Genomic DNA, 57,671 nt, shown 5'->3' with positions numbered 1-57,671 from the left:
CGAACATGGTTCGCGGTTCGCGGAGAGACTTTCACGCGAAACCCTATTTGGGAAGGGCCGGGATGACGGACCTCCGTCATCCCGAGCCGTCGTCCTTCACAGAAACCGCGCCACCACATCCCGGTAGCTGCGGCTGACCTTCACCTCGGCGCCCGAGCCGAGCTTCAGGAAACATTCGCCGTTGGTGTGCGGCTTCACCTGCTTGACCTGATCGAGATTGACGATCGTGGAGCGATGAACGCGCTTGAAGATGCGGGGGTCGAGCCGCTTTTCAAGGTCTTTCATCGTTTCGCGCAGGATCAGCGTATTGTCGCCCGTGTAAATGCACATGTAGTCGCCTGCCGCATCGATCCGTTCGATGCTTTCCACATCGACGCGGAAGATCTGGCCGCGATCCTTGATGTTGATCATGCGCTCGAAGCGCGACGCAGCATGAGCTTCGGGGGCTGACTTGATGTCAGCGGCGGCGTTCGGTGCGACTTCCTCCAGAAGCTCCCGCAGCCGGTCCTTTTCGGCACCGGCGTTCTTTTCGGCCAGTCGCTGACGCACGCGTTCCATCGTCGCCGCAAGGCGGGCCTCGTCCACCGGCTTCATCAGATAATCGACCGCGTGGGCATCGAAGGCCTTGAGCGCAAACTCGTTGTAGGCGGTTACGAACACCACCAGCGGCGGTTCGATGTCGGCAAGCCCATTCACGACGGAAAATCCGTCGAATCCCGGCATCTGGATGTCGAGAAACACGACATCGGGCTTGTGCGTCTTGATCGCGCGTATGGCTTCGCGCCCATTGGCGCAGCGTTCGATGATCTCGATGTCATCGAAGGCTTCCAGCCGCATCTCAAGACCCTTGATGGCCAAAGGCTCATCATCGACCAATATGGTCCGGATCGTCATTAAGCGTTCTCCTTGAGCCGAACATTGGCCGACTCGAACGGGATTTCAATGTTGGCGACGACCCCCTGCGGCACGTTTGATATCATCTCGAACCGCTGGTCGTCGCCATAGGTCTGAAACAGTCTATCGCGAATATTGTTCAATCCGACCCCGGCAGATGGGACGAGTGCCGATCTTTCTGCGGTGAGTCCCGGGCCGTCATCGCTGATTGAAATCAGCAAGCGGTCTCCGGAGACGTGCGCCGCAACGACGATTTCCGCGCCCTCTTCCTGCGGCGTGACCGCGTATTTGATGGCATTTTCGACGAGCGGCTGGAGGAGGAGCGAGGGCAGACGGCCCTGAAGCGCGGCCTCTTCGATATCGAAGCGCGTGCGCAGCCGATCCTCGAAGCGCATCCTTTCGATCTCGAAATACAGCTTCAGCGCCTCGATCTCCTGCGCGAGACTCACGGTCTCGGTCGGGTCGCTGACGAGGCTGTAGCGCAGGAACGAAGACAGGCGGGAGAGCATCGTGTTGGCGCGCTCTGTCTCCTTCAGCAGCACCAGCGTCGAAATGCTGTTCAGCGTGTTGAACAGGAAGTGCGGATTGAGCTGGTAGCGCAGCATCGCAAGCTGCGCGGCGCTCGCCTGGCCCGACAGGATGAGAACGCGCTCCGACTGTTCATCGAGCAACAGGTAGTAGTTGATGCCGTAATAAAGCCCCGTCCACGCTGCGAGCACGGAGAGGTCGAGCAGGATCGCGCCGAAGAACTGGATGCCCTGGGGTTCGAACGTCGAGTTGTAGAAGCGCGCGTGCGCCCACACCTCGATTACCGAAAAAACGCCAGCCGCAAGCGCGACGAGCGTGAGTGTGAGGCTCCACACGAAAACCGCGCGCATCCGGATAATCCGCCGGTAAGCGGCAGACATGAGCAGCGTGATGGAAAATCCCGTCGCCGTCGCGATCAGCGTGGGCAGGATGTAGGCGATACCCATCGAGTTCGCGAGACCGCCGAGCGCGCGAAGCACCAGATAGGCAGACCAACCACCGATCTGGAGCATCCAGAAGGCGTGATTCTTGTCGGCGAAAAAGCCCTGTTTGGGAACGAGTTTCATTACGCGGACACTGCAACAAACGTGTGCAAAATGCGAGCGTGGAACTCGCCGCGCAAACTCAGTCTTCCGGTGCGATGATGACCTTGAGGCCGTCGAGTGCGTCGCTCATTTCGATCTGGCAGGAAAGACGCGAGTTCACCTGCTTGTGATCGGACGAATCGAGGAGGTCGTTCTCGTCCTCGCCGGGACCGCCCACAGTGCCGGTCCACGCCTCATCCACGAACACGTGGCAGGTCGCGCACGAGCAGCATCCGCCGCAAAGCGCCAGAAGCTCATCGAAGCCGTTGTCGCGAATGGCTTCCATCACGGACAGGCCGTTTTCGGCTTCCACCGTCTTTTCGGCGCCGTCGCGCGACACGACAATCAGTTTCGGCATCTCGTTCCCCGTTCCCTCGACCTTTGGATTCGGGGAGCCTAATAGCGGCAAGACTGGCGTTGTCAAAAGGCATGAGCGGCGGATGGGTCTGAGTGCGGAAGCCTTGCGGGAAGGCATCGATGCTATTGCGGCGCGTGACGAACATGTCGCGGCGGCGCTCGGTCGGGCGGGCTATCCGGAGCCGCGCATCCGCGCAAAGGGCTATGAAACGCTGCTGAGGACCATCGTGGGCCAGCAGGTGAGTGTGGGCGCGGCGAACAGCATCTGGAACAAGCTGGCGGCTGCGATCGGGGAGATCGCCGACCCGCGCGCGCTGCTTGCCCGTTCTGCTGAAGAGCTGCGAGGGGCGGGGCTGTCGCGGCAGAAAATCGGCTACGCGCAAAGCCTTGCGGGGCTTTCGGCTTCGGGTGAGATCGATTTCGCGAACCTGCCTGCCGACGACGAGGAGGCTGTGGCGCTGCTGAGCGCGGTGAAAGGCATCGGGCGCTGGTCGGCGGAAATCTACCTGCTGTTTGCCGAAGGGCGCCCCGACATCTGGCCGGCCGGAGACCTCGCCGTGCAGATCGAGGTGGGCCGCATCAAGGGGCTTGCCGAACGCCCGAGCGAGCGCGTGACGCGCGAGATCGCCGAGGTGTGGCGCCCGCATCGCGGCGCGGCGGCAGTGTTCATGTGGCACCACTACAAGACCGAGGTGCTCTGAAGGGACCGTGCGTCAGGCGGCGAGGGGGAAGCGAAGTAGCCGGTCCTTCGTGGGCACCAGCGCCGTTGCAGGGCCCCCGGCGGCGCTTAGGATTGCGGGGTGATCGGCGGCGAGCCCGCCGGTGAGTGCGCCGAATGCGGGCAGGATCAGCTTGCGCTGTGACATCACGAAGCAGCGGCGGCTGACCATGCGGCCGCGGCCGTGCACACGGATTTTGGGGTGGAAATGCCCGCTGATCTCGGGGAGCGCCGATCCGGGCTCCGCCTCGTGACGGAGCATGATGCCGTCTACCTCGACCTCTGCACGGACCTCGCCGATGCCATCGGCCTTCAGATCGTGGTTGCCGGTGATCCACACCCAGTCGACGCGGCCCTGGAGCGCGCAGAGAAGATCCCGCGCTTTGCTGCCGAGCCGGCCGGGGCCGTCCGCGTCGTGGAAGCTGTCGCCGAGGCACCAGAGCGTCGCGGCACCGGTTGCGGTGATCAGCGCGTCGAGGTCGGACAGCGTCTGCAGGCTGTCGTAGGGCGGCAGCATCTGGCCGAAGCGCGCGAACCAGCTTGCCTTTTCGAAGTGGAGGTCCGCAACGAGCAGTCCGCGGCGCGCGGGCCACCAGAGCGCGCCCGCAGCGAGCGGAACCATCTCGTGGCCTGCGAACGAAAGGGGAACCATGGCTCCGGCTATGCCCGCACGCGCGAGCGTGATCAAGAGGGCTATTCGGCGCTGGCGAGCCGTGTGGCATCCTCGCGGCTGCTGTCGCCGGGCACGACAAAGCGCACTTTCCTTGTCGCGAAGTCCACCGCCACCTGATCGAAGGCACGCAGCGTGTTCATGCCGAGCAGCATCGCCGGGCGTCTGTCGAGCCCGAGCTGACGGAAAACCGGCAGGTCGGCAAAGGCGATCGGCATACCCGTGAGCGTCACGCTGCCGAGGCGCACGTCGTTCACGACAGCGATCTCGGCGGGAACAGTGCCGCCCGCGACATCGAAAAGCGACGTCGGTATCATGAGCATCGCCTTCCCGCGCTTCACCGCCGCCTTGCGCATCGCGAGATTGCCGACGCTGTGCTCTGCGCCGGTATCGATCACCACCGCGATCTTGCGCTGGCCGATGGCTGCGTCGGCGAGGATGAGGCGGCCGAGACGGCTGCGCGCGCGGATGACAATGGTGTCGTCATCGTCCGCCTTGAGTTTGGGGGTGTCCGCGGCGGGTGTCACCACGATCTTCTGCTGCGCGAAATCGATGAGGATCGCTTTGGATTGCAGGCTGTCGATGCCGAGCAGGCCTTCCGCGCCGAGATTGCCGCGCTTGAGGAGCGGGGCCTGCACGTTGCGGACGGGCGTGCTCGTGACCGAGAGCGACGGCACCGTCACGGTCTGGAAGCGCTGGGCGCCGCTGATGCTGTGCACCTCCGCGCTGCCCGTGCGGCCGAGGCCGAGCGTGTTCGCAAGCTCCTCGGAAAGCACGGTGCGTTCGGCGCCGGTATCCACGACGAAATTGAACGGCCCTTGCCCGCCGATGCTGACCGGCACGGTCATGCGGAGGGATTTGTCGGCGCCGAAATCGACAGCTTCGCTCGCAGGCGGCGGCGATGCCGGTTCGGTGGTTCCGGCGGCTAGCAGAACGGCGATTGCCAAGGCGTTCATGACGCGATCTCCCCAGCGGCGATTCTACGCTATATCGCGGCGTTCAACAACGACGCTCGTCGACGTGCATCGCCTCTTGAGCGAGCGCTTCCGCCTCGATGAGCAAAGCTTCGTCTGCAAGACCCTGCGCGACGCTCTCGCGGCCGATCATCACGAGGACCGGAACGGCGAGCGGTGAGACGCGGTCGAGGCGCTTGTGGACGATGCTGCTCGCGGCGCGGTCGAGCAGGTTCGCGAGGCGCGCGACGTCCGTCAGCCGCAGGCGTGCATCCTCCCACGCGGCGCGCAGCAGCATGTGGTCGGGCTCGTATTTGCGCAGGACGTCGTAGATGAGATCGGTGGAGAAAGTGACCTGTCGGCCGGACTTGCGCTTGCCCGGATGCTGGCGCTCGATGAGGCCGCCGATCACCGCGACCTCGCGGAACGCGCGCTTCAGGAGGTGCGAGGTCTGCACCCACTCGGCAAGCTCGTCCTCCAGAATGTCTGGCGAGAAGAGCGGGGCGGGGTCACGCACTTCCTTCAGGCCGTAAACGCCGAGCGCGTAATCATTTGCCACGAAGCCGGTCGGCTGCAGGCCAAGCGTTTCCATGCGGCGGGTGAGCAGCATTCCGAGTGACTGGTGCGCGTTCCAGCCTTCGAAGCTGTAGGCGATCATGTGGTGGAGGCCTTCGTGCGGGAAGGTCTCGATCAGCAGCTCGCCGGGCTTCGGCAGGACGGAGCGGATCTGCTGCACCTCCAGCCATTCGGCGACGTCTGCCGGGAAGCGACGCCACTCGGCAGGGTCGGCGAGGAAGCCGCGCACGCGGTCGGCAAGGTGCGTGGAAAGCGGCAGGCGCGCGCCCATGTAGCTCGGGATCATCGCCGCGCGGCGTGTCGCGCTGACGATGAGGTCGGTGTCGATGATGCGCTCCACCTCCAGCGCGAGGCCTGCGAAACGGAACGTGTCGCCGGGGGAGAGGGTGGAGGCGAAATATTCCTCGACGCGGCCGAGGGTGCGCCCGTTTCCGAAGCGCACGTCGAGCATGGGCGCCTCGACGATGATGCCGGCGTTCAGCCGGTGCTGTTTCGCGAGGCTGGGGTGGCTGACGCGCCAGCGCCCATCCGGGTTCTGCGTGAGGCGCTTGTAGCGATCGTAGGCGCGCAGGGCGTAGCCGCCGTCCGCCACGAAGTGCAGCACGCGGTCGAACTCCGCGCGGGTGAGCGCCGCGTAGGGCGCGGCGCGGCGGACTTCGCTGAACATTGCGCCCGCATCGAAGGGCTCGGCGCAGGCGCAGGCCATCAGGTGCTGCGCGAGCACGTCGAGCGCGCCGGGGCGCCATGGTTCGGTATCGAGTTCGCCCGCGTCGATGGCGTCGAGCGCGGCGCGGGCTTCAAGATATTCGAAGCGGTTGCCGGGCACGACGATGGCCTCGCTCGCCTCGTCGAGCCGGTGGTTGGCGCGGCCGATGCGCTGGATGAGGCGCGATGAGCCCTTGGGCGCGCCCATCTGGATGACGAGATCGACGTCGCCCCAATCGACGCCGAGGTCGAGACTTGCGGTGCAGACGAGCGCGCGCAGCCGCCCGTCCGCCATCGCGCCCTCCACCTTCTGCCGCGCTTCCTTCGAGAGGGAGCCGTGGTGGAGGCCGATGGGGAGCGTCGCCTCGTTCACCGCCCACAGATCGTTGAACACCAGCTCGGCGAGGCTGCGCGTGTTGCAGAAGACGAGCGTCAGCTTGTGCCGCTCGATCTCTCGGTAGACCTGCTCCGCCGCGTAGCGCCCGGAATGGCCGGACCACGGCACGCGTCCCTCGGGGGTGAGAATCTCGATCTTCGCCTTCGCGCCCGGTTCGCCCGCGACGAGCGCGACGTTTTCACCCGGCGCGAGCCAGCGGCGATAATCCTCCGGGTCGCCGATCGTGGCGGACAGCGCGACGCGGCGCACACCGGGCACGATCGCCTGCAGCCGCGACATGGCGAGCGCCAGCAGGTCGCCGCGCTTGCCGCTCGCGAAGGCGTGGACCTCGTCGATCACGATGGTCTTGAGCCCTGCGAACATGCGCGCATTGTCCGGGTAGGAGAGCAGCAGCGACAGCGATTCCGGGGTCGTGAGCAGGATGTGCGGCGGGGCGGCGCGCTGGCGCGCTTTCTTGTCGGATGAGGTGTCGCCGGTTCGTGTCTCGACGCGGATCGGCAGGCCCATTTCGGCGATCGGCGTGAGCAGGTTGCGCTCTACGTCCGCCGCGAGCGCCTTCAGCGGGGAGACGTAAAGCGTGTGCAGGCCTTCCGATGGGTTCTGCACGAGATCGGCGAGCGTCGGCAGGAAGCCCGCGAGCGTCTTGCCCGCGCCCGTCGCCGCCACGAGCAGCGCGTGCTGCCCGGCTTCGGCGGCGGTGACCATCTCCGCCTGATGCCGCCGCACGCGCCAGCCGCGCGCGTCGAACCAGCGGGTGATGACGTCGGGAAGGGCGGGGAGCATCGACAACCATGATGCAGCGCCAACGTCAGCAGCGCAAACGCAACATTTTATCCGGGTAATATTGACAGTGTGTTTTTACCCGGGTAAATCGGCGCCATGGAACAGGAAAATTACACGGCGTTCCGAGGCGACACGAAGTTCGCGTCGGGACCGCTTGTTGAAGTGGCATTGGCCTTGAAGCGGGACGGTACGGACAATGTGCTGATCTTCAATGACGGGACCGGCGCTGAAACCGATCTCGATTTGCGCGGAACGGAGGCCGAGGTCGCCGCGCGTTACGCGCCGCCGACCGCCCCGCCCGGCCGCCCGAAGCTTGGTGTCGTCGCGAAGGAGGTGACGCTGCTGCCGCGCCACTGGGACTGGCTGAAAACGCAGCGGGGCGGGGCGTCGGCTGCGCTGCGCCGGCTGGTCGAGGAGGCCGCGCGAGACAGCCGCAGCATCGCGAAGGCGGCGGCGGAAGCGGCTTACCGGTTCATGTCTGCGATGGCAGGCAACCGGGAGAACTTCGAGGAGGCGGCGCGCGCGCTGTTCGCGGCGGACGGCGTGCGGTTCGCTATGCTTACGGAAAAATGGCCGGAGGACGTGCGTGCCCACACGCGGCAGCTCGCCGCTCCGGCCCTTGTCGATTGAACGCGATCAGCGCGCCTGTTCGAGGAGCACTTCCGCGACCTGCACGGCGTTGAGCGCCGCACCCTTGCGCAGATTGTCTCCGACGACGAACAGCGCGAGGCCGTGGGCGACGGTCGGGTCGCTGCGGACGCGCCCGACGAACACTGGGTCCTTGCCCGTGGCTTCGAGCGGGTTGGGGACGTCGGTTACGACGACGCCGGGCGCCGCTTCGAGCAGCTTCAGCGCGTCGGCGACCGAAAGCGGGCGTTCGAACGCCACGTTCATCGACAGCGCGTGGCCGGTGAATACGGGGACGCGGACGCAGGTGCCCGAAACGGTGAGGCCGGGCAGGCCGAGGATCTTACGGCTCTCGTCGCGGAGCTTCGATTCCTCTTCGGTGTAGCCGTCCTCGCCGAGCACGTAGTTGAGCGGCACGACGTTAAAGGCGATCGGCACGGCCCATTTGCGGGGCTGGCCGAGATTCACGGCACCGCCGTCGCGCGCCAGCGCATCGCTGCCGGATGCGCCCGCGACGATCTGTTCGTGCAGTTCCTCGACGCCCGCCATGCCGCCGCCCGAGACGGCCTGATAGGTGCTGGCGACCAGGCTCTTCAGGCCCGCCGCCGCGTGCAGCGGCTTCAGCACGGGCATGGCGGCCATCGTGGTGCAATTGGGGTTGGCGACGATGCCCTTGGGAATATCGCGCAGCGCTTCGGGGTTCACCTCGGCAACGACGAGCGGCACATCGGGGTCGCTGCGCCACGCCGAGCTGTTGTCGATGACGACCGCGCCTGCTGCCGCCGCTTTCGGCGCGAGTGTGCGCGAGGTGGAACCGCCCGCCGAGAAGAACACGATGTCGAGACCCGCGAAATCGGCGGTTTCGGCGTCTTCGACCACCACGTCGGTGCCGCGGAAGGGAATGGTCTTGCCGCTCGACCTTGCGGAGGCGAACAGGCGGAGCGTGCCGATCGGGAAATCACGCTCGGCAAGGATTTCGCGCATCATGCCGCCGACAAGGCCAGTGGCGCCGACGATGCCGACATTGGGGCGGGCGGGGAGGGGTTTGGTCATGGAACTGCGTCTCCTGTTTAATGGCAGAGGCGCGGGGTACGTGGCTTTGGAAGGTTCCAGGCCGCCCCGCGCTTCGGCGGGGCTCTGTCCTGCTGGCTTGCCGGTTAAACCGTCAGCACGAACAAGACCGCCCCGCGAGCGCGGGTCGGCTTGGTGCTAATCGTTTTCATCGTCATGGACATCGGGGCGGGCGAATAGCAGCCTCAAACAGCCTCGTCTAGCTCTGTTCGAGGCCGATCCATTTCTCGACCACGGGCCGTTCCCAAGCCTCCAGCGCGTCAATGAGGGCGCCCGCCGTTTCCGCGACGGCGAGCATTCCCCGGTGCTGTGGGCGCACGAATTTCTCGGCGGCCATGTGATCGAGAAAGCCTGCAAGCTGGTCGTAGTAGCCTGCAACGTTGAGGAGACCGCAGGGCTTTTCGAAGATGCCGAGCTGGCTCCACGTCCACACCTCGAACAGTTCTTCGAGCGTGCCGACTCCGCCGGGAAGCGCCGCGAAGGCATCGGCGCGGCGCGCCATCTCCGCCTTGCGCTCGTGCATCGAGCCCGTGATGACAAGCTCGGTGAGGCCGTGGTGTGCGACCTCGTGATCGACGAGCGCCTGCGGGATCACGCCGACGGCCTCGCCGCCCGCCGCGAGCACGGCGTCGGCGAGTACGCCCATCAGGCCGATCGACGCGCCGCCATAAACGAGGCGGATACCGCGCGCGGCCATCGCCGCGCCGAGCGCGCGGGCGGCATCCGTATAATCAGGGCGTAGACCCCGGCTGGAGCCGAGGAACACGCACAGGCTGGAAATCCGCCTCAGGCGAAGATCTCCTGAAGGAACAGCAGCGTCGCCTGCCACGAGCGACGGTCGGCGATCTCGTTGTATTGTGCGCCTTCCGCACGGGCATTCATGCCCTTGGCCGTGAAGGCGTGAACGGTGTCGCCATAGGCATTGAGCTGCCACTTGGCGCCCGCATCGGTAAGCTCCTTGGCGAGGGCAATCACGTCCTGCGGCGGGGCAAGCGGGTCTTCCCAACCGTGGTGGAGCTGCACCTGCGCGTGGATCGGCCCCTGCGGCCCGAGGTTCGGCGGCGGATAGACGCCGTGGAACGAGACGACGCCGGCAACATCCTTCGTGCCGCTGCGGGCCACATCGAGCGCGCAGAGGCCGCCGAAGCAGAAGCCGATGACGGCAATGCGCGACGGGTCGGCCAGGGGGTGCGTCTTGGCGAACGCCACCGCAGCGAGCAGCCGGTCGCGGAGCAGCGCGCGATCGGCCATCAGCGGCGCCATCAGCGCGCTGTTGTCCGCGCCCACCGTGCCGCGCACGCCTTTGCCGTACGTGTCGATGGCGATACCGACATAGCCCGCCTCAGCCAGCAGATCGGCGCGCTCGCATTCGTGGTAGCACTGCCCGGCCCATTGGTGCGCGACGAGGACGACAGGGCGTTTCTGCGTGCCGCCGGTGTGGGCGACATGGGCCTCGAACGTCGTACCTGCGTGCGAATAATCAGCTAAATTCGTTTCAACCTTGCTCATCATTTCACCTCGATTGGTAGTCCAAGGGTTTTCAGTTGTGGTTCGACCTGCCGCCGGTCGCCGACGACGACCCAGAGCAGCTTGTTCACGTCGATATTGGCCTTTGCCGCAGCGGCCAACTGTTCGCGGGAGAGCGCGTTCAGCTTCGCGGCGTAGGTCACCTGATAGTCGTCCGGGCGCTTCAGGCGGGCGTTCGTCTGCAGCGCGTCAAGCACGGCGGACGACGATTCGTAGGCACCCGGCAACCTCCCGGTGAGGAACGCGAGCGTCGATTTCATTTCCTCGGGCGTGATCGGCTTGTCGGTGACGTAGGCCGTGATGTCCTTGCGAAGCTCGGTGAGCGCGGCGCCGGTTTTGTCCGCCTGCACGGGCGCGAACACGTAGAAGGGCATCTGCTCCGACGTTTGCGAGATCGCAGTGGAGACGCCGTAGGACCAGCCCTTGTCCTCGCGCAGGTTCATGTTGAGCCGCGAGGTGAACACGCCGCCGAGCGGTGTGTTCGCGGTGGTGAGCGCGAGGTTGTCGTCCGTGCCTTTGTGCGCGAGCGGATAGCCCGCGAGGATGAACGACTGCGGCGAGCCGGGGCGGTCGATCAGGATGATCTTGCTCGCGGCTGGCGCGCTTGCGGTCGTGAAGGTCTTCGCACCCTTGGGCGTGGACGGCGCGGACCATGTGCCGACCGCCTTTTCAAGAAGCGGCACGAGCTGGCCGATGGTCGTGGCGCCCGACGCGAAGATCGTGGCGTTGTCGGGGCGCAGCCATGTCTGGTGGAAGTTGACGAGATCGCTCCGCGTGACGGCCTTGACGCCCTCCACGGTGCCCGAGCCGGTGAGCGGCACGCCGTAGGGGTGCGCGGTGCCGTAGATGAGCGGGGGCAGCAGGCGCAGCGCGAGCGTTTGCGGCTGGCTCTCCTCCTGCGCGATACCGGCGATCTGGATGCCGCGCACGCGCTCAAGCTCGGCGGGGTCGAACTTCGGGTTGCGGATGATATCCGCCCACAGATCGAGCGAGGGGGCGAGGTTGGTGGAGAGCGCCGAGAGCGAGATTTCAGTGGTATCGTTGCCAGCGCTTGCGCCGATGTTGGCGCCGAGACGCTCCTCCTCCTCGGCGATCTCGATCGCGGTACGCTTCGCCGTGCCTTCATCGAGCAGCGAGAGCATCAGCGACTGCGTGCCGAGCTTTTCGCGCGAATCCGCGGCGTTGCCGGCATCAAACACCATCGAGAGGTTGACGACCGGAACGGTGTCGCGCTTCGCAAACACGACGTCGATGCCGTTCGAGAGCTTCGCGCGCTCCACGGCGGGAAATTCGAGCGCGGGGGCGCCGTCCACCGGCGGCAGCTTCGAGCGGTCGATGCCCTTGCCCGCGACCTGTTGCAGGCTGCCGTAGGGATAGACGGTGAGCTGGTAGTCGCCCTTCGAAATCCAGCGCTGCGCGGCGGTCTGCACGCTTGCGGGGGTGGCGCTTACATAGGCGGAGAGGTCTTTCTTGAACTGCTGCGGATCGCCCGAATACAGCTCGCCCTCGGCGAGCGTCACCGCCTTGCCGCCGAAGCCGCCGACGGCTTCGAGGCCGCGGATCGTGCCGGAAACCGCGCGCATCGCGACGCGGCCGACCTCGTCCTTCGTCGGCCCCTTGGCGAGGAAATCGGCGAGAAGCTGGTCGAGGCGCGCGTTCACCGTGTCCGGGTTCACGCCTGGCTTCACGTCCACCTCGATCTGCAGCAGGCTGACGGCTTCGAAGGGCTGCAGGTAGCCGGACACGCCGATGGCGAGCTGCTTGTCGCGCACGAGATCCTTGTAGAGCCGCGAACTGTTGCCGCCGCCGAGCGTTGCCGCGGCGATGGAAAGGTTCTGCGCGTCGGCGTCGTTGAGGCCGGGCACCGCCCACACGCGGTAGATGCGCGTGTTGGAGACTTGATCCTCCATCGTTTCGCGCACGGTTTCGCTGCGTTCCGGCACCCAGGCGCGCAGGCGGCGCTCGACGGCGGGTCCGGCGGGGAGGTCGCCGAAATATTTCTCGATCAGGGGCTTCGCGGTCGCCGCGTCAATGTCTCCGGCGAGCACGAGTACGGCGTTGTTGGGGCCGTACCATGTGCGGAACCACGTCTTCACGTCTTCGAGCGAAGCAGCGGAGAGGTCCGCCATCGAGCCGATCGTGGAGTGGCGGTAGGGGTGGCCTTCGGGGAACAGACCTTCGAGGATGCGGTATTCGGTCTTGCCGTAGGGCTGGTTGTCGCCCTGCCGCTTCTCATTCTGCACGACGCCGATCTGGTTCGTCAGCTTGGTCTGATCGATCGCGCCCAAAAGGTGGCCCATGCGATCGGATTCAAGGAACAGGATGCGTTCCAGGCCGGGGGTGGGCACGTTCTGGAAATAGTTGGTGCGGTCGAACCACGTCGTGCCGTTGTAGCTCGTCGCGCCCATTTCCTGCAGCGCCACGAACCAGTCGTGATTGTAGTTTTCGGTGCCGTTGAACATCAGGTGTTCGAAGAGGTGCGCAAAGCCGGTCTTGCCCGCGGGCTCGTCCTTCGAGCCGACGTGATACCAGATGCTCGTCGCGATGATCGGCGCCTTGCGGTCGGTATGGACGATGACGCGCAGGCCGTTCGCGAGCGTAAAGCGCTCGTAGGGGATATCGACCGCCGAGACGAGTGCGGGGTCGGGGCCCGCGCTTTTGGGGGCGGCGAGGGCTGGTGCGGCGGCGCCGAGCGCGAGCGCGACGGCGGTTCCGAGGAACAGGGATTTCATGATGGGACGAAGCTCCGGCGTTGCTGCGGCGGTCATGCCGAACGCATACGGCGTCGGGCGCGATGCGGCAAGCCGAGGCGCTTGCACTCGGGCTAGGCGGCTTCTATCAAGGCGCCGCTTTCGTACCGGCCGGTCCCGGCCGGGTTGTTTTCGTGAACGTCAAAGAAGGAACAGGCGCCAGAGCATGGCCCGGATCGTGATGAAATTCGGCGGCACGTCGATGGCGGGTATCGAACGTATCCGCAACGTTGCCCAGCGCGTGAAGCGCGAGGTGGATGCCGGGAACGAGGTCGCCGTGGTGGTTTCCGCGATGGCGGGCGAGACCGATCGGCTCGTGGGCTTCTGCCGCGAGGCTGCCGCGCTGCACGATACGGCCGAGTACGACGTCGTCGTCGCCTCGGGCGAGCAGGTGACGTCGGGGCTTCTGGCGATCACGCTGCAGGCGATCGGTGTGCCTGCACGCAGCTGGCTCGGCTGGCAGCTTCCCATCCGCACGTCGGACGCGCATTCGACTGCGCGCATCGGCGACATCGATACCACCGCCGTCCTCGCCGACATGGCGACGGGCCGCGTCGCGGTCGTTCCCGGCTTTCAGGGCGTCGCGGATGACGGCCGCGTCACGACGCTCGGCCGCGGTGGCTCCGATACCAGCGCGGTTGCGGTCGCGGCGGCGCTGAAAGCAGATCGCTGCGATATCTACACGGATGTGGATGGTGTTTACACCACCGATCCGCGTATCGTGCCGAAGGCGAAGAAGCTTCAGTCCGTTACGTTCGAGGAAATGCTCGAGCTCGCAAGCGTCGGCGCGAAGGTGCTGCAGACCCGTTCGGTCGAGCTTGCGATGAAGGAAAAGGTCAAGGTGCAGGTGCTGTCGTCGTTCACCGACGCGCCCGGCACGTTCGTAGTCGACGAGGAAGAAGGCGTGGAACAGGAACTCATCACCGGCATCGCGTACAACCGCAACGAGGCGCAGGTCACGGTGACCGGTGTGCCCGATACGCCGGGCGTCGTCGCGCACATCTTCGAGCCGCTGTCCGCCGCGAACATCAATGTCGACATGATCGTGCAGAACGTGGCGCGCGAAAGCGGCCGGACGGACGTGACGTTCACCGTGCCGCGCACCGAGCTCGCCCGCGCGATGGACGAGCTGACGAAGGCGAAGGACGCGATCGGCTACGGCGCGCTCGAAGCCGTGGACAATGTCTGCAAGGTTTCCGTTGTCGGCGTCGGCATGAAGAGCCACGCGGGCGTCGCGCTTACCATGTTCAAGGCGCTCGGCGACCGGGGGATCAACATCAAGGCGATCACCACATCCGAGATCAAGATCTCGGTGCTGATCGCCGAGGAATACACCGAGCTTGCAGTGCGCGTCCTCCACACCGCCTACGGGCTGGATGATACGTCCGAGCCCGCCGGGGCCGCTGCGTGAGCGGCGGCCGTGATCGTCTCGATGCGCTGATGGCGCGCGGCTGTGCCTTCCTTGGCACACGCTATGCGATCATGGCCGGTGCGATGACCTGGGTTTCGGAGCGGAATCTCGTTTCCGCGATCTCGAACGCCGGCGGCTTCGGCATGATCGCGTGCGGCGCGATGGACCCGGCGCGGCTGCGCGAGGAAATCGTCGCGACGCGCGCGCTGACCGCGAAGCCCTTCGGCGTCAACCTCATCACCATGCATCCTGCGCTGCTCGACCTCATCCAGGTCTGCGCGGAGGAGAAGGTCGGGCATATCGCGCTTGCGGGCGGGATTCCCTCCGGCCCGGCGATCGCGGCCGTGAAAGCGGCGGGCGCTAAGCTCATCTGCTTCGCCCCCGCGCTCGCGTTCGCGAAGAAGCTGGTGCGTTCGGGCGTCGATGCGCTCGTCATCGAAGGCACCGAGGCCGGCGGCCATGTCGGCCCCGTTTCCACCACGGTGCTGGCGCAGGAAATCCTGCCCAACATCACCGACGTGCCCGTGTTCGTCGCGGGCGGCATCGGCCACGGCGAGGCGATTGCGGCCTTCCTTGAAATGGGCGCGGCGGGCGTCCAGCTCGGTACGCGCTTCGTCTGCGCGACCGAAAGCGTGGCGCATCCGAAGTTCAAGCAGGCGTTCATCCGCGCCGCCGCGCGCGACGCCGTGGCGAGCGTGCAGATCGATCCGCGCCTGCCGGTGATCCCCGTCCGCGCGCTGAAGAATGCCGGGACCGAGGCGTTCACCGCCAAGCAGCGCGAGGTTGCGGTGCTTCTCGACACGGGCGCCGTGGATATGGACGCCGCGCAGCTTCAGATCGAACATTACTGGGCGGGTGCGCTGCGCCGCGCTGTGGTAGAGGGTGATGTCGAGAACGGCTCGCTGATGGCGGGCCAATCGGTCGGCATGGTGAAGCGCGAGGAGCCTGTGCAGGCGATCATCGACGAACTGGTCAGCGAGGCGGCGGCGGCACTCGCGCGCCGCGGCGTACAGGCTGCATGAACGCCGAGCGAAATGTCTCGGCTACCAGCGCCGCGCGCGAAATCCTGCGGCGCCTTCACGATGTCATGGCGACCAAGGCGGGCGCACAGGCGAAGTTGAACCGCGTCGTCGATATCGTCGCGAGCGCGCTCACGTCCGAAGTGTGCTCGGTCTACCTGCTGCGGGACGGTGTGCTCGAACTCTTTGCGACGCGCGGCCTTGCGCAGTCCGCTGTGCACGTCACGCGGCTTGCCGTGGGCGAAGGTCTTGTCGGCACGATCGCGAAGACGCGCGAACCGCTGAACCTCGCCGAAGCGAAGGCGCACCCGGACTTCGCCTACAAGCCCGAAACGGGGGAAGAGAGCTTCCACAGCTTCGCGGGTGTGCCGATCATCCGGCAGGAAACCGCGATCGGCGTGCTCGCCGTGCAGCACGTCGACCCGCGCGAATATGCCGATATCGAGATCGAAGCGCTGCAGACCACCGCGATGGTGCTGTCGGAGCTGATCGCATCGGCGGGTCTGGTCGATGCCCAGACGGTGCAGCAGGCGCGCGAGCGCGAAAGCCGCCCCGCGCGGATGACCGGGCTCAAGCTCGTCGAAGGCGTCGCGCGGGGGCAGGCGGTGTTCCACCAGCCGCGCGTCATCGTCGAGCACACGGTCGCTGACGACATCGAGGCGGAGCGCGCGCGCGTTTACGCCGCGTTCGTCATGATGCGCGAGCAGATCGACAACATGATGGGCCAGGCGGATTTTGCAGCGCCCGGCGATCACGATGAGATCCTCGAAACCTACAAGATGTTTGCCTACGACGAGGGCTGGTCGCGGCGCATCAACGAGGCGATCGACACCGGCCTTACCGCCGAGGCGGCGATCGAGCGCGTGCAGATGAAGACGCGGTCGCGGATGCGCGCCACGAAAGACCCGTTCTTTCAGGAACGGCTACACGACCTCGACGACCTCTCGAACCGCCTGCTGCGCATCGTTTCGGGACAGATGGACACGGCGGCGAAGCGCGGCCTGCAGCAGGACATGATCCTGATCGCCCGCAACCTCGGGCCTGCCGAGCTTCTGGAATACGACAAGCGCTTCCTGCGCGGCGTGGTGCTGGAGGAAGGCTCGCTCACCGCGCACGTCACCATCATCGCGCGGGCGATGGGCATTCCGGTACTGGGCCGCGTGAAAGACCTGCGCACCACGGTTTCCGAAGGCGATCCGCTGTTGCTCGATGCGCAGCGCGGCGCGCTGTTCGTGCGGCCGAGCGAGCCGGTCGTTCACCAGTTTGAAGAGCAGGTGGCGCTGAAGGCGCGGCGGCAGGCCGAGTATGCAAAAATTCGCGATCTCCCAGCCGTAACCGTGGACGGCGCGCGCATCACGCTGATGATGAACGCGGGTCTGCGTTCGGACATGGAGGCGCTGGACATCACGAATGCGGACGGCATCGGCCTGTTCCGCACCGAGTTCCAATTCCTCGTTTCAGCGACGCTGCCGCGCCGCGAGCGGCAGACGCAGCTTTATAAAGCCGTGCTCGATGCGGCCGGCGACCGGCCTGTCACGTTTCGCACGGTCGATATCGGCGGCGACAAGGCCGTGCCCTACATGATGGGCGATACCGTAGAGGAAAATCCGGCGCTCGGGTGGCGCGCGCTTCGGCTCGCGCTCGAACGCGAAGGGCTGATGAAGGTGCAGGCGCGCGCGCTGATCGATGCCGCTGCCGGGCGCACGCTTCGCCTGATGTTCCCGATGGTTTCGGAACCGTGGGAGTTCGATGAGGCCCGCGCACTCGTGGAGGCGCAGCTTTCGCGCATGGTTGCGCGCGGCCGTCCCGTGCCGAAGAAGATCGAATTCGGCTGTATGCTCGAGGTGCCGGCGCTCGCGGAATCGCTCGATCTTCTGTTGCCGCGCATCGATTTTCTGTCTGTCGGCACCAACGATCTCACGCAGTTCCTGTTCGCGGCTGACCGTGCCAATCCCAAGCTCGCCGACCGTTATGACTGGTTGTCGGTGTCGTTGCTGCGTTTCCTGAAGCGCGTGTCGGATCAGGCGCGGGCCGCGCGGCGTCCGGTTACCGTGTGCGGCGAGATGGGGGGACGCCCGCTTGATGCGCTGGCGCTTCTCGGCCTCGGCATTGAGCGCCTGTCGATCACCCCGGCGGGGATCGGTCCGATGAAGGCGATGATCCGGTCGCTTGCGCTCGCGCCGCTCCAGCATGAGATGGAGGGCTGGCTGCGCCGGGGCATCAACGTCCGCACGGCGCTGACGGAATACGCATCGAGCCGCGGTATCGCCGTTGGCTGAGCCGGCGCCGCGATGAAGCGCGTTGACAGTGGCGAAGCTGCGCGCGAACGTGGCAATTGGGCGAGTTGGCGTCTGTTCGGAGGGTATTGGTGAGCGACGAGCTGGAAACGCAGGATGGTATTGATCTCGGCGGCTCGCGCCACGTTGGCGAGGTGCTTAGGGCGCGGAGGCTGGAACTCGGCCGGGAACTGGCCGACATAGCGCACCAGACCCGCGTGCCGGTACGGCACCTGACCGCGATCGAGGAGGGCAAGCACGATACGCTGCCCGCGCTGCCCTACACGATCGGTTTCGTGAAGTCCTACGCGCGCATCCTCGGCCTCGATCCGGATACGACGGCAGATCAGTTTCGCCGTGAAACGACCAAGCCCGACCGGGTGGTCCCGACCATGGATCACGAGCCGATCGAGGACGTGCGCGTGCCGACACGCGGCGCCGCGCTGCTCGGCATCGTTCTGCTTGGTGTTGTCGTGCTTGCCGTTGCGGCCTGGGGCCTCGGCTGGTTCGGCGGGGACGAGACGCCCGTCGTGGCGGAAGCGCCGGCGGGATCGGACGATGGTGCGACCGTTGCGGTGGATACACCGCCCGCTGCGCCACAGCCCGCCGTAGCGGAAGTGCCCACGACCGATGCAGCGGCGACTGCGCCCGCGCTCGCGCCTGCGGCACCGACGGGCGGTGCGATCGTCGTCACCGCGCGCGAGGATGCGTGGGTGAAGATTTACGAGGCGGGCTCTGGCCGCTCCGTGTTTCAGGGCGTTATGGCGGCGGGCGACCGTTATGACGTTCCGGTGGATCGGCAGGATTTGATGCTCTGGACGGGCCGCGCGGGCGCGCTCGACGTCACCGTGGGCGGCACGGCGATACCGCCGCTTGGCGCCGCGACGCAGACGGTTCGCGACGTTCCGCTGACGGCCGCGGGTCTCGCTGCGCGGGCGCAGCCGCGCCAAGAGTGATGCGCTTCAGTTTCAGGCAAGGGACGGGTTGCTAGGCTCGGCCCTGCGTCTATCAATTGTCGGGAAAGTCATGATGAAATCCAGATATCTGCTCCTTTTGACCCTGCCGCTGCTGCTTCCTGCGATGCCTGCCTTTGCGCAGCAGACGGTGCAGCAGGTGGAAGGCCGAGTGAAGAAGCTGGAAAGCGAAATGCGCGCCGTGCAGCGCAAGGTGTTTCCCGGCGGATCGAAAGAGTATTTCGAGGCGGAAATTCAGGCCCCTGCCGCACCGGTGACGGCGCCGGGCGTGCCCGCGTCCAATCCGCTGAGCGATCTTTCGCGCCGTGTCGATTCGCTGGAAAATCAGCTCACCACGATGACCGGGCAGCTTGAGGAAAACAGCTTCAAGGTGCGGCAGCTCGAAGCTGCGCTCGAGAAGTTCAAGACCGATGCAGAGTTCCGACTGACGACGCTGGAGGGCGGCGCACCGCCGGCCGCACCGGGCGAGGCAGGCGTTTTCCCGCCGCCCGGCGCGCCGACGGCGCCGGCAACAACGCCCTCTCAGGTCGCGGCAGCACCGGCCGCCGCGCCGCTGACGCCGGAGCAGGAATATAGCGCCGCTTATGGTCTCGTGACCGCCAAGAATTATCCGGCGGCCGAAAAGGCGCTCTCCGCCTTTATCGCGAAGAACCCGAAGCACGCCCGCGCGAGCAATGCGCAATATTGGCTCGGCCGTACCTATTTCGCGCAGAACCAACCGGTGCAGGCAGCGCGTACACTGCTTGAAAATTACCAGAAGCGTCCCGAAGGCGAACGCGCGTCGGAAAGCCTGCTTTGGCTTGGCAAGTCGCTGATGGCCTTCTCGCCGCCTAGCCCCGCCAAGGCGTGCGAGGCTTATGACCAGCTTGAGCAAAGCTACGGCAAAAAGCTCTCGCAGTCGCTTCGCACGCAGCTGGTGGATGCCCGCTCGGCCGCCCGCTGCGGCTGATCCCAGCCTGACACCGGAGCGCTTCCGCGCTGCGGTCGCGGCGCTGGCGCCTGATCTTAGCGGCAAAGTCGCGCTCGCCGTCTCGGGCGGGCCGGACAGTCTCGCGCTGATGCTCCTCGCGCAGCGAGCCGGTTTCGACGTGGTGGCGCTTACCGTTGATCATGGGCTGCGGCCCGAAGCGGCGGCGGAGGCGCGCCATGTCGCAGCCGTTTCGGCAAAGCTCGGTGTGCCGCACATCACGCTTTCGGTCGATGTCCCACGGACGGCGAGCGTGCAGGCGGCGGCGCGTGCCGTGCGCTATGCGGCGATGGCGGACTGGTGCGACGCAAATGGCGTGCGCTGGTTGATGACCGCGCATCATGCCGACGATCAGGCCGAGACACTGCTGATGCGCCTGTCGCGCGGCAGTGGGCTTGGCGGTATGGCGGGAATCCGGGCGCGGCGGCCTGTGGAAGGGTACGCTATCACACTGCTCCGCCCGCTGCTTGGTGCGCGGAAGGCCGAGCTTGTCGGGCTGGTGGAAGCGGCCGGGGTTGCCGCTGTCGATGACCCGAGCAACCGGAGTGAGGCATACGACCGAACCGGTGCGCGGGCGCTGCTCGCGGAGGGGGGAGTGGATGCAGGCGGCGCGGTTGCGACGGCGGCGCACCTTGCCGAAGCTGAATCCGCGCTTCAGTGGACGGCGGACGAGGCCTGGGCCGGACGCGCGAGCGTTTCGGAGGAGGCGATCGCGCTTGATACGCGCGGACTTCCCGCCGAGGTGGTCCGGCGGCTCTTGCTCAGGGCATTTCGCGAAATTCGCGGCGTCGAACCGGATGGCCCGGCGCTCCAGCGCTTGCTTGCCGCGCGCGGCGGCACACTGGGGGGCGTGCGGGCGGAGAACGGCCCGCTCTGGCGCTTCCGGCCCGAACCATCGCGAAAAATGCGCGCATCCACCGAATAGACCGCAATAGCAGTTGTCGTTAACGCCTGCGCGCCTATCTTAGAGTGAACACTTTCAGGAACACGGACCCGATGGACGAGAACAAGAAGCGACCGACCGGACCCTGGGGCAAGAGCCTCGCCATGTGGGCGGTCATCCTGCTCGCCGTCGTCGTGCTCGTTTCCGTTTACAACGCGCCGCAATCGCAAGGCGCGGTGCAGCAGCTCGCCTATTCGGAGTTCATCACCAAGGTGAACGAAGGTGCCGTCCGCGAGGTCGATATCCGCGGGCAGGACATCGCCGGACGCCTCACCAGCGGCGAAATGTTCAGCACCTATTCGCCGGGCGACCCCGGCCTCGTCGAGCGCCTCGAAGCCTCGGGCGTCAAGTTCAAGGCGCAGCCGGAGGAAAGCCGCTCGCTGCTCGCCGCGATCCTGATCAACATCCTGCCGTTCCTTCTCATCCTCGGCATCTGGATCTTCGTGATGCAGCGGATGCAGAACGGCGCGGGCAAGGGCGCGATGGGCTTCGGCAAGAGCCGTGCCAAGCTGCTCACCGAAAAGCAGGGCCGCGTGACGTTCGACGATGTCGCAGGCATCGACGAAGCGCGCGAAGAGCTTGAGGAAATCGTCGACTTCCTGAAGGATCCGGGCCGCTTCTCCCGCCTTGGCGGCAAGATTCCGAAGGGGGCGCTGCTCGTGGGCAGCCCCGGCACCGGCAAAACGCTGCTCGCACGCGCCATCGCGGGCGAGGCGAACGTGCCGTTCTTCACCATTTCGGGCTCCGACTTCGTCGAGATGTTCGTCGGTGTTGGTGCGTCTCGCGTACGCGACATGTTCGAACAGGCGAAGAAATCGGCGCCCTGCATCATCTTCATCGACGAGATCGACGCGGTCGGCCGTCATCGCGGCGCCGGCCTCGGCGGCGGCAATGACGAGCGCGAGCAGACGCTGAACCAGCTCCTCGTCGAGATGGACGGCTTCGACGCGAACGAAGGCATCATCATCATCGCCGCGACGAACCGTCCGGACGTGCTCGACCCCGCGCTGCTGCGCCCGGGCCGCTTCGACCGCCAGGTCGTTGTGCCGCGCCCGGATATCGAGGGCCGCGAGAAGATTCTGCGCGTCCACATGCGCAAGGTGCCGCTGGCGCCGGACGTTGAACCCCGTACCATCGCCCGCGGCACGCCCGGCTTCTCGGGCGCCGATCTTGCGAACCTCGTGAACGAGGCGGCGCTGACGGCGGCGCGCAAATCAAAGCGCCTCGTCGGCATGGCCGAGTTCGAGGAAGCCAAGGACAAGGTCATGATGGGCAGCGAGCGCCGCTCCATGATCATGACCGAGGACGAGAAGAAGATGACCGCCTATCACGAGGCCGGTCACGCGATCGTCGCGATGCACGAGGACGCGTCCGATCCGATCCACAAGGCGACGATCATCCCGCGCGGCCGCGCGCTCGGCATGGTGATGCGCCTGCCGGAGCGGGACCAGTACAGCTACCACCGCGACAAGATGCACGCGAATCTCGCGGTCTCGATGGGCGGCCGCGTGGCGGAAGAGATCATTTTCGGCTACGACAAGGTCTCCTCGGGCGCTTCTTCGGACATCCAGTACGCGACCGATCTTGCGCGCAGCATGGTCACGCAGTGGGGTCTTTCGGACAAGCTCGGCCCGATGAAGCTCGCCGAGAACCAGGAAGAGGTCTTCCTCGGCCACAGCGTGACGAAGACGCAGAACGTCTCGGAGCAGACCGCCCAGCTGATCGATCACGAGATCAAGGCGATTGTCATGCGCGGCTACGAGCGGGCCAAGAGCCTCCTCACCGAGCACAGCGAGGAGCTTCACACGCTCGCGCAGGCGCTGCTTGAGTACGAGACGCTCTCGGGCGACGAGATCAAGGCACTGCTCGCCGGCGAAGGCGTGGACCGCGACCGCGGCGCCCGCAACCGGCCGACCGCCGCTTCCACCGGCGTCAGCGCGATCCCGAAGACGGGCAAGCGCGGCTTCGGCGGGGAACCGAGCCCGCAGGGAATCTAAACGGCGGCAGCCAAGAAAAACGGACGGGGCGCTTCGGCGCCCCGTTTTCGTTCAAGCTACTTCGCGCACGCCTTCCCCGTCGCTGCCTGCCACGCCTCGATCCGGCCGCGCAGGGCCTTCAGCGGCAGTGCGCCGCCCGCGAGAACCTGCTGGTGGAAGGCCGGCAGGTTGAAGCACTTGCCGAGCGACGCTTCCGATTCCGCGCGCAGGGCCGCGATTTCGAGCCCGCCGCTGTCGTATGAGGTGAGCTGGCCGGGGATGACGGCGATCCGGTCGAGCATGTCCGCCGCCGCCGCCTCGTCGAAGCGGCCGCTTTCGACGAGATAGGCCATGGCCTTCTCCCGGCTCCAGCCGAACGCATGGATGCCCGGATCGACGACCATGCCGCGCGCCATCCACGCGCGCCGCGTGATGCCCGCGTACGGCGTTTCATAAACGCCCAGTTCCTCCGCCAGCCGTTCCGAATAGCGCGCCCAACCTTCGACGTAGGCGCCGACGAGGGGGATACGGAGCAGCGGCACCTTTGCCGCCAGCTCCTGCGTCATGGCGATCTGCAGGTGATGACCAGGGATCGTCTCGTGCACGACCGTGATCTCGGCGCCGCCCTTCGTTTCGGTCTTCCAGTGATCGAGCGGCAGCATGTAGCGGCCGGGCTTCGAGGGATCAGGCTCGGGGATATAGTGTGCGGGAACACCGCTTCCCGCTTCCGTCGCGGGCAGCACTTCGATCGCGGCTGGCTGTTTTGGAAGCTGCTGGAAAGCGGCGGCGCTGAGTTTCGTCGTCCGTGCGAGGCCCCGCTTCGAAAAATCGACGAGTTCATCGGCGGTGGTGAAATGATTGTCCGGCGCATCCTTCACCGCGGCGAGCGTGGATGCGAGATCGGACGTGCCGAAGCGCTTGCTGCCGATTGCGATGATATCCTTGACGTTCTGCGCGACAGCCGCCTCGCCGACCGCCATGACCTCGGCAGGCGTGCGGTCCAGCGTCGTCGAGGCACGGAGAAGCGCCTGGTAGCAGGCGGCACCGTTCGGCAACTCCGAAAGCGCGATGCCTTCGCGTGCTTTCGGCAGATACTCCCCGGCGAGGAAATCGCGGTAGCGCTTCACGGCACCGTGTACCCCCTCCGCAACGATCGTTTTGAAGCGCGCCTTGAACGCGGCATCGCCGTCGGCGCGGGCCGGGGCGTAGAAAGGAGACTGCTCGGCGGGCAGCGCAAGCAGCCGGTCGAGCTGGCCGATGACGCGGGTGACGACGGAGCGCGGAACGGCATAGCCTTGCTTCAGCCCCTCACGCAGGTTGGCGATATCCCGATCGACATAAGCGGGCAGGCTTTCCCAGCGCTGGATCGCATCTTCGCGCGCATCCGGCGTACCGGTGGCCTGCGCCTGCGCGAGGCGAGAAAAATTCACCTGCCAGCCGGTCATGTGGCTGATGCTCCACAGCGGCTGCTTGCAGACCCGCTGCGCGCGCGCGGCTTCGAGGCCATCGGCCATCAGCGCGTAGGAGGCGCGGCCTGCGTCGTCGAGCTTCGCTTCGTCGACGCCGTTCAGATCCTGCCAGAGCCGATCCTCCTCGGCCGCGACGGTTTTCAGGCTTTCAGCATCGATGGGCGGCAATGCCGATTGACGCGCGCCTTCGATCCCGGAAAGCGGCACAAGCTCGGGGTAGGTGCGGAGCAGGAGCGTGATGTAGCGGTCGGAGAGCGCGTCAATCGGGGACCGCGCAGCCGCTGCCTGTGGCAGGGCCGTGGACGCGAGTGCGAGCGCCGCGATCGTGAACCCCGCCAAACCATGTCGTCGTATACGCATCACAACCCTCCCGCTTTTCCGTCGTCCCGTGCTCTCTATGGTGCGGTGAGGGAGGGGTGTGCAATCCCGGTAAAGACAAAATTTTCAAAAGCAGAGAATTGACGGGCGGATTAGCCAGAACTCGCGCTCAGCTTGTATTCAGCCGGGTCGTCACATAGTCGAAACGATCGGATGGGATGGATGGGGAAGGGGGCTCTTATGCTGAAGCGTGCGCTGTTTGTGGCTCTGGTGCTGGTGTCGGGAACCGCCGCTGCGCAGACGGACCGGCCGAGCGAAGAGCTTTATGGCCGCTATGCGCCCGGCGGGGACTGTTCGAAGCAGCCGCGCATCGAGGTCGGCAAGACGGGCGTGTTCATCGATACGGCGGCGGGGCGGCAGGGGCCGCTTCCGGTCAGCGTCTGCTATTCCTGCGCGGGTGGCGCGCAGTACGAAGGCATCCAGCAATGGGTGTATGTGAAATACGGCAAGGACAAGTGGGGCGGGGACAATATGCCCGTCATCATGATGTTCAACGCCGACGAGAAACGCGGCATGGTCCAGATCGAGCATGACGATACGCTGAAAACGCCGATCGGCGCACCGATGACGCAGGTGGTGCGTGCAAAGCTGTTCCGTCAGTGCGGCGCGGCGCTGCCCGCCGCGCCTTCGGCAGCCGCTGCCAAGCCCCCGTCTGCGGCGGTTCCTCCAAAGCCTGCCGCGCCCGCAAAAACGCCTGCGGACGGTTTCGCGGCGGTGCTCGGCGGGCTTCTGAAGCCGGGCGATTATGCGGCGAATAGCTTTTACGATTGGCGGCACATCGAAACCGCGCCGCATGTCACCTGGGCGGCGCTGCCACCCGAGATGCTCGACAAGCCGATGTTGAACGGCGAATATTTCCGCCGCGCGGGCATCGCCACCGTCGCGGGGCAACAATTGAAGGTGCTCGCGGGCGGCGCGCGCACGATGGTGATGAACCTCTATTTCAAGAACGAGGGGAAGCCGATCGGCACACCCGCCCTGCTCGCGGCGCTGAAGGGTGCGGGCTATACCGCGACGCTCGCGCGCTGCCCGAAGCTGAAGGGCCTGAATGCGCCGGTGTGGTATCGTCTTTCGGCGCCCGGCAAACGCCCCGGCTATCTGTGGGTAACGGGCGCGCGGCCGCCGCAGCAGCCGTGGGAAGGCTTCAGCCTTTCGCTCGATGAGGCGCTGAAGCCGCTGACCCCGCGCGAGGCGGCTGTCTATACGGATCGCTGCGCGTAACCCTGACGATTCCGCGCGGATGGTCATGCCGCGCGGCAAGGGTTAAAGTCCCGCTCAAATCCATGCGTTTTGAGGGAGGCGCGTTGTGGCGACTGCAGCCATTCTGCCGGGCGAGGCAAAATCCATTGAAGCGATGACCGCGCTGCTCGCGCGGCAGCGTGCGGCATTCATGGCGGAATTGCCGGTGGGCGCGGCGGTTCGCAAGGATCGCCTGCGCCGCGCGGTCGACCTCGTGCTGACGCATCGGGACCGGTTCGTGAAGGCGCTCTCGGAGGATTTCGGCCACCGGAGCGCCGAGCAGACGCTGGTGACGGACATCATGTCCTCGGTGAAGCCCCTGAAACACGCGATCAAGCATCTCGACGCGTGGATGCGGCCCGAGCGGCGCAAGCTCGATTTCCCGCTCGGGCTGCTCGGGGCGAAGGCGGAGGTCGTGTATCAGCCCAAGGGCGTCGTCGGCATCATCAGCCCGTGGAATTTCCCTGTGAACCTCACCTTCGGGCCGCTCGCGGGCGTGTTCGCCGCGGGAAACCGGGCGATGGTGAAGCCGTCTGAGTTCACACCCGTCACCTCGGCGCTGATGGCGGAGCTTGCTGCACAGGCGTTCGACGAGAGCGAGCTCGGCTTCGTCATCGGCGGGCCGGAGGTGGGCAAGGCGTTCTCGGGGCTGGCGTTCGATCACCTGATCTTCACGGGCGCCACGGCGGTCGCGAAGCACATCCTGCACGCTGCGGCGGACAATCTTGTTCCCGTGACGCTGGAACTCGGCGGCAAGTCGCCCGTCATCGTTTCGCGCAGCGCTGACATCGCGCAAACGACGGAGCGTGTCGCGCTCGGCAAGATGATGAACGCGGGGCAGATCTGCCTTGCGCCCGATTACCTGCTCGTGCCCAGCGAGAAGGAGGGCGAGATCGTGGAGGGGCTGAAGACGGCGGCGGCAAAAATGTACCCCTCGCTCCTCGCCAACGACGACTACACGTCGGTGGTGAACGCGCGCCACCGCGAGCGGCTGCAGGGCCTGCTTGATGATGCGACCGCGAAAGGCGCCGAGATCGTTACGGTGAATCCGGCGAACGAGGATTTCACGAACACCAATTCGAACAAGATGCCGCTCAGCATCGTGCGCAACGTGTCGGACGACATGCGCGTGATGCAGGAGGAGATTTTCGGGCCTGTGCTGCCGGTGAAGACGTACCGCGAGACGGACGAGGCGGTGGCGTTCGTGAACGGCCGCGACAGGCCGCTCGGCCTCTATTATTTCGGCACGGACGGCGCGGAGGAACGGCGCGTGCTGGATCGGACGATCTCGGGCGGCGTCACGGTGAACGACGTGATCTTCCACGTTTCGGCGGAAGATCTGCCGTTCGGCGGCATCGGTCCGTCGGGCATGGGCAGCTATCACGGGGTGGACGGCTTCCGCACGTTCAGCCACGCGAAGAGCATCTATCGCCAGCCGAAGCTTGACCTCGTGGGCCTCGCGGGCTTGAAACCCCCGTACGGGAAGAAAACTCGCGCCACACTCGCAAGGGAACTGAAGCCATGATTCTCCGCCGCATCGAAGGCCGCCGCCGTGATCTTGGAGGGGGCTTCGTGGTGCGGCGGGTGCTTCCGGTGGCGGGCCAGCGCATGGTCGGGCCGTTCATCTTCTGGGATCATTTCGGGCCGGTGGACTATGCGCCCGGCGAACGCTTCGACGTGCGCCCGCATCCGCATATCAACCTCGCCACGGTCACTTACCTGTTCGAAGGCGAGATCTTTCACCGCGACAGCCTCGGCAGCGCGCAGGCGATCCGCCCCGGCGCGGTGAACTGGATGACGACGGGGCGGGGCATCGTCCATTCCGAACGCACCTCTCCCGAAGTGGAAGCCAGCGGCCAGCGCATGGAGGGTATTCAGGCGTGGGTGGCGCTCCCGAAAACGCACGAGGAGGTGGAGCCGAGCTTCGTGCATCACCCGGCGGATACGCTGCCGGTGATCGAGCAGGACGGCGCGCGGCTCACGGTGATCGCGGGCACGGCCTATGGCAAGCAATCGCCCGTCGGCGTCGTCTGGCCGACGTTCTACGTCGACGTGGATGCGAAGGCGGGCACCACGATCGACGTCTGCACAGAGCATGAGGAACGGGCGATCTATGTGGCGAGCGGCCGCATCGCGCTTGCCGGCGGCGAGGTGGCCGAGGAAGCGACGATGTTCGTGCTCGAACCCGGCGCGAAGGTGGAATGGACCGCGGAGACAGACGCGCGCGTGCTGATGCTCGGCGGCAAGGCGATGGACGGCCCGCGCGAGATCTGGTGGAACTTCGTCTCGTCGCGTCCCCAGCGCATCAACCAGGCCATCGATGACTGGGAAGCGGACCGTTTCGGGCATATTCCGGGCGATGACGACGAGCGTATTCCGCTGCCCGGCGATCCTCGTCCGAAGGGGTAAGGCGGGGCTGAGGCGCGCTGGCTGTCTGCTTCGCGCCTAATTTTCGCCATTGAATCGGAGCTTCACGGTTATCCTCTATCGTCGCTTCATCCGTGGCGTTAGATGGCTTGAACAGATGGCCGCACCAACGCTGACCAGCTTTGCGTGGCTGAGTGCGGCTGGGGAACATAAATGGAAACCGAGAAGCCTGAGCAGGTAGGTGCGCTGCTCGACACGCCAAATCTAGCGGACGCGCTGGGCAACGAGCGTTTTAAACAGTTTCTGGACCATGTGCCGGTTGCAGTGGCGGTTTCAGAACTACACCCCTCGGAAACCATCACGTATGCGAACCGGGAGTTTGAGCGGCTCACGGGCCACCCGATCGCGGATATCGAAGGCAAAACCTGGTGGGCGTTGCCCGGAGTGGCGGCTCCGACTGATGACGATCGTCTCTTGCGCGACGTCCTCAAGAGCGATGTTGATTACATCGGAGAGTTCAAGATTCAGCAAGAGGCCGGGGCGGTCACGGTAGACGCCTGGTCCAATACAATTGAGGACGAGGATGGTACGCCGCTGTTCCGCCTTGTCGCGCTGGCGCCCGCCGGGAGCGAACGGGAACCGGACACTCAAACGGCGGCGCTAAAGGAGAAGGACGCTCTGCTTCGCGAGCTTCAGCATCGCGTCAAAAACAATCTGCAGATGATCACGGCGCTGATCCGTCTCGAAGCGCGCAACATCCCGGACGGCGATACCGGTGAGAGATTTGATCGGCTTGCGGGGCGGATCGGCGCCCTCGCGGTGCTTTACGATACCCTGTCCCGAGAGCCTGCAGACAACAGCATCGATCTGGGTATCTATCTCGGACAGATCGCGACGTCAGTGATGGCCGCCCATGCAACAGAAGGCGTCCGGCTCGACATGAAACTCGATAGCTGGCCGGCTTCGGTCAATGTTGCGATGCCGGCGGGGCTGGTGGTCAATGAACTGCTGACCAATGCCCTGAAGCACGCTTTCGTTGGGCGCGAGGGTGGCACGATCACGCTGCACAGCATCATCGACGACGTCGGATGTCACATTACCGTCGCGGATGACGGGGTTGGTCTGGCCGACGGCGTGGTTTGGCCGAAACCGGGCAAGCTCGGGACGGTCATCGTTCAGTCGCTCAAACAGAATGCTTTGGCCAGGCTCGCTGTGTTTTCGGAGCCGGGCGAAGGTTTTAAGGTCGTTATTTCCTTTGCGAAATCTGCCGCTGCACCCGAAAAATAAAGGCTGATGGCGCCGGGCTCCGCATTGCGGGTGCCAAAGCCGACGGAAGGGTGCCCGCACATGTAATGCAAATGGCTGAGTCGCTGCTGTGCATGACGTGCCCTTGCGACGGCGGGATGAGATGGCGCCCAAGCACGGCTTGTTTTGAACGCTGGGCCGCCCTATCGCTGAGCCGCGTCCGGGTTGCAGCCGCCCGGCTTTTGCCGGGATTGCTCGCGTGTTTCAGTCGATCGGCCCTTTCCTGCGTTCCTTGCCTGCGCGGCTTCGCGCGGGGTTCGAGCGGCGCGCCGCGGGCATCCTGTTCGCGCTCTTCATCGAAGGGCTGCTGGCGCTCTTGCTGCTGACGCTGGCGCCCTCGATTTCCGAGAAGGTGGCGCCGATGGCGGTGTTCCGGCTCGACATGATCCGGGATGAAGAACCCGAGGCTGAAGCCGAAGCCCCGGAAACACAGAGCGCTGCAGCGCAGCCGCCGGAGCGGAAATCGCCGCCGACGCCTGTCGAACCGCCGCCGGTGCCGATGGAATTGCCGGTCATCCAGCTTTCGCGCGAGGAGATGGCGGCGACCGACATCGCGAACCTGCCGCCGCCGACGGCGCCCGCACCCCGGCCGATGATGGGGCCGCCTGCGCCGACCTATGCCGGCGACAGTCAGCGCGTGGATGGGACGGGGCCGAACGGCGAACCGCTTTATGCGGCGTCGTGGTATCGCGAGCCTTATGACGACGAGCTGGCCGGCTATCTTTCGACGGCGCGCGGGCCGGGGTGGGGCCTCATCGCGTGCCGCACGGTGCAGGATTTCCGTGTCGAGGATTGCGTGGCGCTGGGCGAATATCCGCAAGGCTCGAACATCGCGCGCTCGGTGCTCGCGGCGGCGTGGCAGTTCCGCGTGCGTCCGCCGCAGATCGGGGGACGGGCGATGGTCGGCGAATGGGTGCGAATCCGCATCGACTATGGTCTCGAACGGCGCGCGGCGCGACACTGACCCCGAAAAGAAAACGGCGGCCCTTTCGGACCGCCGTTTCTTTCAGCGTATGAGGCTGGCTTACTTGGCCTTGCGGCGGCGCGCTGCGCCGAGACCGGCGAGGCCGAGACCGAAGAGGGCCAGCGCGGCCGGTTCCGGCGTATCGACGGGTGGCGGCGGGATCAGGTCACCGGTGATGAGAACGTTGTCGATCTTCACCCAATCTTCCTTATCCTTCACCCAACGCTCTTTTTCGACGTCCTTGCAGACCTTCTTGTAGCGGCCGTGGACCCACTTCCACTCGCACTCCTCGACCGTGTACGATTCCCAGTGGGAGTTGTTGGTCGAGACGAGCTTGAAGACCAGGTCGAGCCCGGCGACGTCCTCGACATCGAGCGAGAGCGAGACGTCGGTCCAGTTCCAGGCGCTGTCGAGCGAAACTGAGTAGACGAGATCGCCGAAGTAGACTTCGAGCAGATCGCCGGCTTCGGTTTCCCAGGGCTTGTACTGGAACGAGAGTACGATGTTCTCATAACCCGTCAGGTCGATGTCGTTCTGCGTCGCCGTGACTTCGCCGCCGGGATATTCCTTCAGGCGCATCACGTTGTTGGGGCCGCTACGATCGAAAATGTCGACTTCGTCGGTGCTGCTCTCGACCCAGCCGTTGCCGACCACGGGGCCTTCGTAGCGGTTGAAATCGTCCTGAAACAGAGTGGCCGCATTCGCCGCGGTTGCGCCGGCCAGCAGGCCGATGGTGAGTGCAGAACCGAGCAGGTTCCGGATCATCGTCGAACGCATTAAAATCTCCATAACGCTAAAGTAACGAAATTGACTTTGTTGTACACTTGCCAAGCAGGAACTGTGCCACTCAAGCTTTTTCAAGGAATTTTATACTTCATCATGTTTCGGTGTCGTAACTTTGTAATATATCTCGACACTGTTTCAAATTGATACAGGCCCGGGTTTGTCAGCCTGCGAATTGGGTCGGCCGATGGCGCGTTAGAGCAAATTGATGGCCTGTTTCGATAAGCGGCCTCGCCATGCCGCCTCTATGACAAGAGCATGGACGGAAGAACGCGTGCACAGGCATACGGAACGCCGGGCAGATGGCCATTGGGGAGACACTGCGGATGGCGCTGAAGGCAAATTTGATCCGCTGGCACCGCTGGGCCGGACTTGCGGCGGCGGCATTCTGGCTGGTGCAGGCGCTGACCGGCGTGCTGATCGTTTTTCATTGGGAAATCCGGGATGCGTTCATCCCCGGCGCGCATCGGCAGACCGATCTTGCCGCGATCGAACGCACGGTTGCAGACCTGACCGAAGGTTCGGGCGCGCGGCTGGGCTCGATCTGGACGGGCGCAGGTGCGCCCGATCGCTATGACGTGAGCATCACGGGCGATACGCCGGACGCGGACCGCAGCGTCCGCATCGACGGCGCGGGGCAGATTCTCGTGGATGGTGATTACACGGGGCCGGCAGCGTTGACGGGAACGCTCGTCCTTATCCACCACAATCTGCTTGCGGGCGACCGGGGAAGCTGGATCGTGGGGATCAGCGGCGTGCTGCTCGTCACCAACATTCTTTCCGGGCTCTATATCGCGTGGCCGAAGCGCGGGCAGTGGGGACGCGCTCTCCGCGTGCAACGCAAGGGTCAGGCCGCGGCGCGCCACTACAGCTGGCACCGTGCGCTCGGCTTGATCGTGGGCATTCCGGCGCTCGCGAGCATCACGGCGGGCGTGCTGCTGAACTTCTCAGGCGGCGTTGAAACGGTTGTGCGGCCGACGCCGATTGCGGCACCGGCGGATGCACCGGCCGGGACGGCGGGCGTGGGCCTTGCCGCAGCGGCGGGAACCGCGCTCGCGGCTTATCCGGGATCGACGCTCGCCGCGATCTATGCGCCGGAGGGTGAACGGCCGGTATGGCAGATCCGGGTGACGCAGCCGGCGGAGGCGCGGCGGGCTTATGGCGCGACGCGCGTGTTCGTGAGCGCGGTCGACGGCCGCATCCTTGCGCGCTTCGACGCGCTGGATGCCGCGCCCGGCCGTGCATTTGTGGACGGGCTGTTTCCGTTCCATACGGGCGAGATGGGGGGGCTTGCCGGGCGGATCGCGGTTGCCGCGATCGGCGTTTGGCTCGTAACGATGATCAGTGTCGGCGTCCTGCTCTGGGCGGCGCGGCGAAAGGTGAGGGCGCGATGAGTGTTTTCGTTCCACGTGCAAAGGGCGATGTCGCGGCATTGATTGCCGCGCATCCGCTGGCGTGGGTTGTCTCGAACGGGCCAGGCGGTTTCGTTTCGACGCCGCTGCCGCTGCTTGCTGAGTGCGACAACGAGGGACGTGTGGTTGCGCTGTTCGGGCATTTCGCGAAGCGCAACCCGCAGGTTGCTGCATTGCAGGCCGATCCGCACGCCGCGATCCTTTTTCAGGGCGCGCAGGGTTACGTGTCGCCGCGTCTCGTCTCCAATCCGACGTGGGGGCCGACTTGGAATTATGCCGTCGTGCGCTTCGAGGCCGAGGTTGTGTTCGTGCCCGACGAAACGCCGAGCGCGGTCGATCGGCTGGCCGCGCATCTCGAAGGGACCGGGCCCGGCGCATGGACGGTCGCGGAGATGGGTGCCCGCGCGGTGCCCATGCTGGACCATATCATAGCCTTCCGTGCCCGCGTGCTTTCAGAGCAGGCGACGTTCAAGCTGGGGCAGGACGAGGGCGCGCAGACTTTCGAGGAAATCGTGACGCGGCATCCCGATCCGGCGCTCGCAGACACCATGCGCGCTCAGGCCCGGAAGGGATGACGCCCGGCCCGATTGCGTGGGCGGGGCCGCATCGGGGTCAGTAAACTCCCCCTTCCTTTGGGGGGGACTGAAGCCATGGCGCGCGCGCCGACCCGATATCTGATCCGCAAGCCGCTCGCCGACGTGCGCAGCGATATCGACCGCCACGGTCTCCACCGTGCGCTCGGCCCCGTGCATCTCGTGCTCATCGGCATCGGGTGCATCATCGGCGCGGGCGTCTATGTGATGACCGGCACGGCGGCGGCGAACTATGCGGGGCCGGCAGTGATGCTGTCGTTCGTGTTCGCGGGGCTCGCCTGCGCGTTCACCGGGCTTTGCTATGCCGAGCTGTCCTCGACGCTGCCGGTTTCCGGCGCCTCCTACAGCTATGCCTATGCCGCGCTCGGCGAGGCTTTCGCGTGGGGGCTCGGCTGGATGCTGATGCTTGAACTCGGGCTTGCCGGGTCCGCGCTCGCGGTGGGTGTTTCGGGCTATCTCGTCAGCCTGCTCGGCGATTTCGGCATTCATATCCCGGCGGTTCTGGCGACACCGTTCATCCGGCCTGCGGCGGGGGAGGCGGGCACCGCATTCGTGACCGGCGGCGGCATCAACCTCGTCGCGACGGCGGCGGTGCTGCTGTTCGCCTTCATCCTCGTGCGCGGCGTCTCGCAGTCGGCGACGATCAACGCGGTGATGGTGACGGTGAAGGTCGGCGTGCTGATCGCCTTCATCATCTTCGGCCTGCCGCACGTCGATCCCGCGAACTGGAAGCCGTTCATCCCCGAAAACGAAGGCGGTTTCACCTACGGCTGGGCGGGCGTGCTGCGCGGCGCTTCGATCCTGTTCTTCGCCTATCTGGGGTTCGAGGCGGTGGCGACCGCCGCGCTTGAAGCAAAGAAGCCGCAGCGCGACATCCCGATCGGCATCCTCGGCGCGCTCACCATCGCGACGATCGTCTACATGGCGGTCGCGGCAGTGCTGACCGGCCTCGTCTCCTACAAGATGCTGAACGTGCCCGATCCGGTCGCGGTCGCCGTTTCGGCGATCGGGATGCCGGTGCTCAGCATCGTCATCAAGGTGGGCGCGCTCACCGGGCTGTGCTCGGTGCTGATGGTGAACACCTACGCGCATTCGCGCGTGTGTTACGCCATGTCGACGGACGGGCTGCTGCCGCCGCTGTTCAGCCGCGTGCACGCGCGCTTTCGCACCCCGCATCAGGGCACGTGGTTCGTCGCACTGGCGGCGGGCATTGCCGCCGCGTTCCTGCCGATCTCGATGCTGGGCGATCTCGTCAGCCTCGGCACGGGCTGCGTGTTCATCACCGTGGCGATCAGCGTCATCTGGCTGCGCAGCACGCAGCCGGAGCTGCCGCGCCCGTTCCGCGTGCCCTTCGGCGGCTTCCGTGTCGGCACGCTCTGGCTCGGCGTGGTGCCGATGCTCGCGCTCGTCTTCTGCGTGCTGATGATGGCGCCCGTGGTGCTCGACATCATCCGCAAGGCGATGGTCGGCGAGTGGCTGCCGGCCACCATTCTCGGCCTCTACATCGCCTTCGGCATCGCCTTTTACTTCTTTTACGGCGTCGGCCATTCGCGCCTGCGCCGCACACTCTCGGAAGCCTGACCTCATGAACCAGACGACAGCCGGGGTCGCCGACGACCTCGACCCCGATATCCGCCGTTTTCAGCGCGAAGTGGCCGCCGCCTACGGTCGCTATCCCGATTTCGAATGCCTGCCGCTTCCCGAGCGGCGGCGTATCGCCGAGGAGGTGCGCGCGCCGTGGGCCGCAGGCGGTCCGGCGATGTTCGGTACGGAAACACTTAAAGTGGGGCCGCTCGGCGTCAGGGTTCGTATCTATCGGCCGGATGCGCGGACGGTGCTGCCTGTGCTGATCTATGTGCACGGCGGCGGCTGGACGATGTTCAGCCTCGACACGCACGACCGGCTGATGCGCGAGTATGCGGCGCGGGCTGGGGTCGCCGTCGTCGGCATCGACTATAGCCTGTCGCCCGAAGCAAAATTTCCGTGTGCGCTCGACGAGATCGTCTCGGTCGTGCGCTGGCTGCGCGCCGAGGGTGCGGCGCACGGGCTCGATCCGCAGCGGGTCGAGATCGGCGGCGATTCGGCGGGAGCCAATCTCTCGGTTGCCGCCAATCTGGCGCTGCTTCGAGACGGCGAGGCGCCGCTTTCGGCCATACTGGTGAATTACGGCGCCTTCGACGGCAGGGCGGATTATCCGAGCTATCGGCGCTACGACGGACCTGCCTATAACCTCACCGCCGCCGAGATGGCGGTGTTCTGGACGAACTACCTGCGCGCTGAGGAGGACTTCGCCGACCCGCTCGCCTGCCCGATGCACGCGGACTTCGCCGGGCTTCCGCCCACGTTCTTCGCGGTTGCGGCCTGCGACATCCTTGCGGACGAGAACAGGGACATGGCGGCACGGCTGGCAGCGGCGGGCGTGGCGGTCGATTTCCGCGAATATGCTGGGGCGACCCACAGTTTCCTTGAAGCCGTGTCGATCTCGCCGCTTGCAGATCGGGCGCTCGCGGAAACTTCCGAGTGGCTATCCAGGCAAATTTGTGTCAATAATGATAATGACTCGCAATAATGGCCTGATCTCGATACAGTTAGACCCTGTGCAGAAACGCCGTTCGGGCCCGGTGGGAGTAATCTCTTCGTCATAATCAACATGAGGTTCGAAACTTCATTTCATCAAAGGGGGAATGCAATGACCGTTCATGACCGGACGCTGAAAACACTGCTGCTTGCCGGGGCGGCACTCACCGGGCTCGCCGCGCTTCCCGCGATGGCGCAGGAGGCCGCGCCTGCGGGCGCTTCCGTCGAAACCACGCGCACGACGGTGGACGGGGAAGACATGATCGTCGTCACCGCGCGCAACTATGTGCCCGAGGGCAGCGCGACGGCGAGCAAGACCGACATCCCGCTCATCGAAACGCCGCAGTCGATCTCCGTCATCACGCGCGACCAGATCGATCTTCTGAACTTCATCGATGCCCAGCAGGCGGTGCGCTACACTGCGGGCGTGTTCGGCGAGAATTACGGCCCCGATCTGCGCTTCGACTTCTTCACGGTGCGCGGCTTCACGCCGAAGCAGTATATCGACGGGCTGGCCGCGCCGATCTCGACCTCGATCTATTCGGTCGGTGTCGATCTCTACGCCTTTGAATCGCTCGACCTGCTCAAGGGCCCGGCCTCGGTGCTCTACGGCAACGCCCCTCCCGGCGGTATCTACAACCAGGTCAGCCGCCGCGCGCAGAGCAGCTTCGGCGGAGAAATCAGCGCCAAGTACGGCGAGGACGATTACAAGCAGCTCGCCGCGACAATGACAGGGCCGGTTTCCAATTCGGTCGATGCGCGCTTCACGGTGCTTTACCGTGATCGCGATGCGGAACGCGATCACGTGTCTGCCAAGCGGTTGACGGCGGCCCCGACATTGACGTGGCGCCTTGGCGATAACACGTCGATCACCGGCCTCGGCTATTATCAGTACGACGAGGTCCGCGGCGATACGAACGGCTTCCTGCCTGTTTACGGCACGCTGCTCGACAACCCCATCGGCAAGGTGAAGCGGAGCACGAACCTCGGCGATCCGAACAACCTCTACGAGCGGCGGCAGTTCGCGCTCGGATGGGATTTCCGGCACCAATTTTCGGAAAGCCTGAAATTCAGCTCGAACACCAAGTGGAGCGAATACAAGGAGCGGACGCCCACGGGCATCTACGGCGGCGGCGGCCTTATCAACACCACCGATCCGCTTGATCCCAGCTATTATCGCACCGTTCAGCAATACAACTTCAGCTACGCCGAGGATGTGACGAGCTTCGCGACCGACAACCGGATCGACGCGAATTTCGGAACCGGCGGGGCCGAGCACAAGCTGCTCGTCGGCGTCGATTACCGCAATGTTTATAACAAGGCGGATTTCGGCTTCATCTTCGCCAACACGATCGACCTGTTCGATCCGGTGTACGCGCCGCAGGCCAATTACACGCCTGGCTATCCCTCGGCGTTCAACAATCAGCGCCTGAAGCAGACCGGCGTTTACGCGCAGGATCAGATCGGCTTCGGGAATTTTTACCTGACGCTTGGCGGCCGCTACGATTGGGTGAAGATCGCGAGCGTTCTAACGGCGACGACGACGAAGCAGGACAAGTTCACGTGGCGTGTCGGCGCGAACTACGTCACCGACAGCGGTTTTGCGCCGTATGTCAGCTACGCAACGTCGTTCGAACCCGTGCTTGGTGTCGACAGCGTGACCGGCGACGATTTCAAGCCTTCGACCGGCAAGCAGATCGAAGCGGGTATCAAGTATGATGCGCGCGGCCTGCCGGACGACGTGAAGCTGTTCGTGACCGCCGCTGTGTTCGACATCAAGCAGAAGAACGTGGTGAGCACGTCGCCGTCTGTGACGCCGGTGTTCGGTACGCAGAGTGGCGAAGTTGAGGTGTGGGGCGGCGAGATCGAACTTGTGGCGCGTATTCGCGAGCAGATCTCGATCAACGGCTCTTACAGCTACAACAACAGCGAGGTAAAGGAATCGAGCTTCGCAGGCGAGGTCGGCGCGCCGCTGCCGACGACGCCAAAGCACAAGCTATCGCTGTTCGTCGATTACACGATCCAGCAGGGTTCGCTCGGCGGTCTCGGCTTCGGCTTCGGCGGACGCTACAACAGCAAGAGCGCGGGCAGCCTGCCCGGTGCGTTCAATCCGGTGGTCTATTATGGAGAAAGCACGACATTGTTCGATGCGATCATCCACTACGACACGCCGGAATGGCGCTTCGCGATCAACGGATCGAATATCTTCGACAAGAGCTATGTCGCACGGTGTTCCGGCGTGGCCGGGTGCAACTTTGGCGCTGGTCGTCAGGTCATCGGAACAGTTACACGCAAGTTCTGATTTGTATGCGTAAGCTTGGGGCGGGGCGGCAAATGGGGGATGACATGATGAAGCGCGGGAAGCTCCGTCATGTCGTTCTTGCGGTTGCCGTCGCAGCCCTCTTCGCGTCCCCGGTCGCCGCGAAGAAAAAGGAGGAGGAGCGTCAATCCTCCCCGCTTTCTCTGTCCGCGTCGGACCCGTGGCCGAGTACGTACCGGCCGCTGCCGCGCGCGGACATGCTGATCACCGGCGCCACGATCCTCGATGGCGCCGGCGGTCGGCACGACACGGCCGACGTGCTGGTGCGGGACGGGCGCGTGGTCGCCGTGGGCCGCAATCTTGATGCGGACGGCGCGGCGGTCGTCGATGGGCGCGGCAAATGGGTGACACCGGGCATCATCGATGTGCACAGCCACAACGGCACCTTCGTGGTGCCCTTGACGTCGGTCGATGAGCACGGCTCCGACGTCACCGAGATCAGCGATCCCAATGCCGCCGAAACGTGGATCGAGCACGCGGTCAATGCGCAGGATATTGCCTTCGATCGCGCGCTCGCGGGCGGTGTGACGACGCTGCAGATTTTGCCGGGATCGACGACGATCATTGGCGGGCGCTCCGTGGTTTTGAAGACCGTTCCCGCCGTCACCATGCAGGGCATGAAGTTTCCGGGCGCGCCGCAGGGGCTGAAGATCGCCTGCGGGGAAAATCCCAAGCTCTATTACGGCGGACGCGCGAGTGCGCCGAACAGCCGCCAAGGCGAACTCGCGATGTTTCGCGCCGCGTTTTCCGCCGCACAGGATTATCTCGAACGGTCACGTGGCGAGAAGCCCGGCAAAGGGGGCGGGCACAAGGGGCCGCGCAACCTCGAACTCGAAACGCTCGCCGGTGTGCTCACCGGCGACATTAGCGTGCAGGCGCACTGCTACCGCGCCGACGACATGGCGGTGATGCTGGGCCTTGCACGCGAATTTGATTTCCGCATCGCGGCCTTCCACCACGCGACCGAAGCCTACAAGATTCCCGCGATGCTGCGCGAGGCGGGGACGTGCGCGGCGGTCTGGTCCGACTGGTGGGGCTTCAAGGTGGAAGCGCAGGACGCGATCCGCGAGAATGCGGCGTTCGTGGAGGCGGCGGGTGCTTGCGCGATGATGCATTCGGATTCGCCGCAGGTGGGGCAGCGCCTCACGATCGAGGCCGCGAAGGCCGCGGGTGCAGGGCGCCGCGCGGGCGCTTCCCTGCCGCCCGAAACGATCATCCGCTGGGTGACGAGCAACCCCGCGAAGGCGATGGGTCTGGACGACCGCATCGGCACGCTCGCGCCCGGATACAACGCCGATCTTGTGCTTTGGTCAGGCGATCCGTTCAGCATCTATAGCCACGCCGACCGCGTCTATATCGACGGCGCCCTCGTTTACGACCGCGCGAACCCGGCGTACCGGCCGCGCCGCGATTTCGAGATCGGCCGCACGGAGGCAGCGCCGCGATGAAACCCGTGTTTGCCGCCCTCGCGATGCTTGCGGCGTTGCCAGCAAATGCTGAAACCGTGGCGATCGTGAATGCGCGGGTGTGGACGATGACAGCGGAGACGCCGATCGAGAGCGCGACGATCGTTACGCGTGACGGGAAGATCGTCTCGGTTGCGGCTGCGGGCGTGGTTCCCACCGGTGCGCGCGTGATCGATGCGGCGGGGCGCATCGTGACGCCCGGCCTTGTGAATGCCGCGACGCAGCTCGGGCTCACCGAGGTTTCGGGCGCGCGAGAGACCAACGATCAGTCGGTGGCGAGCGGCGCACTCGGCGCGGCGTTCGATGTCCAGTACGCGCTCAATGCCAATTCCACGCTCGTCGCACAGGCGCGGGCGGATGGCGTGACGGAAGCGATGGTGTTTCCCGGCGGGTCGGCTTCAGCGCCGTTTCAGGGACGCGGCGCGCTTGTGCACCTGAAGCCGGACGGCGACATTCTAGACCGCGCGCAGGCGGCGCTGTTCGTGCGCGTCGGCAGCGGCACCTCGGACAAGACCGGCGGCTCGCGCGCGGCGCAGTGGCAGCTTATCCGCAATGCACTCGACGAAGCGCGCGCGCCGCAGGGCATCGATCCGCGCGAGCGCCTGCTCGGCCGCCTCGACCGCGCGAGCCTTGCGCCCGTGCTCGACCGGCGCATCCCGCTTGTGATCGCCGCCGAGCGTGAATCGGATATCCGGCAGGCAATTGCGCTCTCCGATGATTACGGCATTCGCATCGTCATCCTCGGCGGCGCGGAGGCGTGGCGCGCGAAGACGGACCTCGCCGCGAAGCGGATTCCGGTTATTCTCGATCCGATGCTCAACCTGCCGCTCAGCTACGACCAGATCGGCGCGCGCCTCGACAATGCGGCGCTGCTTTCAGACGCGGGTGTGAAAATCGCCTTCACGGTTCCGGGCTTCGGCATCCATCTCAGCTACAATGCGGGATCGGCGCTGCGCGAAGGTGCGGGGATCGCCACGGCGCACGGGCTGCCCTATGCGACCGCGCTGCGCGCGATCACGCGCGGCAGCGCGGAAATCTGGGGCGCCGATGATCGGCAGGGCAGCATCGCGCCCGGCAAGGCGGCCGATCTGGTGATCTGGGACGGCGATCCGCTGGAGCCGTCTTCCGGTCCCGCGATCGTGTTGATCGGTGGACGCGAGGCGCCGGATACGTCGCGGCAAGCGGCATTGCGCGATCGCTACCGGCCGGACGCCGAAAACCCGCTTCCGCCAGCCTACCGATGAAGCGGAGTATTGTCCTTGCCGCGCTGATTGCATGGCCTGTCGCCGCGCACGAGCCCGGTGAACTGGGGCTGCCGATGCTGGCGCCCTCGGCGCAGACCGGAACGTCCGTCGACGCCGCGCCGCGCACGCAGCCGCCGGGGCAGACGCTGCCGATGAAGCCCACACGGCGCATCGCTTTCGAAACGCGTGAGGCGAGTTGGGTGTCGTTGTCGCTGTCGCCGGACGGTAAGACAATTGCCTTCGATATCCTTGGCGATCTTTATGTGATGCCGGTGTCGGGCGGGCGCGCAAAACCGATCGCGCGCGGCATGGCTTTCGAAACGCAGCCGGTGTTTTCGCCCGACGGGAAGTGGCTCGCGTTCGTCAGTGATCGCTCGGGACCGGAAAACCTGTGGGTGATGCGGCCCGACGGATCGGGCGCGCGGCAGATCAGTTTCCGCGATAGCGTCGAGCCGCTCACATCCCCGGCGTGGAGCGCGGACGGCAGTGCGATTTATGCGACGCGGTTTCGCCCGGACCGCGGTGCCTACGAATTGTGGAAGCACGCGTTCTCCGGCGGGGCGGAAACTCTGATACGATCGAGCCGGGACGAGGCGACCGGCAGCCTCCAGCATTCGATTGACGTGAATGTTTCGCCCGACGGTCGCTCTCTCTATTTCGCGGCGCTTTCCAGCAGCATCGGTTTCGACAGCGTTCCCGAATGGACGATCCGGCGCCGCGATCTCACGACCGGTGCGGAAAGCGTGATCCTGCCCGAACCCGCGAACCGGCGCGGCGGCCCTGCGGGCGCGTTCTTCCGGCCCGTAGTCTCGCCGGACGGCAAGATGCTGGCCTATGCCACACGCCACGACGGCGGCACCGCGCTTCATCTGCGCGACCTTGAAACGGGGGCTGAGCGACGGCTCGCATTTCCCGTGCAGCGCGATGTGACCGAGGCTTCGGCATGGCAGGATCTGTTTCCCGGATATGCCTTCACGCCCGACGGCAAGGCGCTCATCGTCGGCGGCAATGGGCGGATCGAACGCATCGACATTGCATCGGGCGCGCGAACCAACATCGCCTTCAGCGCAAAGGTTGATGTGGAACTGGGCACCTTGCAGGCGCCCGATATCCGGCAGGAAACCGGCCCGGTTCGCGCGCGGCTGATCCAGACGCCGGTGCTTTCGCCCGACGGACGAACGCTTGCCTTCTCCGCGCTCGGCCGCGTTTATCTGATGCCTGCGGATGGCAGCGCGAATCCGCGCCGCCTGACCTCCGGCGGAGATCCAGAATTTCATCCCGCGTGGGCGCCCGATGGCAAGAGCCTCGCCTATGTCACCTGGACCGCGAAGGGGGCGGGGCATGTCTGGACCGCACCGATCGACGGCGCGCCGCGCCGCCTGACCGCGGCTGCCGATTACTACACGAACCCCATGTTCACGCCGGACGGATCGGCCGTGCTTGTGCTGCGCTCGGCGCAGGCGGCGCGTCTGCTGACCTACATGGAATTCGGCAACCAGCGGCAGGCGACGCTCGTTTCGCTTCCTGTGGCGGGCGGCGCAGCGCGCGCGATTCTGAGCGATACGATGGGGGGGCAGCTGCACTTCGCGGCCAATCCCGGTGAAGTGTATCTGCAATTCGCGGATGGGCTGAATGCGGTCGATCTGTCGAGCGGGAAGCGTCGTCGTGTGGTCTCCATCGTTGGGCCGGGCTATTATTTCGTTGAAGGGCCGGTGCCGGTCGACGATGTCCGCATCAGCCCGGACGGAACGCACGCCATCGCGATAATCGCGCAGCAATTGCACCTCGTCGATCTGCGGGGGAATCCCGACGGCAAGGTTGACCTTCTGACGCCCGATCCTTCGCACCGCCAGCTTTCCGATGTCGGCGCGGATTTTCTGGAATGGGCGGATGGCGGGCGCACGATCACGTGGGCGGTCGGCTCGACCTTTTACCGGATGCCGCTCAATGGCACGAAGCCCACGACGACGGAAATGGTCGTCGAGGTGCCGCGCGATACGCCGTCGGGTCGTCTTCTGCTCAGCGGTGCGCGTGCGATCACGATGAACGGCGACACGGTGATCGAGGATGCGGATATCCTGATCGATGGCGACAGGATCGCAGCCGTGGGCCCGCGCGGATCGTTTCTTGTCCCTCCTGACGCTGTCGTTCGCGATGTGCGCGGCAGGACGATCGTGCCGGGTTTCATCGATACGCACGATCATGTCGCGGACGTGCGCCGCGATGTGCTGGATATGCAGCCTTGGGGACCGGCGGCACGGCTTGCTTATGGGATCACGACGGCATTCGACCCCTCGACACTCACCATCGACGGGTTTGCCTACGAGGACCTGATCGATGCGGGCCTTGCCGTCGGATCGCGTATGCCGTCTACGGGTACGGCTCTGTTCTCGTTCAACCGGTTCAATTCGCTGGAGGAGGTGCGCGCGGTCGTGCGTCGCTACCGCGATCACTACCGCACGTTCAACATCAAGCAATATCGGGCGGGCGATCGACGCGTGCGGCAGTGGATCGCAATGGCCGCCCAGGAACTCGGTATGCTCGCGACAACCGAAGGCGCGCTGTCGTTGAAGCTCGAACTCAGCCAGATCATCGACGGCTATGGCGGCAGCGAGCACGCCTTTCCGGTAACGCCGCTTGGAAAAGACATGGTCGAATTCGTCGCGCGCAGCGGCAGCGCGTATACGACGACGCTGATGATCTCGCACGGCGGCCCGCCGGGGCAGGACTATTTCATCGCGCGCGACAACCAGCACGACGATCCGAAATACCGCCGTTTCACGCCGCACTTCGCTGCCGATACGAAGATGCGTTCGCAGCGCTGGCACATCGATTCGGACTACAGCTTTCCGGCGGTCGCCGCAGGCGCAGCGGCGATCCAGCGCGCAGGCGGAACGGTCGGCATCGGCGCGCATGGCGAACTGCCCGGCATCGGTTATCACTGGGAGATGGAAGCCCACGCGATGGGCGGCATGACGCCCACGGAAGTGCTGCACGCGGCCACGATCGGCGGCGCGCGAACGATAGGGCGCGCGGCCGAATTCGGCAGCATCGAAGCGGGGAAATATGCTGATCTCGTCATCCTCGATGCCGATCCGCGTGCCGATATCCGGAACGCGCGGCGCATCGCGCAGGTGATGAAGAACGGCCGCCTTTACGAGGGTGCCACGCTGGACGAAATCTGGCCGCGCGCACGGCCGCACGAGGCGCCGTGGTTCACTGAGCGGTGAGCGTGCTCAGCCGCCGACGTACTGGCTCGGCGGCACGCCGAACGAGCGGTGGAACATCGCGGTGAACGCGCTCGGGCTTTCGTAGCCCACGTCGTAGGCGACGTTGGTGACGGAGACGCCCGACGCGAGGAGCGACAGCGCTTCCATCAGCCGCACCTGCTGCCGCCACGTGGCGAGGCCCATGCCGGTCTGCTGCTTGAACAGGCGCGTGAAGGTGCGGCGGCCCATGCTCGCAAGGTTTGCCCAGTCGTCGATATCGCGCGGGTCTGCGGGATCATCGAGAATGGCCTGGCATACCCTGAGCAGGCGGCTATCCGCCGGCATACGCGCCATTACCGGGATATTGGGCATGTGCTGGATTTCTTCGAGCAGCAACCGTACGATCCGCCCCTCGCGGCCTTCTTCGTCATAGGCAGGCTGGAAGCCGAAAACCTCCTGAATCAGCGCACGCACCAGCGGCGAGACTTCGAAGACACGGCAGGCGTGCGGCAGGTATTCGATGTCGGGATCGATGAATACGGTGTGGATGTTCACGGGGCCGCGGCAGATCGCCTTGTGCCGCATGCCGGCAGGAAGCCAGATCGCGCGCTGGGGCGGCAGCACGAAGCTCGAATGATCCGTGATGAACAGCATCACGCCGGAGTTGGCATAGGAAAGCTGGGCGCGATCGTGCGAATGGAAGGGATCGACGAAACCCGCCGGATAATCATCCTCGAAGCCCATCACGGGCCTGAGTTCGAGGGGATAATCCGTGCTCCGCTTCATTGGCCTGTTTCCGATAATCAGGCTCATAGTATTGCGTTTTGGCCGCGCTCGCAAGGGCGCCCTAGTCTGGGAAACCGGAGAGGAAGCGGGCGACGTTACCGCCGAGATCGCCGACGGCGTAGCCGCCTTCCATGATGATCGCGGTGGGTAGGCCCATGGCGGCAATGCGGGCGCCGATCGTAGCGAAATCCTCGGTTTCAATTGCGAAGTGCGAGATCGGGTCGCCCGAAAACGTGTCCGCGCCGAAAGAGACGACAAGGAAGCGAGCGCCCCACGCCGTGATCCGCGCGATGGCGGTGTCGAGCGCAGCAAGATAGGCGTCGATCCGTGTGCCGCGCGGCATCGGAATGTTCAGCGTCGTATCCTTGCCGTCGCCGGTGCCGGTCTCGTCGGCATGGCCCCAGTAGAATGGATAATCGGTCACTGGATCGGCATGGATCGAGGCGAAGAAGATGTCGCCGCGCGCCTCGAAGATGTCCTGCGTGCCGTTGCCGTGATGGTAATCGACATCCAGGATGGCGACCGGCCCCGCGCCGGCGGCGTGCGCGTGCTGCGCGGCAATCGCGGCGTTGTTCAGATAGCAATAGCCGCCGAGATAATCGGCTCCGGCGTGATGTCCGGGGGGGCGGCAAAGCGCGAAGGCCGTGCGTGCGCCTGCAAGAACGGCATCGAGCGCGGTGAGCGCGGTCTGCGCCGACCCGTAGGCGCCGTCCCACGTGCCTTCCATGATCGGTGTCGATGCGTCGAAGCTGTATTGGCCGAGCCGCGCATCAATGCGTTCCAGCGACAGCTTGCGCCGCCGCACGACGGGCCACGTGTAGCCGATCGCATCACCTTCGCGCCCGGATGCAAGCCATGCCGCATGTGCGCCCTTCAGGAAGGCAAGATAGTCCGCGTCGTGAACCGCCTCGATCGGCGCCATGCCGAAATCTCGCGCGGGTGCCGGCGTGCCGATCGCATCCCGGATATTGCGCGCGCGATCAGCACATTCAGCATAGGGCGTCCATGCCCCGTTGTGCAGTTCGCGAAGCGGTGTGTGGCGGAGCTGGCGCTCATCGAAGAAGGAGATCATGCCCGCGAGATAGCATTCAATACCGCGGGTCGGGAAGCCCCGTGACAGCGTCGCGCGTGCGCATCATGCGTCGCCTCCGCGCGTGCGCGTCGGCCGCACGAAGCCTATGAAATCCTCGTAGAGCGCACTGATCCGCTCCAGCCGCTCCTCGACGTCGCGACCGCCGCCGTGGCCGACGATGTCGTTCACGAGCAGGTTGACAAGACCCATCATCGGCACCGAACTTTGCCAGAACAGCGCGCCGTCGCTGTCTGCCGCGAGCACGTTTGAGGTGAGGCGTGGTGCCCAGTCGCAAAGCGTGTCGGTGATGATGACAAGCGGGATGCCCACCTCTGCCGCCCGCTCCGCGAGATGGCGCGACGTGCGCGAATAGCGGCGGACATCGACGATGACGAGGCACCGGTCGCCAGGGTGTTCGAGGAGCACGTCGGCGAAATGCCCGGAGGCGCTGTCGATCAATTCCACGCCGGGACGCACGTACTGGAGATTGTGCGCAAGCATCGCCGCGACGCCCCGCTCGGTCTGGAAGCCGACGATCTGCACGCGCTTGCTCCGCGCGATCAGCGCCACGGTATCCGACCATGCCTTGTGCTGGCTGCGTTCGTAGACGGCGACGAGCAGTTCGATCTCGCGTTCCAGCGTGCGGCGGCGCTTGTCGTTGTCGGTGAAATCGGAAAGGAAATCCTGAAACGCCTGCCCGGCCAGCCACGGCAGGTGCGCGGACATGCGCAGGTGTTCTTTCAGTTCCCGGAAATGCTTGAAGCCAAGCATCCGGCAGAAACGCCCGACTGTTACCGCACTGACATCCAGCCGCTGCGCGATCGACGCCGCCGTTTCGAACGGGATCATCTCGCGGTTGTTGAGCAGGAATAGCGCGATCTGGCGCTCCGCAGCCGTGTAACCCGCATTCTCGGCTTCGAGCCGCGCGAACAGGTCGCTCATCTCATTCTCGTTCTGCACGCTCTGTCGGAAATGTTGTCAGAATAACATTTCTGACAGAGCCATCATCACATTGATAGGCAGGGCGAGGAAAAGGGGAAAGCGCCAACGCAGGGATACGCGTACCACAATCTCACCCGAACACGTCCAGCATATGATCAACGATGGGTGCAGGTCCGAACCGTAGCGGATCGCAAGCGGGGAGGCCGAGTTCAGCCTCGGCGGCGCGGATCGCAGCGCGCGCTGCATCCTCGCTCAGAAGCGAGGTGTTGAGGCTGATGCCGATGCCGCGCGCCTTGGGGTTGGTGAGTCGCGCCGCAGAAACGTGCGCGGCGAGCGCATCGGTGAGTGTAGGGCAGGCATAGTCGCCCTCATAGCCCTGTAGTTCACGCCGCCCCGCCTCGTGGCAGATGACGAGTGCGTCGGGCTGGCTGCCGTGGACGAGACCGAGCGTGACGCCCGCATAGGCGGGGTGCAGGAGAGCGCCCTGTCCTTCGATGACGTGCCAATGGTCCGGCGCCGCATCAGGGGAGAGCCATTCCGCAGCGCCCGAGATGAAGTCGGCGACGACAGAGTCAATCGCGATCCCGCGTCCGGTGATCATGATGCCGGTCTGGCCGGTGGGGCAGAAGGTGGAGGGTACGCCGCGCCGCTGAAGCTCACGATCGATGGCGAGCGCGGTGTATTTCTTGCCCACCGCGCAGTCCGTGCCGACCATCAGCACACGGTGGCCGGTGCGCTTCTTGCCCGTGCCAGTCTTGAACGTCTGCTGCGGGCGGCGGAGATCATGCAGCGTTCGTCCGTGTGCCTGCGCGGCTTTGGAAATTTCCGGATGATCGGCGAGGCGCTGGTGTAGCCCTGCCGCAACATCGAGACCCGCCGCGAGCGCCGCCGTGATGTGCGGGACCCATTCGGGGGCGATGTAGCCGCCGTCGTTGGCGATGCCGATCACCAGCGTGCGTGCGCCCTTCGCGGCGGCCTGGGCGAAACTCATGTCAGGCAGGCCGAGATCGACCAGGCAGCCTTCCATGCGATACTGGCCCGCGCAGTCTCCCGCGCGCCACTCGGCAAGGCCGGAAGCGGTCTTGGCCCAGCCGATATCGGGGGCTGTACCCAGAAAGAGCAGAAACGGTGGTTGCATGGGTTTCGGTTTCCGGTTGGAGGTTCAATCGGCCCGGCGGATCGCCTGGCCGGGTAGGGCACCGGTCGGCTTTCCGGCCTCGACGACAGCGACGCCGTTCACCCATACGGTGCGGATTCCGGCGGGGAGGGCGGTGGGATTTTCGATCGTCGCGCGGTCGGCGACGGTGGCGGGGTCGAACAGCACGAGATCGGCAGCCTGCCCAACGGCGATGCGGCCGCGATCGGCGATGCCCATGTGTTCGGCGGCAAGTCCGCTCATCTTGTGGATGGCCTCTTCGAGTGTCAGGTGTTTCGTTTCGCGCACCATCCATGCGAGCACGCGCGGGAACGCGCCTGCGCCGCGCGGGTGTGCATCCTCAATGCCGCCGTCCGAGCAGATGTTGCTGTGCGGCCAGGCGATGAGCGCGGCGACATCGTCATCCGCCATCGAGCGGCCCATGACCCCGTTGGTCATGCCCTTCGCTTCCGCCTCAACGATGAGGTCGAGATAGGCGCGCGCCGGGGGCACGCCACGCAGCGCCGCAACCTCGGCAACGGTCGTGCCGACATAGGCCGGGTGTGCGGGATATTCGGTGAGACGCAAATCCTCGGGCCGCGCCATGTGCGCGAGCGCGAATTCGGCCGCGGCGAGATCGGTGAAATCGCGGCTGGGCAGCAGCACTTCGAGGTTCGATTGCCAGTAGGTGTAGGGGTAGACGTCCGCCGTCACGTCGATGCCTGCGCGGCGCGCAGCGTCAAGCTTCGCGAGGAGAGGCGCGGTGTCGCCCCAGCGGTCGACGATCGCGATCTTGAAGTGCGAGATCTGGACGGGAAGGCGCGCGGTGCGGCCGATCTCCAGAAGCTCGTCGATCGCGGCGTCGAGACGCGTGTCCTCGCTCCGCATGTGGCTGATGTAGCGTCCGCCCTGGCGCGCTGTAGCATGGGCGAGTGCCATCACCTCGGACGGGTCCGAATAGATTCCCGGATCGTATTCGAGCCCGGTTGAAAGGCCGAGCGCGCCCGCGCGCATGTTTTCCTCGACGACCGCCACCATGCGCTCGACCTCGGCGGGGGTTGCCGTGCGCTTGTAGTCGGTGCCCATCACGGCGGTGCGGACGCTGTTGTGGCCGATGTACGTGGCGACGTTCACGGCGACGGGCCGCGCTTCGCGCTTCGTGAACAGGCCCGCGACGGGCAAAGGCCCGCCGCCATCCTGCCCGGCGACGATCGTCGTGATGCCCTGCGCCGCTGCCGCGAGCGCGTCTGGGTGAGCGTCGAGGCCGGCGTCGTGGTGGCTGTGTGTATCGATGAAGCCGGGTGCGAGCACGAGACCGCTGCCGTCGATAATCGGAACGCCCTTGCTGCGGGCGCGCTTGCCGACGGCGGCGATGCGGCCGTCCTTGATCCGCACATCGGCCTTGTGCGCCGGACCGCCTGTGCCGTCGACGACGGTGGCGCCAACGATGACGAAGCTCTCCGCAGCGGATGCCGTCGCCCAGAGTGCGACCATGGGAACGAGCGCGGCACGCAGCACCGATCGGATCATGAGGGCTCTCTCCTACGGGCGATGTTCGGATAGTCGCCTGAATCGTGTCATTGTTATGTTTCTGACATGACTGCCGGGATCGCGCAAGCGTCTCCGCGCTTGCAGCGACCGCCGAACCGACGCAGCAGACGCACGACGACAGCCTTCAATCGGCCACAAACCGATCAACGGTCCACGCTTGCTTTGCGGCGCATCTTGCCTTTAGCTCCCCTCGTATTGCCATGCCCGGTACATGAGGAGATGGATGATGCGCTTGGTTTTGATCACGGCGCTGCTGGCGCGAAGAGTCGCTTATCGCGGTCCCCGTGGTCGTCACGGCCGTCGCCGGAGAAACGCTGCAGAACCGCGGCGTCGTCAATCTGGATGGTTTGTCACGGATTGTGCCGCAACTCCTGATCGGTCCGCAAGGCGGCGCAGTGCAAGGCGGCAACATCTCGATACGGGGGATCAGCGGGCCAGATTCCAACCCCTTCGGCGACCAGGCGGTCTCCTTCACGATCGATGGGGTGCAGATTGCCAAGTCGTCGATCCGGCGAATGACCGACTTCGATGTCGCACAAGTCGAAGTGCTCAAAGGTCCCCAAGCACTGTTCTTCGGCAAGAACAGCATGGCCGGCATCGTCACGATCCGGACCAATGACCCCGGCGATCACCTCGAGGTCGGCGCGAAGTTCGGATATGAGCTCAATGCCCGCGAGATGCGGGCCGAAGGCTTTTTATCAGCCCCCATCACCGACAGCCTCGGCTTCCGGATCGCCGGCCAATATTCAGACATGCAAGGGTATCTGATCGATCAGACGCCGCGAGACTCGATCTATTTCGCGGACTCGCGCAACCCGCAAGCCACCAATTACGGTGTTCGCGCGACGCTCAAGTTTGAGCCCGCATCCAATTTCGACGCACGGTTCAAGTTCAACTACGGCCGGGTCGACAGCAACGGACCGCAAGCCGCAGGCGCATTTGTGAGCTGTCCGCTCGGCGTCCGCCAATTCTCCTTTCTGGGTCCGGTCATCGGCGACAACGCGCAGTGCGGCGCCGGTAAGTTCAACGTCAATGCTGGCTACGGTCCCGTACTTGCTACCATTCCATCGACCTTGGATCTATTCCGAAGCGACGGCAAGAATTTCCAGGTCCAGGACCAGTACTTGTCGAGCCTCGTTATGACCTTTCGCCCTTCTGACAAATTTACGATCACCTCCGCGACCGGTCTGTACAAAGTCGTTCTCGGTCAATGCCAGAATTACGAAAGCAGCTATGCAGTCATTCTGCCGAGCTGTAACACATTGAATAATAGAGAGTATTCGCAGGAACTTAATCTGTCGACAGATCTGGATGGTCCATTTAACTTTTCGTCAGGCCTCTATTATAGCAATGTGAAGGCCCGGACCCAGTCCTACACCTATTTGTTTGGCGGTCTGTTCCCACTGTTCGACGCCGTCATCCCGGGCCTGGGCGGGCCAAACACGCCCGTACAGATCAACAATTACAGCTTCTCGATGAAGGGTGAAGCCTATTCGGCATTTGTCGAGGGGACATTCGAAATCACCCCTCAACTGGAATTGTCGGGTGGCGTGCGTTACTCATATGAAAAGAAGCGTCTGACCGATGTCCGCGACGGCGGCGGGCTCTTCGTCGGCTTTGCCGGCGGGCCGAATACCACCATCCTCGACGATACGACGATCCTGTCGACCACCCCCAACGCTCGCGGCGCCTCGCTCCTCAAGGACCATGACAGCTGGAAAAACTGGTCGCCGGAAGCAACTGTCTCATTCAGACCCAACGACGATCTGACGCTATTTGCTTCATACAAGCAGGGTTTTCTGTCGGGCAGTTTCAATTCCAGCTCGGTGGAACTGTTCGCACCGAACGTCGATCTCAGTTACAAACCGCAAACGATCAAGGGCTTCGAAGCTGGCGTCAAGGCGCGCCTCGGCCATACTCTTCTCGTCAACGCCGCCGCCTACACGTACAAGATCAACGACCTGCAGGTGGTGAATTTCACCAACGCAACCAGTTCGATCCGCAATGCGGCATCGGCGAAGGTCGAAGGGTTCGAGGCCGACTTTACCTGGCGCACACCACTCGACGGTTTGTCGATCAACGGCGCACTGGCGTATAATAATTCGCGTTACAAGGACTTCGCGACGGCACCTTGCTATAATGGCCAGACCATCGCGCTCGGCTGCAATCTCAACTTCAGCCCCGCGCAGAACAGCGGGGCCGGCGGCTTCGAAGCACAGCAACTCGCCGGACAGGTCATTCCGCGCTCGCCGAAATGGAATATTCAAGCGGGTTTCAACTATGATACGCCGATTGGCGATCGGCACAAACTCGGGCTGACCGGCGGCCTCGTTCATTCGAGCAGCTATCTGACCGACGCATCGAATGATCCCGCCAGCCGGCAGAAATCCTATACATTGTTCGATACATCGGTACGCTTCGGTGCCGATGACGACATGTGGCAGATTTCCGTCATCGGACGCAATCTGACGAACAAGTACATATTCGTCGCCTCTCCCAACGTACCCTTCACGCCGCTCGGCAATGCGGGGACAGGGACTGCGACCGGCACCTTGGGCGACCGGTTCGCCTATCTCGGAAGGGGGCGCGAGGTTCTGCTGCAAGTCGCTTTCAAGTTCGGGCGATAGCAGCCGCCCGGCCATGCTCCGGCGGGGAGGCATCTTTCCTCTCCGCCACCTACGCGCGCGTCCAGCCGCTAGGTTCAAACAGCCATTGATTTGAGGTGGACGGCCGTGATTCAGGCTCGTGGCCAGGAGCCTGAACGCACCATATTGGGGATGATGCTCCCCCCTTCGGCGGATGAGCGGTGTACGATTTTGCTATATTTTAGAATGGCTTGCGAAAAAATATGGGCTGCTGCGGAAGGGCTCATGGTGCCGGGTGTCGGACTCGAACCGACGACCTACCGCTTACAAGGCGGTTGCTCTACCAGCTGAGCTAACCCGGCGCGCCGGGCCCTATTGCTTTGCGTTTAGTCGCAAATCAAGCGTTTCAGCGTTCAGGCAAAGTCTCGCCGGGCGCGGCAGCGGCGATGGCGAGCGCGTGGATTTTGTCCATGAGATCGCCGAGCGCAGCGTAGACGGCGCGTTGGCGCTGCACACGGCTTTTGCCGGCGAAGGCTTCCGACATGATGCTGACGGTGAAGTGGCTCTCGCCGGTACCGTCGTGACCGGCGTGGCCGCGGTGGCGGTCGCTGTCGTTGCGGACCTCGAGGTGAGTGGGCTGGAGTGCAGCGAGGCGGCGTTCGATTTCGGCGCTGATCGTGGTCATGCGGCCTCTATACAGCAATGCGCCGGCGTGTCAGCCGGTCAGGCGACTTCGGCGCGGCGCTTCCAGAACCAGACCGCGAAGATCAGGATCGCGACCGGGACCGCGATGCCGAACTCGTCGATGACGTAAGGGGTCACTTCGCCGCGTGGTCCGGTAAGCGGCGTGAACACGCGTTGGATGAAGAGGTTGTGGCTGGCGTGCAGGATCGCGGCGGGCCAGAGGCTGCCAGATTTCAGTCGCAGCCAGGCCGCGATCAGCGAGACGCCGAGCACGAGCACCATGAAGCAGGGGATGGCGACCCACAATTCGGTCTTCGCGTTGTAGCCGCCGAGCAGGATGAGCGGCATGTGCCATGCGCCCCAGATGATGGCGACGATGAACACGCTCGGCATGAAGCCGGCGAGCTTTGCGACGCGCGGCGCGAGGAAGCCGCGCCAGCCGATTTCCTCGCCGAGCGCGGTCGCGAGCGAAATCGCCATGCCTGCCGAGGCCATCAGCAGAGCATAGCCGATGACGACGAGCGCCGGGTGCGCGTCTGTCCAGCCGAGGAAGGTGCGGAGCTGCTTGATGTTCTCCGCGTCCGCGAAGCCGCCGAGGCCGAGGATCCATACTGCAGCGTATGCGAGGCCCGCGTAGCCGAGGGGGACGAGGTACGCGGTGAGGTTCCAGCGGTGCTCACCCCATCCCCAGCCGAGTGAGGCGAGATCGAGGCGGCGGAGGCGCACGGTGAGCAACGCGGCGATCGCGGGGGACCACATCAGGCCGGTGACATAGGGCATGAAGGCGGGGGAGGGCTGGAGGCTCACCAGCGGAACGTAAAAGATACAACTGAGACCCAACGTCAGCGCCAGAAAGAACAGGATGTCACCGACGAGTTTTCGCTTTTCCATGTGCCGCTCCCCCAAGCTGATGGGAGAACTTATGGCGGGCCGCAGTTTTCTCAAAGGAGAATTTTCTCTGATCGGGATCGGGGCTGCCATCGCAGCTCTGCTTCCCTATATAAGCCAAAAATCAGACTCAGGACCGCTCCCATCACCGCCCCCCGTAAACCTCGTGAACGCTTCCACGGCCGCGTCGATGCCCCGGAACCGCCTCTGTGCGCGGAGCCCGGGTGCGACCAGCGGGGCGAGTTCCGCGCGCCCGTTTCCAACCGCGCGTCGGCGGGCTGGAAATACCTGTGCCTCGATCACGTGCGCGCGTTCAATGCCGCCTATTCGTTTCAGGACGACGGGGTGCAGAACGCCGCGCCTGGCTGGGAGCGGAGCACGCGTGCGTTCGCCTCCAACGCTTATGCGGACGCGTTCCACGACCCGATCGGCGTGATGAGGGCGCGCATGGGCGGATTCGCGCCGCCGAAGGCGCGCGGGGGCCGCGTGCTCGACAAGGCGGATCTGGCGGCGCTCCGCACGCTCGACCTTGACGAAAACGCGAGCTTCACGGACATCCGCGCGCGTTACAAGGAGAAGGTGCGGGTGCTGCATCCGGACGCAAACGGCGGGGACCGCACCCATGAAGCCGAGTTGCGCCGCGTGATCGATGCCTATACGCACCTTAAGGAAAGCCCGGCCTTTGCGGCCGACCAGAAGAGCAGGAAGAGTTAAGTGGCGACGCAGCTGAAGGATAACGAACACCACGGCACGCTGATGGACGCGCCCGACTTGGAGGTCGATGCGCGGCAGGTGTTCGGCATCGACGTGGATATGAAAATCCCGGCCTTTTCAAAGGCCGACGAGCGCGTGCCGGACCTCGACACCGACTATGTGTTTGATCCGGACACCACGCTCGCGATTCTGGCCGGTTTCGCCTTCAACCGCCGCGTGATGATTCAGGGCTACCACGGCACCGGCAAATCGACACACATCGAGCAGGTGGCGGCGCGGCTCAACTGGCCGTGCATCCGCATCAACCTCGATTCGCACATCAGCCGCATCGACCTGATCGGCAAGGACGCGATCGTGCTGCGCGACGGCAAGCAGGTGACGGAGTTCCGTGAAGGCTTGCTGCCATGGGCGCTGCAGACGCCGACCGCGCTCGTTTTCGACGAATATGACGCGGGCCGCCCGGATGTGATGTTCGTGATCCAGCGCATTCTGGAGGTGGAGGGCAAGCTGACGCTGCTCGACCAGAACCGCGTGATCCGCCCCAACAAGTTCTTCCGCCTGTTCGCCACCGCGAACACCGTCGGCCTTGGCGATACGACCGGGCTTTATCACGGCACGCAGCAGATCAACCAGGGTCAGATGGACCGCTGGAGCATTGTCACTACGCTGAACTATCTTCCCGCCGAGACCGAAACGGCGATCGTTTCGGCCAAGGTGAAGGGCTTCGACGCGAAAACGATCGCGAACATGGTGAAGGTCGCGGACATGACGCGGCAGGGCTTCATCGGCGGCGACATCTCCACCGTGATGAGCCCGCGCACCGTGCTCACCTGGGCGCAGAACGCGCAGATTTTCAACAACATCGGCTTCGGCTTCCGCGTCAGCTTCCTCAACAAGTGTGACGAGGCCGAACGCGGCATCGTCGCCGAATACTACCAGCGCGTCTTCGGCGAGGAGTTGCCGGAGAGCATCGCGAAGAAGGCGTGAGCAAGGACAACAGGATCGAGGATTTCCGGCACGCGCTGGCGGCGACGCTGCGCGCAATGGCGCACGTGCCGGAGTTCGATCTGACCTATACGGCCGACAAGCCGGGCGCTTCGGGCAATCAGGCGCGTGTGCCGCAGCCCGCGCGCGGGCTTCCCGCCGATCAGGTCGCGGAGGCGCGGGGCTGGGCGGACAGTTTCGCGCTTCGACGCCGTCACCATGATGCCAAGCGCCATGCCGCGCTGCAGCCGCCCGCCGGGCTCCCCCGCGACGTGTTCAATGCGGTCGAGCAGGCACGTGTCGAGGCGATCGGCGGCCGCGACATGGCGGGCGTGGCCACCAATCTTTCGCAAATGAACCTTGCGCGCGTGAAGGCGGACCCGCTCATTCGTGCGCGTAACGTCGATGAGGTGCCGCTTGCGAGCGCAGTCGGCATGATCGCGCGCGAACGGCTGACCGGCGAACCGTCGCCTGCTATCGCCGACGCAGGGCTCGCGCACGTGCGCGACTGGATCGAGGAGAAGGCGGGGCAGCATCTCGACGATCTTGCCGCCAATCTCGACGATCAGGCCACCTTCGCATCACTCACCCGGCGCATCCTTGCCGATCTCGGCCTCGGCGAGGACAAGGGCGAGGAGCCCGAGCAGGACGACCAGGAAAGCGGCGAGGACGAGCAGCAGAACGAGGGCGATAGCGACGAGGGCGACGACGAAGGCTCGGCCGGGCAGGATTCGAGCATGGATACCCGCGCCGAAGAGAGCGAGGGTGGCGATCAGGAGACGGACCAGAGCGCGGAGATGGACAGTGACGCCATGTCCGACGCCGACATGGCGGACGACGGCGACGAAGGCGTCGTGCCGTGGCGCCCGAACACGCCGACGAGCGATCTTTCGCCTGATTTCGACTATCACGCTTACACCGCGAAGTTCGATGAGGTGCTGACCGCCGAGGAGCTTTGCGACGCCGAGGAACTGACGCGCCTGCGCGGCTATCTCGACCAGCAGCTCGTGCACCTGCAGGGCGCGGTGACGAAGCTCGCGAACCGCCTGCAGCGCCGCCTGATGGCGCAGCAGAACCGCGCGTGGGACTTCGATCAGGAAGAAGGCCTGCTCGATCCGGCGCGGCTCACCCGCGTCGTCGTGAACCCCGAGCACGCGCTCAGCTACAAGATCGAGCGCGACACCGATTTCCGCGACACGGTGGTGACGCTGCTGATCGACAATTCTGGCTCGATGCGCGGCAGGCCCATTTCGATCGCGGCGATCTGCGCGGATATCCTTGCGCGCACGCTCGAACGCTGCGCGGTGAAGGTCGAGATTCTCGGCTTCACGACGCGTGCGTGGAAGGGCGGGCAGAGCCGTGAACAGTGGCTCGCCGACGGTCGCCCGCCGAAGCCCGGCCGCCTCAACGACCTGCGCCACATCATCTACAAGACCGCCGACGACCCGTGGCGGCGCGCGCGCAAGAACCTCGGCCTGATGATGCGCGAGGGGCTGCTGAAGGAAAACATCGACGGCGAGGCGCTGCTCTGGGCGCACAACCGCCTGATCGGGCGCCCCGAGGAACGCCGCATCCTGATGGTGATCTCGGACGGCGCGCCGGTCGACGATTCCACGCTTTCCGTGAACAGCGGCAATTATCTGGAGCGCCACCTGCGGCAGGTCATCAAGTGGATCGAGGGCCGCTCACCCGTGGAACTCATCGCCATCGGCATCGGCCACGACGTGACCCGCTATTACAACCGCGCCGTGACCATCATGGACGCCGAACAACTCGGCGGCACGATCATCGAACAGCTCGCGCAGCTTTTCGAGGAAGAGGGCGCGGGCAGGGGGCGGAAGCGCCGGGCAGCTTAGGACTAAGCGGTGTCCGGGGCTGCCCGGCTAGACATAGTCGTTCGAAGCAAGGTGCGGTGTTCCAATTGCGGACATCCCAGAAGAGCGACTATTACTACTGCCCAATGGCGTACAACGGCACAGATTACGAACCTGCCCTTCGAGTGGCCTACTATGTGGGCATAGCGGGGATGCTTGCGGCGTTCATTTTTTTGCGATCTACGCCCCTTCCAGAGCCAGCCAACTCAATTGCGTTTGGTTGCTACAGCACGGCGTTAGCGCCATCTATAAATTTAGACGACCGAGGCATGAGCATACTTCAGCCGGGGTTTCCACGTATCGGATTTCATTTGGAAAGGCGCAAAACTGGGATAGCGATTGCTGCTGAAGCGCCCATTGCCGCCGTAGCTAGGTTTCGTGGACAAAGCTTGACTGGAGACTCGGAGGTTGATTCAAGGCTGTC

45 protein-coding genes and 1 tRNA gene are annotated in these 57,671 nt (G+C 65.0%); 26 read left to right on the top strand and 20 right to left on the bottom strand.

What is annotated here, in order from left to right:
- Window positions 1–96 precede the first annotated feature (96 nt).
- The 3 genes from AAC014_RS08200 to AAC014_RS08190 are packed head-to-tail and all read right to left on the bottom strand — an operon-like array spanning window position 97 to window position 2,364.
- Entirely contained in the window at window positions 97–894 is a 798-nt protein-coding gene (locus AAC014_RS08200; RefSeq protein WP_339706745.1) for a response regulator, read from the bottom strand.
- On the bottom strand, window positions 894–1,988 hold the full coding sequence (locus AAC014_RS08195) for a histidine kinase (RefSeq protein WP_339706742.1): 1,095 nt from the start codon (window positions 1,986–1,988) through the stop codon (window positions 894–896). The genes AAC014_RS08200 and AAC014_RS08195 overlap by 1 nt, the downstream gene beginning before the upstream one ends.
- A gap of 58 nt (window positions 1,989–2,046) precedes the next feature.
- The gene (locus AAC014_RS08190) at window positions 2,047–2,364 is read right to left on the bottom strand and encodes a 2Fe-2S iron-sulfur cluster-binding protein (RefSeq protein WP_339706739.1); all 318 of its coding nucleotides are present in this window, start codon (window positions 2,362–2,364) and stop codon (window positions 2,047–2,049) included.
- An 82-nt stretch (window positions 2,365–2,446) separates the two neighbouring features.
- Here AAC014_RS08190 and AAC014_RS08185 point away from each other — a divergent pair, with 82 nt between their 5' ends.
- On the top strand, window positions 2,447–3,064 hold the full coding sequence (locus tag AAC014_RS08185; protein WP_339706736.1) for a DNA-3-methyladenine glycosylase 2 family protein: 618 nt from the start codon (window positions 2,447–2,449) through the stop codon (window positions 3,062–3,064).
- A gap of 12 nt (window positions 3,065–3,076) precedes the next feature.
- Here AAC014_RS08185 and pdeM read toward each other — a convergent pair whose 3' ends face one another.
- The 3 genes from pdeM to AAC014_RS08170 are packed head-to-tail and all read right to left on the bottom strand — an operon-like array spanning window position 3,077 to window position 7,165.
- Window positions 3,077–3,733, bottom strand: coding sequence for a ligase-associated DNA damage response endonuclease PdeM (gene pdeM / locus AAC014_RS08180; RefSeq protein WP_339706733.1), 657 nt, complete (start codon window positions 3,731–3,733; stop codon window positions 3,077–3,079).
- A 41-nt stretch (window positions 3,734–3,774) separates the two neighbouring features.
- Window positions 3,775–4,707: a retropepsin-like aspartic protease gene (locus AAC014_RS08175; RefSeq protein WP_339706730.1), complete on the bottom strand. Its 933-nt coding sequence runs from the start codon at window positions 4,705–4,707 to the stop codon at window positions 3,775–3,777.
- Window positions 4,708–4,750: 43 nt separating this feature from the next.
- Window positions 4,751–7,165, bottom strand: a complete 2,415-nt coding sequence (locus tag AAC014_RS08170) for a ligase-associated DNA damage response DEXH box helicase (RefSeq protein ID WP_339706728.1) — start codon at window positions 7,163–7,165, stop codon at window positions 4,751–4,753.
- Window positions 7,166–7,261: 96 nt separating this feature from the next.
- Here AAC014_RS08170 and AAC014_RS08165 point away from each other — a divergent pair, with 96 nt between their 5' ends.
- The gene (locus tag AAC014_RS08165; RefSeq protein ID WP_339706725.1) at window positions 7,262–7,795 is read left to right on the top strand and encodes a DUF2239 family protein; all 534 of its coding nucleotides are present in this window, start codon (window positions 7,262–7,264) and stop codon (window positions 7,793–7,795) included.
- A gap of 6 nt (window positions 7,796–7,801) precedes the next feature.
- On the opposite strand, the gene AAC014_RS08160 is transcribed toward AAC014_RS08165, so the two are convergent.
- The 4 genes from AAC014_RS08160 to AAC014_RS08145 form a co-directional block, all read right to left on the bottom strand.
- Entirely contained in the window at window positions 7,802–8,845 is a 1,044-nt protein-coding gene (locus AAC014_RS08160) for an aspartate-semialdehyde dehydrogenase (RefSeq protein WP_339706723.1), read from the bottom strand.
- 217 nt (window positions 8,846–9,062) lie between these two features.
- Window positions 9,063–9,629 carry a TIGR00730 family Rossman fold protein gene (locus tag AAC014_RS08155; RefSeq protein WP_339706720.1) on the bottom strand — a complete coding sequence of 189 codons (567 nt, stop codon included), beginning with the start codon at window positions 9,627–9,629 and terminating at the stop codon, window positions 9,063–9,065.
- A gap of 20 nt (window positions 9,630–9,649) precedes the next feature.
- Complete coding sequence (locus AAC014_RS08150) at window positions 9,650–10,372, bottom strand: dienelactone hydrolase family protein (protein WP_339706717.1); 723 nt, start codon at window positions 10,370–10,372, stop codon at window positions 9,650–9,652.
- Complete coding sequence (locus AAC014_RS08145) at window positions 10,372–13,158, bottom strand: pitrilysin family protein (protein ID WP_339706714.1); 2,787 nt, start codon at window positions 13,156–13,158, stop codon at window positions 10,372–10,374. Before AAC014_RS08145 ends, AAC014_RS08150 begins: the two co-directional genes overlap by 1 nt.
- Before the next feature lie 148 nt (window positions 13,159–13,306).
- On the opposite strand from AAC014_RS08145, the gene AAC014_RS08140 reads away from it, so the two are divergent.
- The 7 genes from AAC014_RS08140 to ftsH all read left to right on the top strand — a co-directional run bounded on the left by AAC014_RS08140 (window position 13,307) and on the right by ftsH (window position 22,727).
- A complete protein-coding gene (locus tag AAC014_RS08140; protein ID WP_121051708.1) occupies window positions 13,307–14,551 on the top strand; it encodes an aspartate kinase in 1,245 nt (414 codons plus the stop codon).
- 29 nt (window positions 14,552–14,580) lie between these two features.
- The gene (locus tag AAC014_RS08135; RefSeq protein ID WP_339707845.1) at window positions 14,581–15,573 is read left to right on the top strand and encodes a nitronate monooxygenase; all 993 of its coding nucleotides are present in this window, start codon (window positions 14,581–14,583) and stop codon (window positions 15,571–15,573) included.
- Window positions 15,570–17,849, top strand: coding sequence for a phosphoenolpyruvate--protein phosphotransferase (gene ptsP / locus AAC014_RS08130; RefSeq protein ID WP_339706708.1), 2,280 nt, complete (start codon window positions 15,570–15,572; stop codon window positions 17,847–17,849). The genes AAC014_RS08135 and ptsP overlap by 4 nt, the downstream gene beginning before the upstream one ends.
- Window positions 17,850–17,938: 89 nt before the next feature.
- Complete coding sequence (locus AAC014_RS08125) at window positions 17,939–18,802, top strand: helix-turn-helix domain-containing protein (protein WP_339706705.1); 864 nt, start codon at window positions 17,939–17,941, stop codon at window positions 18,800–18,802.
- A 73-nt stretch (window positions 18,803–18,875) separates the two neighbouring features.
- Window positions 18,876–19,769 (top strand): tetratricopeptide repeat protein, encoded by an 894-nt coding sequence (locus AAC014_RS08120; RefSeq protein WP_339706702.1) that lies wholly within the window; start codon window positions 18,876–18,878, stop codon window positions 19,767–19,769.
- Window positions 19,741–20,712, top strand: a complete 972-nt coding sequence (gene tilS, locus AAC014_RS08115) for a tRNA lysidine(34) synthetase TilS (protein WP_339706699.1) — start codon at window positions 19,741–19,743, stop codon at window positions 20,710–20,712. The genes AAC014_RS08120 and tilS overlap by 29 nt, the downstream gene beginning before the upstream one ends.
- A gap of 71 nt (window positions 20,713–20,783) precedes the next feature.
- The gene (ftsH, locus tag AAC014_RS08110) at window positions 20,784–22,727 is read left to right on the top strand and encodes an ATP-dependent zinc metalloprotease FtsH (protein WP_339706696.1); all 1,944 of its coding nucleotides are present in this window, start codon (window positions 20,784–20,786) and stop codon (window positions 22,725–22,727) included.
- 56 nt (window positions 22,728–22,783) lie between these two features.
- Here ftsH and AAC014_RS08105 read toward each other — a convergent pair whose 3' ends face one another.
- A complete protein-coding gene (locus tag AAC014_RS08105) occupies window positions 22,784–24,535 on the bottom strand; it encodes a DUF885 domain-containing protein (protein WP_339706693.1) in 1,752 nt (583 codons plus the stop codon).
- 198 nt (window positions 24,536–24,733) lie between these two features.
- Here AAC014_RS08105 and AAC014_RS08100 point away from each other — a divergent pair, with 198 nt between their 5' ends.
- The 5 genes from AAC014_RS08100 (at window position 24,734) to AAC014_RS08080 (ending at window position 30,428) form a co-directional block, all read left to right on the top strand.
- Window positions 24,734–25,774, top strand: a complete 1,041-nt coding sequence (locus AAC014_RS08100; RefSeq protein WP_339706690.1) for a hypothetical protein — start codon at window positions 24,734–24,736, stop codon at window positions 25,772–25,774.
- A gap of 133 nt (window positions 25,775–25,907) precedes the next feature.
- The gene (locus AAC014_RS08095; protein WP_339707842.1) at window positions 25,908–27,317 is read left to right on the top strand and encodes a coniferyl aldehyde dehydrogenase; all 1,410 of its coding nucleotides are present in this window, start codon (window positions 25,908–25,910) and stop codon (window positions 27,315–27,317) included.
- The gene (locus AAC014_RS08090; protein WP_339706687.1) at window positions 27,314–28,201 is read left to right on the top strand and encodes a pirin family protein; all 888 of its coding nucleotides are present in this window, start codon (window positions 27,314–27,316) and stop codon (window positions 28,199–28,201) included. Before AAC014_RS08095 ends, AAC014_RS08090 begins: the two co-directional genes overlap by 4 nt.
- Before the next feature lie 171 nt (window positions 28,202–28,372).
- Window positions 28,373–29,446, top strand: coding sequence for a histidine kinase dimerization/phosphoacceptor domain -containing protein (locus tag AAC014_RS08085; protein WP_339706685.1), 1,074 nt, complete (start codon window positions 28,373–28,375; stop codon window positions 29,444–29,446).
- A gap of 217 nt (window positions 29,447–29,663) precedes the next feature.
- The gene (locus AAC014_RS08080; RefSeq protein WP_339706682.1) at window positions 29,664–30,428 is read left to right on the top strand and encodes a hypothetical protein; all 765 of its coding nucleotides are present in this window, start codon (window positions 29,664–29,666) and stop codon (window positions 30,426–30,428) included.
- 60 nt (window positions 30,429–30,488) lie between these two features.
- On the opposite strand, the gene AAC014_RS08075 is transcribed toward AAC014_RS08080, so the two are convergent.
- Window positions 30,489–31,205, bottom strand: a complete 717-nt coding sequence (locus tag AAC014_RS08075; protein WP_339706679.1) for a PEP-CTERM sorting domain-containing protein — start codon at window positions 31,203–31,205, stop codon at window positions 30,489–30,491.
- Window positions 31,206–31,537: 332 nt separating this feature from the next.
- Here AAC014_RS08075 and AAC014_RS08070 point away from each other — a divergent pair, with 332 nt between their 5' ends.
- The 8 genes from AAC014_RS08070 (at window position 31,538) to AAC014_RS08035 (ending at window position 44,053) form a co-directional block, all read left to right on the top strand.
- A complete protein-coding gene (locus AAC014_RS08070) occupies window positions 31,538–32,605 on the top strand; it encodes a PepSY-associated TM helix domain-containing protein (RefSeq protein ID WP_339706676.1) in 1,068 nt (355 codons plus the stop codon).
- On the top strand, window positions 32,602–33,198 hold the full coding sequence (locus tag AAC014_RS08065; RefSeq protein WP_339706673.1) for an FMN-binding negative transcriptional regulator: 597 nt from the start codon (window positions 32,602–32,604) through the stop codon (window positions 33,196–33,198). Before AAC014_RS08070 ends, AAC014_RS08065 begins: the two co-directional genes overlap by 4 nt.
- A gap of 75 nt (window positions 33,199–33,273) precedes the next feature.
- On the top strand, window positions 33,274–34,797 hold the full coding sequence (locus AAC014_RS08060) for an amino acid permease (RefSeq protein WP_339706670.1): 1,524 nt from the start codon (window positions 33,274–33,276) through the stop codon (window positions 34,795–34,797).
- A 4-nt stretch (window positions 34,798–34,801) separates the two neighbouring features.
- Entirely contained in the window at window positions 34,802–35,785 is a 984-nt protein-coding gene (locus AAC014_RS08055) for an alpha/beta hydrolase fold domain-containing protein (protein ID WP_339706667.1), read from the top strand.
- A 120-nt stretch (window positions 35,786–35,905) separates the two neighbouring features.
- Entirely contained in the window at window positions 35,906–38,095 is a 2,190-nt protein-coding gene (locus AAC014_RS08050) for a TonB-dependent siderophore receptor (protein ID WP_339706664.1), read from the top strand.
- 44 nt (window positions 38,096–38,139) lie between these two features.
- Window positions 38,140–39,561 (top strand): amidohydrolase family protein, encoded by a 1,422-nt coding sequence (locus AAC014_RS08045; RefSeq protein ID WP_339706661.1) that lies wholly within the window; start codon window positions 38,140–38,142, stop codon window positions 39,559–39,561.
- The gene (locus AAC014_RS08040; protein ID WP_339706658.1) at window positions 39,558–40,823 is read left to right on the top strand and encodes an amidohydrolase family protein; all 1,266 of its coding nucleotides are present in this window, start codon (window positions 39,558–39,560) and stop codon (window positions 40,821–40,823) included. Before AAC014_RS08045 ends, AAC014_RS08040 begins: the two co-directional genes overlap by 4 nt.
- The gene (locus tag AAC014_RS08035; RefSeq protein WP_339706655.1) at window positions 40,820–44,053 is read left to right on the top strand and encodes an LpqB family beta-propeller domain-containing protein; all 3,234 of its coding nucleotides are present in this window, start codon (window positions 40,820–40,822) and stop codon (window positions 44,051–44,053) included. The genes AAC014_RS08040 and AAC014_RS08035 overlap by 4 nt, the downstream gene beginning before the upstream one ends.
- 6 nt (window positions 44,054–44,059) lie before the next feature.
- Here the strand turns inward: AAC014_RS08035 and AAC014_RS08030 are convergent, their stop codons facing one another.
- The 5 genes from AAC014_RS08030 to AAC014_RS08010 form a co-directional block, all read right to left on the bottom strand.
- A complete protein-coding gene (locus AAC014_RS08030; protein WP_339706652.1) occupies window positions 44,060–44,818 on the bottom strand; it encodes a helix-turn-helix transcriptional regulator in 759 nt (252 codons plus the stop codon).
- Between the two features lie 61 nt (window positions 44,819–44,879).
- Window positions 44,880–45,890, bottom strand: a complete 1,011-nt coding sequence (locus AAC014_RS08025; protein WP_339706649.1) for a histone deacetylase family protein — start codon at window positions 45,888–45,890, stop codon at window positions 44,880–44,882.
- Between the two features lie 63 nt (window positions 45,891–45,953).
- Window positions 45,954–46,832 carry a MurR/RpiR family transcriptional regulator gene (locus tag AAC014_RS08020; protein WP_339706646.1) on the bottom strand — a complete coding sequence of 293 codons (879 nt, stop codon included), beginning with the start codon at window positions 46,830–46,832 and terminating at the stop codon, window positions 45,954–45,956.
- Window positions 46,833–46,962: 130 nt separating this feature from the next.
- The gene (locus AAC014_RS08015) at window positions 46,963–47,970 is read right to left on the bottom strand and encodes a DUF1611 domain-containing protein (protein WP_339706643.1); all 1,008 of its coding nucleotides are present in this window, start codon (window positions 47,968–47,970) and stop codon (window positions 46,963–46,965) included.
- 24 nt (window positions 47,971–47,994) lie between these two features.
- Complete coding sequence (locus AAC014_RS08010; protein WP_339706640.1) at window positions 47,995–49,497, bottom strand: D-aminoacylase; 1,503 nt, start codon at window positions 49,495–49,497, stop codon at window positions 47,995–47,997.
- 305 nt (window positions 49,498–49,802) lie between these two features.
- Here AAC014_RS08010 and AAC014_RS08005 point away from each other — a divergent pair, with 305 nt between their 5' ends.
- On the top strand, window positions 49,803–52,145 hold the full coding sequence (locus AAC014_RS08005) for a TonB-dependent receptor (protein WP_339706637.1): 2,343 nt from the start codon (window positions 49,803–49,805) through the stop codon (window positions 52,143–52,145).
- Window positions 52,146–52,389: 244 nt separating this feature from the next.
- Here the strand turns inward: AAC014_RS08005 and AAC014_RS08000 are convergent.
- The 3 genes from AAC014_RS08000 to AAC014_RS07990 all read right to left on the bottom strand — a co-directional run bounded on the left by AAC014_RS08000 (window position 52,390) and on the right by AAC014_RS07990 (window position 53,678).
- Window positions 52,390–52,465: transfer RNA gene (locus tag AAC014_RS08000), tRNA-Thr, on the bottom strand.
- Window positions 52,466–52,509: 44 nt separating this feature from the next.
- Window positions 52,510–52,788, bottom strand: a complete 279-nt coding sequence (locus AAC014_RS07995) for a BolA family protein (protein WP_339706634.1) — start codon at window positions 52,786–52,788, stop codon at window positions 52,510–52,512.
- Window positions 52,789–52,826: 38 nt separating this feature from the next.
- Entirely contained in the window at window positions 52,827–53,678 is an 852-nt protein-coding gene (locus tag AAC014_RS07990; RefSeq protein ID WP_339706631.1) for a type II CAAX endopeptidase family protein, read from the bottom strand.
- A gap of 300 nt (window positions 53,679–53,978) precedes the next feature.
- Between AAC014_RS07990 and AAC014_RS07985 the strand changes: the two genes are divergently transcribed.
- The 3 genes from AAC014_RS07985 to cobT are packed head-to-tail and all read left to right on the top strand — an operon-like array spanning window position 53,979 to window position 57,229.
- Window positions 53,979–54,389, top strand: coding sequence for a J domain-containing protein (locus AAC014_RS07985; protein WP_339706628.1), 411 nt, complete (start codon window positions 53,979–53,981; stop codon window positions 54,387–54,389).
- A 42-nt stretch (window positions 54,390–54,431) separates the two neighbouring features.
- Window positions 54,432–55,376 (top strand): cobaltochelatase subunit CobS, encoded by a 945-nt coding sequence (gene cobS / locus AAC014_RS07980; RefSeq protein ID WP_339707839.1) that lies wholly within the window; start codon window positions 54,432–54,434, stop codon window positions 55,374–55,376.
- A complete protein-coding gene (gene cobT, locus AAC014_RS07975) occupies window positions 55,373–57,229 on the top strand; it encodes a cobaltochelatase subunit CobT (protein WP_339706625.1) in 1,857 nt (618 codons plus the stop codon). Before cobS ends, cobT begins: the two co-directional genes overlap by 4 nt.
- Window positions 57,230–57,671: the final 442 nt, after the last annotated feature.

This window comes from uncultured Sphingosinicella sp. (assembly GCF_963974575.1).
GTDB lineage: Bacteria > Pseudomonadota > Alphaproteobacteria > Sphingomonadales > Sphingomonadaceae > Sphingosinicella.
Note: the sequence above shows the minus strand (reverse complement) of the source record. Positions and strands in the feature narration are given on the sequence as shown.

Coding starts and splice junctions, on each gene's coding strand:
- AAC014_RS08200 (WP_339706745.1), bottom strand. CDS start 894: ATGACGATCCGGACCATATTGGTCGATGATGAGCCTTTGGCCATCAAG.
- AAC014_RS08195 (WP_339706742.1), bottom strand. CDS start 1,988: ATGAAACTCGTTCCCAAACAGGGCTTTTTCGCCGACAAGAATCACGCC.
- AAC014_RS08190 (WP_339706739.1), bottom strand. CDS start 2,364: ATGCCGAAACTGATTGTCGTGTCGCGCGACGGCGCCGAAAAGACGGTG.
- AAC014_RS08185 (WP_339706736.1), top strand. CDS start 2,447: ATGGGTCTGAGTGCGGAAGCCTTGCGGGAAGGCATCGATGCTATTGCG.
- pdeM (WP_339706733.1), bottom strand. CDS start 3,733: ATGGTTCCCCTTTCGTTCGCAGGCCACGAGATGGTTCCGCTCGCTGCG.
- AAC014_RS08175 (WP_339706730.1), bottom strand. CDS start 4,707: ATGAACGCCTTGGCAATCGCCGTTCTGCTAGCCGCCGGAACCACCGAA.
- AAC014_RS08170 (WP_339706728.1), bottom strand. CDS start 7,165: ATGCTCCCCGCCCTTCCCGACGTCATCACCCGCTGGTTCGACGCGCGC.
- AAC014_RS08165 (WP_339706725.1), top strand. CDS start 7,262: ATGGAACAGGAAAATTACACGGCGTTCCGAGGCGACACGAAGTTCGCG.
- AAC014_RS08160 (WP_339706723.1), bottom strand. CDS start 8,845: ATGACCAAACCCCTCCCCGCCCGCCCCAATGTCGGCATCGTCGGCGCC.
- AAC014_RS08150 (WP_339706717.1), bottom strand. CDS start 10,372: ATGAGCAAGGTTGAAACGAATTTAGCTGATTATTCGCACGCAGGTACG.
- AAC014_RS08145 (WP_339706714.1), bottom strand. CDS start 13,158: ATGACCGCCGCAGCAACGCCGGAGCTTCGTCCCATCATGAAATCCCTG.
- AAC014_RS08140 (WP_121051708.1), top strand. CDS start 13,307: ATGGCCCGGATCGTGATGAAATTCGGCGGCACGTCGATGGCGGGTATC.
- AAC014_RS08135 (WP_339707845.1), top strand. CDS start 14,581: ATGGCGCGCGGCTGTGCCTTCCTTGGCACACGCTATGCGATCATGGCC.
- ptsP (WP_339706708.1), top strand. CDS start 15,570: ATGAACGCCGAGCGAAATGTCTCGGCTACCAGCGCCGCGCGCGAAATC.
- AAC014_RS08120 (WP_339706702.1), top strand. CDS start 18,876: ATGAAATCCAGATATCTGCTCCTTTTGACCCTGCCGCTGCTGCTTCCT.
- tilS (WP_339706699.1), top strand. CDS start 19,741: ATGCCCGCTCGGCCGCCCGCTGCGGCTGATCCCAGCCTGACACCGGAG.
- ftsH (WP_339706696.1), top strand. CDS start 20,784: ATGGACGAGAACAAGAAGCGACCGACCGGACCCTGGGGCAAGAGCCTC.
- AAC014_RS08105 (WP_339706693.1), bottom strand. CDS start 24,535: ATGCGTATACGACGACATGGTTTGGCGGGGTTCACGATCGCGGCGCTC.
- AAC014_RS08100 (WP_339706690.1), top strand. CDS start 24,734: ATGCTGAAGCGTGCGCTGTTTGTGGCTCTGGTGCTGGTGTCGGGAACC.
- AAC014_RS08095 (WP_339707842.1), top strand. CDS start 25,908: ATGACCGCGCTGCTCGCGCGGCAGCGTGCGGCATTCATGGCGGAATTG.
- AAC014_RS08090 (WP_339706687.1), top strand. CDS start 27,314: ATGATTCTCCGCCGCATCGAAGGCCGCCGCCGTGATCTTGGAGGGGGC.
- AAC014_RS08085 (WP_339706685.1), top strand. CDS start 28,373: ATGGAAACCGAGAAGCCTGAGCAGGTAGGTGCGCTGCTCGACACGCCA.
- AAC014_RS08075 (WP_339706679.1), bottom strand. CDS start 31,205: ATGCGTTCGACGATGATCCGGAACCTGCTCGGTTCTGCACTCACCATC.
- AAC014_RS08070 (WP_339706676.1), top strand. CDS start 31,538: ATGGCGCTGAAGGCAAATTTGATCCGCTGGCACCGCTGGGCCGGACTT.
- AAC014_RS08065 (WP_339706673.1), top strand. CDS start 32,602: ATGAGTGTTTTCGTTCCACGTGCAAAGGGCGATGTCGCGGCATTGATT.
- AAC014_RS08060 (WP_339706670.1), top strand. CDS start 33,274: ATGGCGCGCGCGCCGACCCGATATCTGATCCGCAAGCCGCTCGCCGAC.
- AAC014_RS08055 (WP_339706667.1), top strand. CDS start 34,802: ATGAACCAGACGACAGCCGGGGTCGCCGACGACCTCGACCCCGATATC.
- AAC014_RS08050 (WP_339706664.1), top strand. CDS start 35,906: ATGACCGTTCATGACCGGACGCTGAAAACACTGCTGCTTGCCGGGGCG.
- AAC014_RS08045 (WP_339706661.1), top strand. CDS start 38,140: ATGATGAAGCGCGGGAAGCTCCGTCATGTCGTTCTTGCGGTTGCCGTC.
- AAC014_RS08040 (WP_339706658.1), top strand. CDS start 39,558: ATGAAACCCGTGTTTGCCGCCCTCGCGATGCTTGCGGCGTTGCCAGCA.
- AAC014_RS08035 (WP_339706655.1), top strand. CDS start 40,820: ATGAAGCGGAGTATTGTCCTTGCCGCGCTGATTGCATGGCCTGTCGCC.
- AAC014_RS08030 (WP_339706652.1), bottom strand. CDS start 44,818: ATGAAGCGGAGCACGGATTATCCCCTCGAACTCAGGCCCGTGATGGGC.
- AAC014_RS08025 (WP_339706649.1), bottom strand. CDS start 45,890: ATGATCTCCTTCTTCGATGAGCGCCAGCTCCGCCACACACCGCTTCGC.
- AAC014_RS08020 (WP_339706646.1), bottom strand. CDS start 46,832: ATGAGCGACCTGTTCGCGCGGCTCGAAGCCGAGAATGCGGGTTACACG.
- AAC014_RS08015 (WP_339706643.1), bottom strand. CDS start 47,970: ATGCAACCACCGTTTCTGCTCTTTCTGGGTACAGCCCCCGATATCGGC.
- AAC014_RS08010 (WP_339706640.1), bottom strand. CDS start 49,497: ATGATCCGATCGGTGCTGCGTGCCGCGCTCGTTCCCATGGTCGCACTC.
- AAC014_RS07995 (WP_339706634.1), bottom strand. CDS start 52,788: ATGACCACGATCAGCGCCGAAATCGAACGCCGCCTCGCTGCACTCCAG.
- AAC014_RS07990 (WP_339706631.1), bottom strand. CDS start 53,678: ATGGAAAAGCGAAAACTCGTCGGTGACATCCTGTTCTTTCTGGCGCTG.
- cobS (WP_339707839.1), top strand. CDS start 54,432: ATGGACGCGCCCGACTTGGAGGTCGATGCGCGGCAGGTGTTCGGCATC.